Raw genomic sequence first — 56,828 nt, forward strand, 5'->3', positions numbered from 1 at the left:
ACGCAGTCGCCTTGGTCGTCGCCCACCTTCCCGCCGAGTGCGGGCCGGCAGTCGCTGGCACTGCCAATGACCTTGACAAGTCAGATTCCACATAAACGGCGGGAAATCGGCCGGCATCGCCCGCCACTTGATGCCGTTGTCCACGAGATAGCGGATCGCGTCCAGTAGCGCCCGGTGGCAGTACGCCTCCGGCTGCCCGCCCCGGCCCCGCATCCAGCCCGGCACCGGCAGCAGCGGCCGGACCACGGCCCACTCCGCGTCCGTCATGTCGGACGGATACATCGGTCCCCTGTGCGGCCGGTCGCCGGCGTTCCCGAACCGGTGAGCGAGGCAATCACACTCCCGGGCAGCCGAGTTGGGGCCGGCCGACGTAAGGACGCATAACAGCGACAACAGGGCCTCCTGGCGCGCTCAAGGTCTCGACAACCCCGAGCTGCACCAGAGGCCCTGCCTTCATGCCCGGCAACCAGCAAGATCACCCGACCGAGCCGATCCACTCGAAACCACGTCCGCCAAGACCGGTACGACAACTGCTTGTCAGATGCACAACCACCGCGTGTACGGGTGGTCCTGCGGGGGTCAGTTCTTGGTGCAGAGGGCGTGGGCGGTGTAGGTGGCGCCGACAGCCGAGACGAACCAGCCGGCGGCCTGCTGGGTGGAGCCGTTTGCGATCACCCTGGAGACGGCCCGGACCGGGTTGCCCGTGGTGGCGACCTCGTCGAAGAAGTAGCCACCGTTGGTCACGGTGCTGCCTGCCGGACACCATGCCACGGAATCGGGGTTGTTCTGGTTGGTGCCGTTCCACTTGACGGGGGCCCCGGTCGCGAGGACCTGCTCGTCGGGCTTGGACTGCGGCACGCAGGTGATGTCCACCGCCACGGTTGCCTTCGACGCCACCATCAGCCAGCCCACGCGCCCGTCCTCGATGATCGGGTAGCTCGACAGGATGGTGTACTGGGGGTCCTTAGGGGTGCCCAGGAAGGTCAGAAAGTAATAGCCGGCGTTCTCCAGCGACATGCCAGCGGGGCACAGAGCCTTGCCGACGGACGCCCGCAGGGGGGTGTTGTCCATGGCGTCGGAGTCGGTAATCACTGTGACCGCTCCCTCGGTCGCGGAAGCGGACTGGATGCCGATGGGCACCATGAGGAGGGAGGCGAGAACTCCGACCGTCATGCGCTGGAGGGAGCGGGTTGCACGCAGGGATTTGAAGATCATGAGGCCATCGTGACGGCCCTCACCCTGCCCACCCCTACAGGCTTCACCCGAACGGCTCAGACGGCTCGCTCGAAGGGCGTAGAGCCCACCGAGCGATCACTTGCATTCAGGCGCCCAGCGATGCGCAGCATGCGCGGGTCGTCGGAGCTTGCGGGACCGTCTTGGAACCCGAACCGGGCGCGAGTGTGAACGACTACGCAGGCCTCCTCGGCCGCAGCCGGTCGGCGGGCACAGGTGAGCGGCTGCCAGCGGGCCTGTACGAGTTCGGCGATCTTCTGCTCGTGGGCCGGGCTCGGGTACCGCGTACAACAGCGACAACAGGGCCTCCTGACGCGCTCAAAGTCTCGACAACCCCGAGCTGCACCAGAGGCCCTCCCTTCATGCCCGGCAACCAGCAAGATCACCCGACCGAGCCGATCCACTCGAACCCACGTCCGCCAAGACCGGTACGACAACGGCTTCTAAGTTCGGTGGGGTGTGGCGGCTGGATGGTCAGGCCGGTGTGGGCGAGGTCCCTCTTCTCGCATGGCTCCGCCGGCTCACAGAGTCGCTCGTCCGACCCATCTCGCGGCGAGGTTAAACAGCAAGCTCAGCCCGGCGCTGCGGCACCCATCAGGAGATGTGACGTGCCTCACAGGAACCCGGTGGGCGGTGCGGACAGGAAAGGGCATGGAACTGTCACAACGGGCGCGTCTGCGCGCGGGGGACCGGAGTGCCCTGGGGGAGCTGTTCGACGCGCACGCGCAGGCCGTCTACGCCTACGCGCTGCGCACCCTGGGCGACTGGGCGGCGGCCGAGGACGCGGTGTCGCTGACCTTTCTGGAGGCCTGGCGGCTGCGCGGGAAACTCCACGAGGGGGACGAGAGCCTGCGGCCCTGGCTGTTCGGGATCGCCACCAACGTGCTGCACAACACCGCACGGGCCACCCGGCGGCACCAGGCCGCGATGGCGCGGCTGGCCGAGCGTGAGCCGGTGGAGGACTTCGCCGAGGGGTTGGTGGCCCGGATCGACGCGGGCGCCGAGCTGGCGGCGGTACGGCGCGCGCTGCCCAGCCTGCGCCGCTCCGAACGGGAGGTGTTCCGGCTCTGCATCTGGGTGGGGCTCGACTACGCCTCGGCAGCCGAGGCGCTCGGCGTTCCGGTCGGCACCGTCCGATCCCGCCTCTCCCGGGCCCGCACCCGGCTGCGCGCGCTCGCTGAAAAAGAACTGACGAATCGTCGGGAACCGCCGACCGGTCCCGGACAGGTACGGGATGGCGGCCTTGTTGCCGCCCGGTCGATGCAGGGGGAGAACCGATGAACGACACACCCGAGCTGCTCACTGCCGACCGCCACCGGCTGCTGAGGGAGCATTTGATGAGCGAGATCGCCGGACAGACGACGACGGTGACGGGTTCGCGACGCAAGCTGGTGTGGTGGGTCGCGTCGCCACTGGCCGTGGTCGCGGTGGCTGCCGTCACGCTGGTCGGCCCGGGCCGAAGCGACGGCAGCGCCGCCCCGGCCGTTGCCCCCGCCGCGCCGACCGGGTCGGCCACGTCGGTGTCGGAGCCGACGGATGCCGCCGGTCTGCTGAGCCGGGCCGCCAAGGCCGCCGCGAGCCGCCCGGACCCGGGCGCGAAGAACACCCAGTTCACCTACCAGCGGATGGTCCAGGACGGGGCTCGCGAGTCGAGGCACGAACGGACGATGTGGATGGCGGTGGACGGCAGGTCCAAGGGCCTGATCGCGGATCCGACGATGTCCGGACCGGGCGACGAGAAGGGCCGGGTCACCTGGCCTGCCACGCTGGGGGCAGGCCGCAACGTCCCCACGCAGGCCGGCTTCCTCGCCCCGACCTACGAGTTCGTCGCCGCGCTGCCCACCGACCCCGACCGGCTTCTGCAGCAGCTCCTCGCCGCCGACCGGTCCAAGCAGGTGGTGGGGATGCCGATCACGGACGAGCTGCGCCATCAGCTCGCCTTCGGGGACATCCAGATGATCTTCATGAACGTGACCGCGCCGCCGGCCGTCGCGGGATCGCTCATGGAGACGGCCGCGAGGATCCCGGGCACGAGGGTGGTCGCCGATGAGGTCGACGCGGCGGGGCGGCACGGCGTCGCGGTGGTTGGCAGGAACGGCAACCTGCGGGTGTCACTGATCTTCGACAGGACGACCGGCGTGTTTCTCGGCGTGCGGCAGGTGCTGCTAGCGGAGCTCCCGCCCATCGGCGCCGACGGCCTCCCGCCCACGGGTGACCCATCCCCGGGCGCTGGGAACGGCAAGGGCTACGACTTCGCCACGGCCGTCCTGAAGGCCGGCATCGTCGACCACGCCGGCGACGAACCGGAGAACTGAACCCATAGGGGTCGGGCGGGGGCATTCTCGCTGTCCCGATCCTGTAGGTGTCCGACTCCCCGACTTTCGGATCCAGCGTCCGGAGACCGTCAGGACGTCGGCGTTCGGATGCACCCGCAGACGACCGACTCTCGTCGAAGCGGGCTCACCGACGGCCGAGCGGGAGACCGACGGCAAGGCCGAGGCATGCCTTCTGCTGTCGATCGCCATCGACGGCAGAAGGCATGCACTGACCCCGGTCCTCACAACCGTCGATACCTCTTCGGCCTTGAGGGGCAGCGGCCAACGGCATCCAAAGCCTCAGCTGTAGCTGCGTCCGACCGGGTACGTGGGGGCCTGGACCTCCGAACTCTAGCCCTGTAAGAATTTATCTCATTTGGGCTTCGCGGGTAGGCTGTCGGTTGTGGTGGGGATCGTTGAACGGCTGGTGCCGGATGAGTTGTGGGAGTTGTTCCAGCGAGTGGTGCCGGAGGCGCCGTCGCGGCCTCAGGGTGGTGGGCGGCGACGCCACGGTGACCGGGAGGTGCTTGCCGCGATCGTCTTCGTGGCCACGTCGGGTTGTACCTGGCAGCAGCTGCCCGCCGCCTCGTTCGGCCCGTCCGGGGCGACAGCTCACCGTCGTTTCTCGGAGTGGAGCAAGGCCTGGGTGTGGGCCAAGTTCCATCGCCTGGTCCTCGATGAGCTCGGCGCCCGCGGCGAGCTGGACTGGTCCCGCTGCGCGATCGACTCGGTGAACATGAGGGCCTTGAAAAGGGGGACCTGACGGGTCCGAATCCTGTCGATCGGGGCAAGTTCGGGTCGAAGATCCATTTGATCACCGAGCGGACGGGGCTGCCCCTGTCCGTCGGCATCTCGGGCGCGAATCTGCACGACAGTCGGGCCCTTGAGCCCCTCGTTCGCGGCATACCGCCTATCCGCTCACGCCGAGGACGCCGACGACGCAAGCCCGGCAAGCTCCATGCGGACAAGGGCTACGAATACGCCCACCTGCGGAAATGGTTACGCGAACGCGGCATCAAGCACCGCATCGCCCGCAGAGGCATCGAGTCCTCGCAACGGCTCGGCCGCCACAGATGGGTCGTCGAACGGACCGTGTCCTGGCTCGCCGGCTGCCGCCGCCTCCACCATCGATACGAACGCAAGGCCGAGCACTTCCTCGCCCTCACCAGCATCGCCTGCGCCCTCATCTGCTACCGCAGAATGGCCAAATGAGATGACTTCTAAGTCGTCATCTTCCCTTCCTCACGGTCTTCTGGGGACATGGCGGAGCCAGGTGGCTGAGTGGGCGGTGATCGGGCGCGCGACCCGGAGTCGCGGCGGATTCGGCCCGTGAGTTCACGATCACGGCCTGTTCAGGCTCTTACCGAGTGACAGGCCTTCCGAGGCCGCGACCGGAAGAGGAGGGGACGCCCATGGACACGGCCACGACCGTTGTCACCATCGTCTCGATCATTGCCGCGAAGACGTGCGCCTTGCTGGGATTGTGGTTGCGCTTGCGCTGGCGCGTACGCCGCGAGCAGGCGCATCGCCAGTACCTCATCAGGGTCGCCGATGCGGTAGCAGCAGGCGGCCAGGTAGAACTCGACGACCAGGACGGCGACGGATGCCACCTCCGGATGAAGATCACCTGCACTCCGGCTCATCGGTTGGACTCGGCAGCGTGAGCAACCCAGATCCGGCGGGCGGTCCGGACCGCCCAGCAAGCAGCCCCGCAGCGCATGGCGGTTCCTTCGAGGAACGCTCCGAGGCGGACGAAGAGTTCTCTGCGTTCTACCGAAGCACCATCCGCCAACTGGTCGCCTTCCTGATCAATCAGGGTGCCGCGGTGCACGTCGCCGCAGACATCGCTCAGGACACGATGGCCAAGGCATACCGACGCTGGACCGAACTCCACAAACCGCGGGCATGGGTACACACGGTTGCCTCTCGCGCACTGATCCGCACAATCGTCGCAGTCAATGAGGATCCGGTCGAACAGGTGCCTGAACCGACATCGCTGCTGTCCTGCCCGGACGCCATCGCGGAATGGGAGGGCCGGTACGACATGCTGCCGGTGCTGCAGAGCCTGCCATCCCGGCAGCGCCAAGTCCTGGCCTGGACATTTGCCGGCTACAAGCCGAGCGACATCGCCGAGGAACTCGGCCTGCCATCCGAGACAGTGCGCGCCAGCCTGGTGAAGGCCCGCCGCGCCGCAGCCGCCTACCTCAAGAAGAGGGAGGCGCAGCAGTGACCCCTCAGCCAGAGTCCGATGCCCGCGATGAGGTCGTAGAGCGGCGGCTGAACCAGCATCAGCGCGCTCTGGTCGACGGACTCGATAGTGTCCTCGACGTTGAAGCCGGCCTGTGGGACGTCATGCTCCAGTCCCGTCACGATGCCGCTGTCGAGGACCTCGGTGAACTCCTGGATGCGGAAGCCGGACTTCGCGAGGCTCTTGGGGTACGGCCCGACTCGGACACGGTCGTCCCTCTTCGAACTCCCCTTCCTGCGACTGACCGAAGGCTTTGGTCGTACAAGGAGATCGCGGCGTACATCGGTACGCGGACCGACTCGGTACGTTCCTACCGCAAGAACGGCCTGCTTCCGCCTCCCGATCTGGTGGAGGGCGGCAAACCGTACTGGCTCGCGGATACCGTCCGGGCCTGGTTGGCCCGTAGCGCCATCAACCGCCCCCGCCGTGACACCAACGACTGAAGAGGTCGTCTCGTTTGGTTTTCCGGGCCACGTGGTGGGTGTCTGTGACTGTTGTGGCAGGCCGGGTTACATTCCGCGGGCTGGGCCGTTCCAGGGCTCTGGCCGTTCGTCGGCGGTCATCGGAAGTCGGCGCAGTTGTACCGGGCCGGGGTAGAAGGCGGCGGAGTTGGGGCCGGCCATGTCTTCGCCGATGAGGTAGCGGTAGAGCCATTCGGAGAAGCTCATGTCGTACCGGGCCCAGCCGCCTTCGCCGTCTTCCACCAGCAGCCAAGCGTCCACGGTCCCCGCCGCGACGAGGAAGATCGTCTCGCCGCGGTCGGTGCCGGCGATCGGCCACAAGCCGTCGGGGGTGCCGAAGCTCAACTCCGTGAGTCCGAACAGCAGCCGAGGGTCCTCGTCCGGGTCCATGCCGCCCCAGGGCACGTCGGACCAGGCCTGGGCTGTGTCGCGTATCCAGCCGCCCAGATTCCAGCGTTCGGTGGCGGGGTGGTGCAAAGACAGGTGGCCGTTGAGCTGGATGGGAGCGTACGCGTCGACGAGGGTCTGGTAGTCGATCGGCAACCGGACGCCGAGCTCGTCGTGGAGACGGTCCCAGGAGGCAGCATCCGCATAACGATTCTGGGCCGGGCCGAGCATCGCCATGGTCGCGGGCAGGTAGTCGGTCATGTGGCTCCTCACGGGTGTGTCGTCATTGCGGCCTGATCATCCCAGTTCTGAGGTATCACCGGTCAGGCTGTCGGCCTGCGGTAGCAGGTCAAGGTGGCGGCGATGCCGGCGAATGCCAGAAAGTGTTCGGCCCTGCGCTCGTAGCGACGGTGCAGACGGCGGCAACCGGACAGCCATGCCTCCGTGCGCTCGACGGTCCAGCGGTACGGCCGAGCCGCTGGGAGGATTCGATGCCCCGGCGGGCGATACGTGGTGTGATGTTGCGGGAGCGGAGCCACGAACGCGGACGGTCGAAGTCGTAACCCTTGTCGCCGTGCAGCTCGGCCGGTCGACGGCGGCGCGGACCGCGGCGGGACCGGATGGGGGTATGCCACGGACGAGGGGTTCGAGACCTTGACTGTCGTGGGTGTTCGCAGCCGAGATCCCGATGGACAGGGGCAGACCGGTCCGCTCTGTGACTATGTGAATCTTTGATCCCTTCTTGCCGCGATCTACGGAATTCGGTCCCGTCAGGTCCCCCCTTTGAGGGCCCGCATGTTCACCGAGTCGACGCGCACCGCGACCGGTCAAGTTCGCCACGTGCGCCGAGTTCGTCCAGGACCGGTCGGGGCGACGAACACGATGGCAGCCAGCACCTCGCGGTCGCCATGCCGGCGTCGGCCACACCACCCTGAGGTCGCGACGGCGAGCACCCCGGCCCGGGTTGGCAGCGGCTGTGCTGGGCGAAGCCGGCCGCCCGAATCGGTGATCCAGTCGTGCCGAAGGGACCTGTACCCCTGCTCGGGCTGCTTCCCCTCCGCGAACGACGCGGGCATCCGGCCCGACTCCGCCGAGGGCAGTCTTGACAGGCGGACATGGGACCAGTTGATCCGGGTTTTCACCGAGCACAGCCCTCAGGGAGCGGGTATTTTTTGTCTGACGTACTACAACCCGATCATCGTGCAGAATTTCGAGATCGGGCATGTCCGCTCCGGTCGGCTGAGGGACACCCAGGTCCTCTTCGGCAACCCGGAGATCCTGTATGCCCCCTCCAACCGGTGAGCCGCGAACCGATCCTGGGTCGTCTGCACCGACTATGACCCTTGGGCACCAAGGTCGTCGGCCCCCACCCGCTCGTCGAGGCGCTGCTCGCGGACACGGAGACAGAAGCCGTCCGCCTGTTTTGGACCAGCTAATGCTGCGACCGGGCCGCCGGTTGACACCCAACGGTTGAGTGGGACGAGCAGGTGCTCCCTGTCCCGCTCAACCGTAGCCAGCCGCCTCTGCGGATGGGTAAGGGACACCGGCCCCCACGCACCTACTGCGGCACCACCAAGCGGGGGGTCAGCGCGCCGCGATGTTCGCGAGCAGTTCGGCGGCGGGCTTCGGGTGGACGAGCCAGCGTAGGTGACTCCCCTCGAGTGTCCGGACGTCGAAGGGGTTGTCGGGTGTGAGCGCGTTGGCTTCGCGAATCATGCGGTCCTGCGCGGCGAGCGGAATGCTGGCGTCGGCGGCCAGGCGCACATAGGTTTTGGGAATCCGGCCCCAGGTCGTGGCCTGTGCCCGGTCGGCGGACGTACCGGCGTCGAGGTTCTCATCGGGCTGGAAGGTGTTCAGGAAGGTCCGGAACTCGTCATCGGTGAGGTCGGCGGCGAACGCTTGCTTGAACGCGGCGAGTGCCGCCGGGTCGGCGGTGCGGAAGTTGGTCCGGAGAAGACCGGTTTCGTCAGGATTCGCGACGAACGTGGCAGCGAAGGCTCCCGCGTCGACTTCCGCCATCTCCGGCTGGGCGTAGTAGTCGCCGAGGTCCAGATCGACGGGGCACCAGGCGGAGACATAAGCGATCTGGTCGATCAGTTCGGGCCGGGCGTTGGCGACAGCGGTGGCCGTGAGGCCGCCCCTGCTGTGGGCGACGAGGATGGTGGGCCCGTTCTGCTTGGCCCGTTCGAGGACTTCGATCACGCGGGCGGCGTTGTCGGCGAGGGTGACTCCCTTGATGCTCCCCGGTTCCGCGGCGAGTGCGTCGAGACTCTGGGGGGCCTGATAGGCCGCGGGGAAGGTCGCCTCGAATCCGTGCCCGGGAAGGTCGACCGCGGCCGAGCGATGCCCGAGTAAGGCGAGTTCGGCCTGCAGTGGCGCGAACGAGAACGAATTCGCGAAGGCACCATGGACGAATACGAATGTCGGCAGATTTTGCATGCTTCAGCCTCCAACAGAACGATCTTCTGGGCAAGATCGCGCTTTCACCAGGGCTTCGATAGTGGTGCTGAGCCATGTGCGGCTGGTGCCTCGCAGGGGTGCCTGCCTCGGCCCTGACCAAGCCGCGCCCTCACCGCAGAGTCGGCCGGCTGCCTGCCGACGCGGACGCCGCCCGCGAACTGCGAGCTGCGAACCGTGAGCGTCATGTTGGTCAGATCTTCTCTTGGGTCGCTTACCGAAAGAGCAGGTCAGAGGCCTATCCATCCATCGATCAGCGACCGAAGCGACCGGAGTTCAGACATATGTAACCCTGATGGCCGCTTTTGCCATCCCGCGTGCGGGCGGGCGGCATTCCGCGCTCACGCGGACCCGTCTTCTCCCCGAGCGCTATCTTCCCGTCGAGCAGTGTCCTTGGCTGACCGGAGGCCATAGGAGCCGAGGAAACCGCGTGCGCCCCGCTTCGACGGTGCTTCCCCTTCACTTCAGTCGCTACTGAAAAGCCCAGGTCAGAGCACTCGTCACCATCCAGCAGCGACTGAAGCGACTGGAATTCAGACATGTCCGATCCAGTGGGGTCGGGGGGCGGAGCCAGGCCTCGGTCAGGCGTCGGCCGCCTGTACGGGCCTCTCCGAGCGTTCGGTCTTCCGTCCCTTGCTTCCTGCCGCCAGGGTCGTCGGATCGATGGCTTCCGCGGGTGCGCCGGAGGCGTAGAGACCGTCGGGAACGGTGTCTCGGTCGTGGGGCAGGAGCCAGAAGACGCGGCGGCGGAAGGTCCCGCTGGAGCGAGAGGGCTTCGCCTGCGGGCCGAGCTGGGCGTAGCCGACGAGGCGGCCGTCCCGGTGGTAGGCGGGTTTGCCTCGGCGGGTGGGGAGGCGGTCCAGGGACTGGCGGACGTAGTCCAGTTCGGTGACGTCCTCGAGCCAGATGAGGTCGATCTCGTGGTGGATCTCGTCGTCGGAGATGAGAGAGCTCATGCGTTCTCCTCCTCTGCGAGCAGTCCGATGCCGGGGTAGTACTTCTTCGAGTTGGACAAGATCATTTCTTTGGGTGAGGCAAGGCCTACGAGCTCGCGGGCCCGTGCCGCGAAAGCACGGGAGGAGATGGTGGGCGCGCCTTCATTCTGGCACCAGGTGCGGTAGACGCTGTACAGGCGGGCTTGTTCTGCGCGGTGGTCGGCGTGGAAGGCGCAGCATTCGTCGAAAAAGCGACCGGTGTGATCTTCGGTTTCCGCGTAGGCGGTGGTGGCGATCCGGACGGGGGCCGGGCCTGTGAGGTCCTTCTCGCCGGCGAGGTATCGGCGCGCGCCGGCGATGAGCCAGGCGAGGATGCCGGGTCCTTCCTCGGTGACGAGGATGTCGGCGAGGTTGTCGATCTTCCGGTCGTCGGAGACGACCTTCTCGAAGGGGACCAGCCTCATCCGGCGCCAGAAGGCGAAGCCTCCGGTGCCGACCTCGGGGCGGTGGTTGCCGATGAGCCAGAGCTTGTGGGTGGGTGCGAAGGAGAAGAAGTCCTGCCTCATCCGGCGGGCCTTGATCCGGTCGCCGCCGGTGAGGAGCTTGACCCGCGCTTCGTCGAACTTGTCTCCGGGCTTGACCTCGGAGCAGACGATGACGCGGCGGCCGTGGAGTTCCGCGAGTTCGGTGGGGTGGCCGTCGAAGGTACGGGCCATCAGGAAGCCGGGCGGGGCGGCGTCCGCGTAGTCGCCGAGGAGTTTCATGAGGACGTCCAGGAGGACGGACTTGCCGTTCTTGCCCGCGCCGAAGAGGAAGGGCATGACCTGGGCGCCGACGTCTCCGGTGATCGAGTAGCCGAGCATCAGGTGCAGGAAGTCGATCATTTCCCGGCCTTCGGTGTTGTCTCCGAAGGTGTCGGTGAGGAAGCGGTCCCAGCGGGGGGTGGGTTGCTGTTCGGGTCCGGTCGATGTCGAGCGCGAGTGGAAGTCCTTGTCGGGGTCGGGTGCTCGGATGAGGCCGGTGTGCAGGTCGACGATGCCGGCCGGGGTGCACAGGGCGTACGGGTCGGCGTCGAGGAGTTCGGCCCGCAGGACCATGCCGGGGGCGGCCTTGGCCTGGGTGAGCATGGCGTTCATGCCGGAGGTGCTCAGGGCGCGACGGCGGTGTTTCTGCAGCGACTGGTTGCTGTGGATGCCGCGGGGGTCGGTCGTCGCGATCTGTTCGGCGAGGTCTCCTGCGGCCCAGACGACGGTGTCGTCCTCGTCGACCTGCCAGCGGGTGGTGTCCCAGCGGTACCAGCCCAGGCCGGGGACGTGGCGGTAGTCCCCCGCGTAGAGGCGGACGAAGAGTTTGGCGTTGCCGCGGTCGCTGAGGGTGTCCGGGAGGAGTCCGGCCGGGGTCGCGTGGTCGAGGTGGGGGTGGGCTCCGCCTTGGGTCGGCAGGGCGGGGGGCGGGGCTTGGGCCAGGATCTGGGCGGCGACGGCCTCTGGGTCGAACTCGAAGAGGAAGCCGTCGGTTTCGGGTGCGGGGCTCACCGGCGGCCTCCAGGATGCAGGGGGCGCTGAGCGCCGGCGGCCATGCCGCTGCGGATGATCTGGTTCGAGCGCGTTTCTTGGGCGGGGCGGGCCACCATGGCCGCTTCCCTCAGGGCCTCCTGGGCATCGGAGTCGGTGAGGTGGCCTGCCGCGACGAGGCCGCCCAGGGTGTAGGCGGCTCTGTTGAGCTTCTCTGTGAAGCCCGCGCCCTCGGAGGTCTGGGCGCAGGCGATCACGTCGGCGAGGATGGCGGTCAGAAGGCGTGAGGTCTTGTCCCGGCTTCCGCCTGCCGCGAGGACGGCCTGACGGGCGCGCGGGGGTACCGGGCGGGGGGCCGGGATGTGAGGGGCGGGTAGATGCCCGGTCCGCTGGAGTTCCTGGGCCAGCCATGCCGGCAGTGGGGCGGGCTGACGGGCTTTGCCCAAGGGCTTGTATGTTCCTGCGCTCGTGGTGGTGCCGGGGGCGACGATGTATCCGCCGTGAGCGCGGACGTCGACCTGCCAGGCGAGTCCCCTCTTGCCGGAGCCCGTTGAGCATTGCCAGCGTCGGCCGTCCGTGGCCCTGTACCAGACGTGGAGACCGCCTGACGGGGTCCTGACCCGGAGGGTCGTCTCGTCCTCGGCGGGCGAGGTCTCGCCCCGAAGGGCGGCCAGGACGGCCAGGGAGTGGAAGCCGGTGCGCAGGCCCTGCAGATCCACGGTCTCGCCGATCGGGATACCTGGCAGGAGCCTGTCCCGGTGGGGGAGGTCGCACTCGTGCGCGTCGATGTCGATGACGACCAGGTCCGCGGGCCCGCAGGCGACGCCAACGCCCAAGGTGGGCTTGCTGGTCCACCACTGCTCGATGCGTGAGTAGTCCAGGGTCGCCGCGTGGAATCCGTGGCACCAGCGGCCGGCCGCCAGGCAAGGACAGTTGGAGTAGGTATGGCCCGACTCGCCGCAGTCGCGGCAATTGGCCGGAGGTGTCTTACGGCCAGGGGCCAGGGGGTGGACGGGCCAGCCGTTACTGGCGCACCACTTGGCCAGCCTCAGGCCGGCGACTGAACGATCAGGGTTGGGCTGCCCTGAGTCGCTGCGAGGAAACCGCAGCTCAGCGGGCATGTACTTCCCCTCACAGCGACTGAAGCGACTCAACAACGAACACAGACTAGCGAAGTCGGCCAGGAAGCGGGCGCAGCGTGTCGCGGCTGTCGATGTCGGCGTGTCGGCGGTGCAGCGCCGAGAGGCGCGGGAAGCGACTCAAGGAGGGGCCGGAGCGACCGAGTCGTTTCAGTCGCTCAAACCCGTCTCGGAAAAAGCCGAGGTCAGAGCGTTGAGGAAGGCAAAACAGCGACTGAAGCGACTGAAGCTCCCTATATATGACGCACACGCGCACACATGAATGTCCTCATATACCTGAAGTTGAGTCGCTTCAGTCGCTGATCTGACGTGCACAACGCGCTGACCTGCGAATTCTCAAGCGACTGAAGCCAAGCGACTCAACTGTTCTTTCAGTCGCTCCCCCCACGTCGGCCGACTTGGCCTCGCGTCGGTCAACTTGCCTCGCGCCGTGGGCTGCATTCACGACACCGTTCCGCCGCCATCCGAGAAGGCGCCGTCAAGCCGTCGAACCCAGGGCATGCCAGACCTGTACGTGTACGCAGTGGAAGCACCGCCCGCCGCCGGGCGGTCCGACCAGCTCCGGCGCGGCCCCGGCCGGGGTGGGTAAGCCCGCTTCGGGATGGTGGCGCGAGCCGGTGCGGGTCGGCGACGCCTCGTACCCAGGGCTCGCCGCGGTGTAGCGGTCGCCCTGCCGGCACAGGTACGTCCCGCCGGTGGTGCTGCGGGGCTCCCCCTGACGCCTGCGTACACCCGCGGCAGAAAGGTTGCATGTGCCGTTGCGGCATGTGGTCCAGTAGGCGGTGAGCACGACTTCGAGAGGTTTCCTCGTATGCCCTTTCCTGCATTTCCACGTCGGGTCAAGATCGGTGATGCCGCCGCGTTCGCCGGGACCACACCCCGCGCCGTCCGCCACTACCACGCCATCGGGCTCCTGCCCGAACCGGAACGCGGCAGCGATGACCGACGTCGCTACGGGTACGACGACATGATCCGCCTGCTGTGGATCCGCAGGATGGCCGATGCGGGTATCCCTCTGGACGACATCCATGCCGCCTTCAGGGGTGCCACCGGCATCGAGGAGTCCCTGGCCCGCCTGGAGGAGTCACTCGCTTCCAAGGCGGCCGCCATCGAGGCTCAGCGGGCCGCCGTGAAACGTCTCCGTGAGGTGGGCAGCCCCCTGGGCCTGCTCTCCCCGGTGGTCACCGGCCGCCTGCGCGATCTACCGCCCGGGTCCCTGCGCTCCGCAGACCTCGACACCCTCCTGGTCACTGAGCGCGTCTTCGGCCCTCTGGGCGCCGCTGTCCAAGCCAACAGGTTCATCGTTCTGGCCACCCACCCCGAACTGCGGGCCGAGGAGGACAGACTGGCCGAGGCCGAGGCGGCCCTGGACGACACCATGTCCCCCGACGACCCCCGCATCGAAGACCTGGTCGCCCAGCGATGTGATCACGAGACCGCCCTGGAAAACGCCGGCGAAAGATCCGGCGTCGAAGCGGCTCTCGACGTCCTCCTGGACCAGGAGGACGAGCACGCCGACGAGGAGGAAGGCGAGGCGAGGACGAGCGTGCTGGAGGCCATCGGCAAGATGCCGTACGACTTTTCCCCTGCACGCGTCCGGTACGAAGAACGTGTCATCGAACTGCTTCACCCGGCCGGACCCGACGGGTACACGGACGAACGGACCCGCTGACCGGGCCCGGAGCGAGCCCCGGCACGACCCGCGACTCGGTCCCGACGCACCCACGACACCGCAGCAGCCCGACACGACCACGCCCTGGCCCACCTGCGCGCCACCGACCGCGGCGCCCTCGCGGGACCGACGACGCCACCCGCGTCCACACCGTCGAAGCGCGCGCCGGTAGGGCCGCCGTTCGCCGTCCTGCGGCACTTCGTGGCAACTGTCGCCGCCCAGCTGTCAGGCACGAGTTGGTAGAACGTCCGCGCCGAAGGCGACGACAAGGGCCGCGCCGACAAGCCGAGTTCACGTTCGGTACGGGCTCGATCCTGCGAAGGCGCGGGGATTCAGGCGGAGTCGGCCGTTCAGAATCCGAAGATTGCCGTTTTCAAGCCGAGGGACCGTTCCGCCCCCTGAGGGTGCGATTCGCCCGAATCTCGCCCTCAAGGGCCTTGGCAACCGCCAGGATGTCCGCATGCTGAAGAGACACAGCCCACGCACACAGCCGGTGATCGTCGAGCCCGAAGCCCTGGAAGCCGGCCTGTCTGTGTACGACCTCGGCTTGTACGTGAAGTCAGCCAGTGGCCCGTGGCACCCCCACCTCGACGATGACGTCAGCGTCGACGGCTTCATCAGGCAGCTCCGTTGCGGCACCTTCGGCGAAGCAAACAGCTAGGTGGAGCTCCGCGCCGGACTCCCGCGCCTTGCAGACGCCGGGCTCCTCGACCTCGACGCCCACGAGGACAGCCTGCTCGCCCATCCTCTGGTCGGGCGGATCAAGAACCTGCCGCCGTACTCCCCGCCTTCCCCGCAGCCTTCATAAGGAGATCCATGTCTGTCGACCAGGACACGAGTCAGGGCCGTGGCGACGGTGACCTATCCATGCACAACGGCTGGTTCGCGAGCGGATGGCCGCACTACCTTCCCCAGCACCAGGCAATGATGGTCTGCATGCTCTTCGGCACAGCTACAGTCCGCGGACTGCGGGGCAGCTTGGACGACGTTACCCAGCAGCTCTTCAACGGCGAGCGCGGCGCCTTCTTCGGCCGACACGGAGGCACTCTCGACTCCCCCGTGGCGTGGATGGACGACGAAGAACTGGACTACCTGGAGTCCGACGAGGAGAAGAACCAGTTCTGCGCAGATGCCGCAGAGCACCAAGCCAGGTGCGAGGGATTGCTCCGCGCTGCTGGTGTGGAAGTTCCGACGACCATCCGTGAGCTCGCGGACACCATGCTCTCTCTGGGCATCGCCACGGCGCAGGACGGCGTGTGGTCCATGCCGGACTCCCTCCCGGGCCCCGAGGCCGTCCTCGGCCTGACGGACGCCGAGCGGGACAAGATCGTCAACACGCGTCGTACGTGGGAACGCGGTCCGGCAGAGAGTGCTGTGCTCACCTACCTGACGGACGACCTGGGCCAGCCGGACGAAGTGTTCACGTCTGTCGACCGGCTGGCCCGGGCGTCGAAGGTCTGTGAGGACGACATTCGCTACGCGCTCGGACGGATGATCGAGGAGAACGATGCCCGTCTCGAACGCGGCACCCCTCGCTCGCAGGTGAACCTTGATGACCTGGAGAACCACGAACGGTTCCACCTCGTGGCCGATTGGCAGCACTTCAACGACAACCGCATCATCATCGGGCGGGGTTGACTCCCTCGCCGGACCAGGCCCGCCACAGCCCAGCCGGTCTGCGCCCGGCTCCCCTGACGCTCAACCTTGGCGCCGCCGCTCGAAGCCACTCGATTCTCAGATCAGCCCAGAGGCCACAGAGCTCTTGGAGGTCACGCCGACTCCGTTGCCGCGCTCCGGAAACGTGCCGAGCATGCCCCGGACGCAGCTGGGCCTGTTGACCGTCACGCTGGATGCGGAGCAGTCGCAGGCCTGTATTTCTTGCTGATCGCTGCGGACTCCCCCGCCAGACGCCCACCATCGAGGGCGACCTTTACTGGGGCGCTGGGCCTGCCGCACCCTCGCTCGTGGTCGCCTCTGGACACGTCACTGCCGGCAGGTGACCGCCGACCGGTGTTCCAGAAGCCGAGGAGGGCTACGTCGACGAGGACCAGGCCGTGGCGGGCGGCGAAAGACCGGGCCTGCTCGGTGAACTTGCACGAGGCGACGAAGAGCGGGACGTCCGCTCCGTGTTCGCTGCGAGCGGTGCCGTTGAACTTCTGCAGGTCGGGGCTGCCGACGGTACGGTATTTCGCGTAGCGCTTGCATTGCACCACGAGCTTCCGGCCGTGCGGCAGATGACCCACCACGTGGGCGCCCAGGTCGTTCGCCCCGCCCACCCGGCGGACCTGTGCAGCCGTCCCGGCGGCACAGGTCCGCGACGTACTCTGCGAACTCGCGGTCGCCCATCCCCCGGACCGCCTTCATCGAACGCGGGGCCTGAACCCTCGCCTGTTCCGCTGCCCTGACCCGTTCGCCCTCGGCCTCACGACGTCCGGAACGCACCAGGACTCCGGCCAGGCCACCTGCCCCCAAGACGGCTGACACCATCAGCACCACCGTGCCCGTACCCATGCTCAGCCCCTCCCCCGCGTCGCTGTCGGATACTTACAGCTCCCCCTCCGCGCCCAGCTCCCATCCCGAGGGCGGAGCAGCGGGGGATCCGCTGATGTCCTGTCTCACCGGAGACTGACCGATCTCACCCAGGATCGGTCACTGTCCTCAGGTCAACGGCACCGTGAAAGTCGCACCATGGCCTCGTTGCGAACCTCGGGGTCCCGATCCGATGCCAGCGTTCGAAGGTGCGTGATCAGCTCGTCGCCGTCCTGGCCGGTCGCCCATCGTGGATCGCAGTCGAGTTCCGCAGCGAGCTGATCGGCGGTTCCCTCGTCGGAGGCGACCGCACGGGCTGCGAGCACGACACGTAGGCCGGCCAGATCCCTCCGAGCCAACAGAGCCGCCGCAGTCTCCGCGGTCACTCCGGTGTCTTGAGCGTCCAGGAGGAGACGGTGCAGCACACCCGCGACGCTCTGGATCCGAGACGCCGCCGCCAAACGCCGTCCTGCGGCGGCTCTTACGGACCAGTCCGGAGATTCTGCCGCAGCGATCGCGTCGCGCAGCCCTTGTTCGGTGACGTCTTCCACCGCACCAGGATCCCTCAGAGTGTCTCGATCGAGCTTCGGTGAGGCCGGACAGTTGATGCCCCCAGGCTCGGGGGCGTGGCGGGGACATGGGCCCGGCTGTGGGCCCGTACGGGAGTCGACCGCCTACCGGTGATGCGTCGGCGCCGTACGCCGCACCGACGCCATCGGCGCTGAGGAGGCGTCAAGCCGGCGGTTTACCGCGGTAAACCGCCGACGCGCCAAATCCGACACTCCTGGCCATGTCTACCGGTGCCGACGCAAACCGGATGGCCGAGATCTGGCATCATTCCGACCAGCCCGAAGTACCGGAATCATCGGGAAGCAAACGGAGCGAGTTCAATGCCAGCAAGTGTGTACGTCGTATCCATCGACCCTCAGGCCTCCACCGTGTGGTGGGCCAACCGCATCACGGACCTGCCCTTCGACTTCTCGCAGGAACACGAGTCCCCCGAGAACCTTCGGATCCTGCAGGAGACCGGGGCCAGGGTTCACGTGATCGCCAATCAGAAGGGTGGGGTGGGAAAGACCACCACCACTCTCAACCTCGGCGCAGTGGTCGCCGATGTCCTCAAGAACAGCAAGGACGGGCTGCAGCACGTCTTCATCGACACCCCGGGCAGCCTCCAGGACGAGAACCTTCTCCTGGAAGCCTTGAAGTACGCGCACGACGTGATCGTGCCGATGCCTCCCGAGGGGCTCGCCTTCGACCCCACCGCGCGCACGATCGCCAAGGTCATCGAGCCCACCGGTCTGCCGTACAAGGTAGTGATCAACAACTGGGACCCCCGCGATGGCACCGCCGACCTCGTGGACACCCAGGGGTACATCGACGCGCAGGGGTGGCCGCGGACCGAGACGGTCATAAGGCGGTACAAGGTCCACACCCGGGCCTCGGTGGAGGGCAAGGTCGTCACCCAGTACGCCAAGAACCGGGTGGCGATGGAGGCTCGCGAGGACTTCTTCCGCCTCGCTCTGGAGATGGGTTACGGAGGTCGCGCCTGATGGCCGCCGGACGCCGCACCAGCCTTGCGTCACTCGCCGGCCAGAAGGTCGACGACGTTCCCGGACGGAGCGATCCGCTCCTGCTGACGTTGCCGCTGTCGCAGATGGTGCCCACCCGCTTCAATGCCCGGCGCAACTTCGGCACCGAGGAAGAGCTCAGGGAGTTCGGCCTCAAGCTCAAGAAGCGCCAGCTGCAGCCGGCCGTCGTCGTGTCACGTGCCGCCTACCTGAAGCTTTGGCCTGAGGAGGCGGAGAACGTCGGGATACTGCCGTACGTCATCGCCAACGGCGAGCGCCGCTTCCGGGGATCCCTCGCCGCCGGACTGACCACCCTCAACGTCGTCCACAACGAGGACGTCGCGAAGTCCCGCGCCGACTTCCTCGACGCGGTCCTCGCCGAGAACAACGACCGTGAAGACCTTGACCCCATCGAGCGGGCCATCGGTATCGAGACGATGGTCGAACAGCTCGGGGGAGCAGACCGGGTTGCCGAGCACTACGGAAAGACCAAGGGCTGGGTGAGCCAGCAGCGCAAGCTCCTGAAGCTCAGCCCTGACCTCCAGGTCCTCGTCTCCCAGGGCGAGATCCCCGTCCGCGTTGCTCGCGATATCGCGGGGCTCCCCCACGCCGAGCAGGCCGAGGCATGGGAGCTCGAGGTCCAGCGCCGGGCCGCTGCCGAGCGGGCTCCCCGCGCGCCCCGGGCGCGCACCGCCCCGGGCAAGGACATCGTGTCGCCCCAGCCGTCACCGGACGCGGCCGAGCGGTTTACCGCGGTAAACCAGACCCCGGCGCCGACCCCCCAGCTCGATACGGCTGTGGTGACGGCGAGCACCGAGCCGTCTCGGTTTACCGCGGTAAACCAGACCGCCTCACAGAGCGAGCCGACGCCCGACCCCGCGCCCGCGCCCGCGCCCGCGCCCGCTGTGAACAGCCCCGAGCCCGGCAGCGTTCTGAAGAAGTTGCCGGAGGTACCCGACCCTCGCTCAGTGCCTGAGGACGTATCGAAGTTCCCCAAGCCTGTCGTGAAGATGCCGTGGGACGACGGCGCGTCCAGCATGGACATCATCTTCGAGAAGCTCGATGAGGATCAGCGCCGCCGGGCCATCACCCGCTACGTCGAGCTTCTGGGTACTCCGGAGGCATTCATAGGCGACCTCGCCGCGGCCACCGACCCGGGCTTCCGCGCCCAGGTTGCCGATCTGCTCCTCAAAGAGATGTAGCCGCAGCCGCGAGGAGCTAGGAACGCCGTCCGGGCGGCTTGCTGCAGCCCGCTTGCCGCAAGCTGCACCGTGAACATGAAAGGGCCTCTGCCCCCGACGTCTGTCGGGAGCAGAGGCCCTTTCACGGCTCCACAGGGCTCGAATCGCACGCCCTTGACCCCGCTGGCGTTCGCTGAAATCGGGCCCACCCGACTCCGTTCACTCCGGGCGTGGCGACCGGCGACACGGACACAGCTGCGACCGTCGGCAAGCAGGTCAGGGCAGCCGAACAAGATCAAGCAGTTCGAGTGGGATGCGGGACGGGGTCTCGGAGCGCTGCCGCCGGTCGTGGCGGAGGAACGCGAACAGGGGGCGCCGCACCCGGACGTAGGGGCCGACGCGGCGCGCTCTGGACCATCGCGGTCCGGTGGACCGTAGGGAGATCCGAGACCGGAGCCTTACCGCGGACCGCCTGCCCGGCGGCACAGTTGTCGCTGCTAGGCGAAGCCGTCTGTCGACGGAGGTGCGTGCAGGCCCGCTCCCTGTGTGGGTTCGGGCCCCCGCCTTCCGGGGCGGTGCGACTTCTGGTGCGGCGTTCTGCACCGGTCGGTTCGCGGATGCTGACGACTGCTGTGTGCGTCCGTACTGATCGTGTGGAACCTTCTCGTAGGCGGTGATGAGACGCTCCAGTTCGCCGGTAGGTGGAGCGGGTGGAGCGTTCCCGTCGTGGTTGAGGAGACTTTCGCGGATCCGTGCGGGAGTGCCGGTGAGGTGAACAAGGACCCCGCGTCGGATCGTGATGGTGGTTCAAGGGCCTGGGTCAGGGTGATGGGGGAGCGGCCGCGGTGCAGGGGACCGGAGACGGGGTCGCTGACGAAGCACCGGTCCAGGATGTGCAGGCCGGGCCTTGCGAGGAGGTCGGTGCAGTGGGCGGTGAAGCTGACGGCCTCCGGGGCCGTGGGGGAGTTGATGACGGTGAAGCCGTGCCCTTCGGACAAGGCGCGGGCCAGGGTGTGCTTGCCGGTGCCGTCGCAGCCTTGGAGGGCGACGGTGTCGTACCGGGAGGCGAGCTCTCGGCGTTCATGGAGCCAGTCCGCAGCGACTACGTCCAGCGTGGTCGCGTGCCGGGTGGAGCTCGCCCCCGGCTGGACCATCGACTGTCAGCAGGCTTTCTGCTTGGCCCAGCGCCACGTCAGCTCCGGCGGTCCGCTTCCGGACGTCCCGGCGTCCTCGTCAGTCCCCGCCAGGCGGACCTGTGAGGAGACGTAGGTACGCAACCGGCGGACGGTTGCCCCAGTACCGCGCCGTGTCGGAAACCTCGACGTACCGTCGGATCGGAGCGTGGATCTACCGGCAGCGAGTCAAGGCGCCGGAAAGCAATGCGCGCGCCACGCACGCTGTCTCACTGCTTCGACATGGTGACCGTCTTCCTCGCCGGCTATGCAACGCACGGCGACCGCCACGGCGGTCCAGACGCACTCGCCGGCTTTCACGAGTGGCTGGTCACCCGCCGAGGCCGAGACTGCAACCACGGCTGGCCGGGCCAGGTCCTACACCTCGTTCTCCCCCCACGGATGGGAGAACATCTGGGACCTGCCGCCCGAGGACGAACAGCGAGCCATCAAGGTCTTGTTCGAGCTACTCGACGCTTTCCTCGCCGAACGTGAGGCGGCGGTGAACACCCAGGCATCAGCGTGACCACACCGCCGAAGCCGGCGGCGGTCAAACTCCGATGCGACTAAGGCCACCTCGTCAGACTTCAGTGAGACTGGTCGAACTGGATGAGACGGGACACTCACCGAAGGGTGTAACGGGGCAATTCCTGCACAATCGCCGAAAATCGAAGCCCAGAATGGCCCCTCCAGTCGACGAACTCGGCACACCCGGTATGGATCGACCCATGACCCTCTGGCAGGCCCGCAGGTGACCGCTGGCGGCTTCTTCGACTGCTGAATCGCCCATCGGGCTACTGGAAGGCCCGGGACAGGGGCTCGGTGTGACTGATTCCCCATCATGTTTGTCAAGGGCGCCGGGAACGTGGTGGAGGCTGGGAAGTGATCCCGGCGCTCGCCGCGACGAGTGAGATCCTGAACGGATGAACAAGACATCCGCTGCTCTGGCGACGGCCCGGTGGCCGCTGACCGCGGCTGGGGAGACTGACTGGCTGCGGGAGCTCGCCGACGATGACGGGCTTACCGGCTTCATGCCGCCGGCACTGCCCGACGCCGCCTGGGTGCTTCACTCCATGTACGAACACGAACTCGGGCCCACCGACATGTCCTATGTCGCCTACCAACGAGCAGTACTGAATGGCGGCGGCCCCGAGGTTATCCCGGGTCTCGACCCCGCGGACGTGTTCGGGGGGACGCCGGGCGAGCCCCCGAGCCCCCGTTGGCACCGGCTGCGCTGGGCGGAGCTCTCGAAGCGGACCGGTGATCCAGTGGCGCCCGAGGGGTGGCTGCCCTGCTACCGCTCCTTCCCCTCGCTCCGGGAGCCGAGTGGCTGGCCGGTCGGCATCGCGGGGCCGTCCGAGGGCAGTCTGGACCGGACCGACTGGAACCGCCTGGTCGATATCCTCACCGAGCACAGCCCGCAGGGTCCGGACACCCGCTGCTTGGCCTACTACAACCCGCTGTTGCAGAGGGCTGAGGACTTCGACAACCTGCACGTCCGGGCCGGCACGCTCGCGGATGCCAAGGCACTCTACGACCACCCGGAGGAGGATGGTTGGACCCCGTCTAACCTCTGGTCCCAGGACCAGTCCTGGGTCCTCTGCACGGACTACGACCTCTGGGCCACCAAGGTCGCGGGCCCCGCCCCGCTCGTCGAGGCCCTTCTGCACGACACGGAAATCGAGGCCCTCCGACTGCCCTGGGCCCACTGATCCCGACCTCCCGGCCCGGGAACGACCAGGTGTGCCCGAGAGGCCAAATGAAGCACACGGTCACCAAGGGTGCTATGCCGAGGTGAGAGCGGGGTGGGGCGGCTCGGTAGGAAAGGTGCGGTGGTCGCGGATGAGAGCCCACAGAGCGTCGAGTCTGTGGCGGGCGAGGGCCAGGATCGCCTGCTTATGGCTCTTGCCCTCGTTTCGCTTGCGGTCGTAGAAGGCCTTCGATGTGGACAGAAGCGGGCGGCGATTTGGGCGGATAGGTAGAAGACGCGCAGGAGCCGACGGTGGTAGCGGTGTGGCCGGCTCATGTTGCCGCTGATCCGGCCTGAGTCCCGTGGCGGCGGCAGTACTCTCCCCGGCCACGGCGGTGTGCGGGGCCTGCGCCGCGGCCACGGCTGCCTCGGCCATGGCCTGGGCACCACGGACTTTGCGGTTCTTCAGCCAGGTGGCGAGCCTGCGCGAGCCGACCCGACGCAGGCCAGCTGGGGTCTGATAGCCGGTCAGCAGGACGAGGGCAGCCCGGAGGCGGCGTAGCCGAAGGCCCGTTCCAGGGAGGGGAAGTACTCCAGCAGCTGGGCCCGCATCCGGTTGATGGCGCGGGTGCGGTCGGCGGCCAAGTCGTAGCGGCGGGCGGGGAGGATCTTCAGGTCCACCGCGGCGTCCTTCGCATCCGTCTTGCCGTCCCCGCGGTATCCACGGGAGGCGTGATGTTCGAGGCCGACTCGGTGGCCGCACCGCAGGGCTGGTGCTGGGGCGACCGTCAGGTGCGGGGCACCCGCCCTGAGAGGAAGGACCCGGAACCGCTGCACCTGAGCGCGTGGTGACGGGAGTCCGCCCTGCGGCGGCTCGGCCCCGGGCCCGCCGGCTCCGGCTCGGCGTGCCCCGGGGGGCCTCGGCCCTGCCCTTACGCCGTGCGGGCCGTGGCGGAGGCGAAGCCCAGCCAGGTGTGGCGGTTGCCCCACCAACACCAGCCGATCTTCGGGGCGTTGCGCCGCTCCCGGCCGTCCCGGCCCGTGCCGTTGCTGATCCAGATCGCCTGGGTGCGGGCGTCCAGGGTGCCGTTCGCCTTGCGCAGCCGGGAACCGATGGTCATGAAGCAGTGGTTGCGTTCCAGGGCTGCCGGTTGCTGGAGCACCCAGTGGATGCCCTCGGTCAGGAGCAGCGGGGTGCGGTCCTGTTCCGTGAGGGCGGGCAGTGCCTCCTCCGGGCTCCAGTTGGCCAGGTCGTCGCCGCGATCGAGGCCGGTGAGCAGGTAGAGGGGCGTGCCGGGTGGCTCGATGCTGTCGGTCGGGACGAAGCGGTCGACATCGGGCATGTCGGTGACGACGAAGCCGGGCTTGCCGTCGCGGCGGAGCAGCGGTGCGAGGACGGAGGCGGGGGCGCGGTCCGGATGCACTGCGAGCAGGGCATCGCCGGATCGGCCTTCGGCTTCCTCCGCGTATGCGCGCAGTTCGTCGCGGGGAATCCCCGCGAGCCGGTGCACCCCCAGCTCGATCAGGCGTTCGGCCTGGGCGACGAGGGGCGGGAGGGAGGGGACGACGGGCGTGGACGAGGTCTTCGGCACGGTACCCCTGGGTTCGGTCGGGAGCGGTGGCTCCGGAGCAACGAAGTGGCTCCTCCCAGTGTTCCCCCGCCGTCGGTGCCGCGAACGGTTCGCCCGGCCCGGATGCGCTCGCGGGGCCCACGGAGCGGTCAGAGTTGCGAGCCGCCTGATGCGTCGATGCGTTGGCCGGTGATCCATCGGGCATCGGGTGAGGCGAGGAAGGCGACGATGTCGGCGACGTCGGAGGGTTCGCCGATGCGTTCGAAGACGGACATCCGGGCCAGGTTCGCGGCGTCCTCGGGAGTGGTGCGGAGTTTGGCGTTCATGTCCGTCGCGACGAAGCCCGGGGAGACCGTGTTGACGGTGATGCCGCGGGGCCCCAGCTCCTGGGCGAGGGCCAGGGTGAGGGTGTCGACCGCGCCCTTGCTCATGGAGTACACGACGGACTTCGGGTAGGCGATCCGGGTGGCGACGGAGGAGATGTTGATGATCCGGCCTCCGTCCCGCATGCGGGTGAGGCCTTCCTGGACGATGAAGAGGAGCGCCTTGACGTTGACGGAGAAGATCTTGTCGATCAGCTCCGGGGTGACCTCGTGGATCCGCGCCGAGCCGCTGACGCCGGCATTGTTGACGAGGATGTCCAACCCGGGCTCCAGGCCGCGCCGGGCCAGTTCGGAGTCGAGGGCGGCGTAGAGCTCCTGGGCGTCGCCGGTGACGCCGAGGAGGGTCCGGAGGGCGAACGTCCGACCCCCGGCGGCCCGTATGGAGGTCACGACGTCGTGGGCCGCGGCACTGTCCTGTCCGTAGTGGACCACGACTAACGCGCCGTCGGAGGCCAGACGCTCGGCGATGCCACGGCCGATGCCGCGGCTGGCACCGGTGACCAGTGCCGTCCTGCCTGCCAGCGGTCCGTCGGCGATCCGTGCCCGAGACGGCTGTTTCGGAGCGGGGGGCCTGGGTGCGGGGGAGTACGTCAAGGTTCGCGCCGTTCCGGACCGGGTCCTTGTGAGAGCGTGGCCGCTTGTCCGACCGATTGTCGACTCATCCTACGAATCTGGAGCGTAGGATCCCGGCCGTCCGGTACTTCGAGACGAACGGTGTACTGATGACCGAGCCGCGCCGCCCGCAGCGGGCCGTTCCTCGCCGAGTGGTGATCACCGGCGTCACGGGCTTCATAGGTGCGGCCGTTCTGTCCGAACTCGCCCGGATCCGGGGCCAGGAGCCGGAGTCCGCCGCGCTGCGCTTGAGGGCAGTGGGCCGACGCGACCCCCGGGAGGACGGCCTCGCCGACGAATGGGTCCGAGCCGACCTGTCCGACCCCGGTTCGCTGCGCGGCAGTTGTGAGGGGGCGGACGTCCTGGTCCACCTGGCTTCGCTGATCGGCGCCGACGAACGGCGGTGTGCCGCCGTCAACACCGAGGGAACCGCGGCGCTCATGCATGAGGCCCGCCGGGCCGGTGTCGGACGGATCGTGCACCTGTCCACCTCGGCCGTCTACGGCCCCGGACCACATCGTGGCATTCCCGTGGACGGTGTCGCTCCGATGCCCGTTTCAGCCACCAGTCGGACGCGTCTGGCGGGCGAGGGGCCGGCACTGGCCGCGGGGGCGGTCGTGCTCCGTCCCGGTCTGGTGATCGGGCCCGGAGACCGCTGGGTCGTACCGGGGCTGGGACAACTCCTCGCAGCCACCGGGGCGCTGTGGGGAGGTGGGCGGGCTCTGCTGTCCCTGGTGGCCGTCGGCGATCTGGCCGGCCTCATAGCCCGCCTCGCGCTCGGGTACGGCCCGGACGGGGGGACCGTCTGGCACGCCAGCCATCCGGAGCCGGTGCGCGTGGTCGCTCTGGTGCGCGCGCTCGCCCGGCGGGAGATAGTGCCTCCGGTGGAGCGGGACCTCTCCGAGGCGGAGTGCCTGGAGCGGCTGGTGGCGTCGGGTTCCCGGTTGAGCCCGCGTCAGTTCTGGCTGCTCGCGCAGGACCACTGGTACGACAGCGCCGGGATCTGGGAGGCGGCCGGCTGCCCGCCCGGGCCGGGGCCGCTGGCCCGCCTGGACGAGGCGGCCGACTGGTACCGGGCACACATGACTCCCGCATGAGGCACTCGGCGATCGAGGGCGGTCGTCTCCCGGCCACCTCTCCATGAAGGCCCACGCGCGTCACGACCCCATCGACCGTCCCCGTCGCACGGTGCGACGGGGACGGTGGCCGTGCGCGCCGGGGACCGAGGACCAGGGACCGGGGACCTCTGTGTGGTCGGGCCCTGGTTCGGTCCCTCGTGGCGTTCGGTGCCGGGGGACCGGCCCCCTCCCTCGGTACTCCCTCCCCCCTCCCGAGGGGCTGAGGCACCATTCGGACCCTTCGGTCCCTGTCCCTTCAGTCACTGCATGAACCTGCAGGTCAGGGGCTTGGGCTCGCGGGCACAGGGACCGAAGGGACTCAAATCTCTAGTTATGAGCCAGATATGAACATGGGTACCTCCACCTGCTCCTTTTCCTACGCCCGCGCATACATACGCACATAAAGCGTGGAAGTGGTGATTTTGAGTCCCTTCAGTCCCTGGGATCGTGGATGCACCGCCGTGACCAGCAGGTTTGTCGAGGGACTGAAGTCGGAGGGACTGAACGAGGGGAGGGACCCTTCAGTACCTGCGTACGCCGGTGCCGGGGTGGGGGCGGCCGGGACCGTTGTGAACTTCCGGTGGGGGGAGGGCGGCTTACCCCGGGACCCTCGGGCGCTGGTGGAGGAAGACTGGAGCGACGCTTGCCGACAGGGGGGTTCGCACGCGACACGCCCGGGCATGCACGGGGCCGGATCTAGGAACTTTTGCGGATGAACTGGGATAGAACCTCAGGGAGCGAGGGACTGAAGGGACTGAACTCTCAATACAGCGGTTTTATCGGGCGGAGCCTGCGTGATGTCTGGGGTACGCTCCGCGATAGTGAATCTTCAGTCCCTCTGGTCCCTGATGTGCAGGTCGGACGAGCACCTCGGAGAGCGGCCAGGGACAGGAGGAACCGTCCCTGAACACGCGTCGAGGAAGAGCCAGTGCCCGTCTACTCCCAGAAGCTGCCCCACGGCGTGAGTGGCGGGACCGCACTGGACGTGGTGACCTGGCTGGCCCTGCGCGGATATCCGGTCCATCCACTGGCCCCAGGGACCAAGACACCAGCTCCGAACTGCCCCGGCTGCCGGGGCGGTCTGCATTCTCCGCAGGACTGCGTGTGCCGTTCCCGGGGACGGTGGTGCCACGGATTCCATGCGGCCACCACCGACCTCCGTACGCTGCGGAACTGGTGGGAGGCCGAGCCCGAGTTCGGGATCGGGGTCTCCTGCGGGCCTGCCGGGCTCGTCGTCATCGACGTCGACGCACATGCCGGCTCCGTGCCCGCCAGGGAGCGGCTGCTGCCCGGCATCCCCATCGACGAGCGGGTCGACCTGACCGGACTCGGCAGCGGCTACGACACCTTGGCGCTGTTGGCCGCCTACCGGTCCCGACCGAACCCCTGCGAAGACACCTCGACCCTGCGGGTGCGTACGCCTTCCGGAGGGATGCACATCTGGTACCGGTTGCCCAAGGACGGCCCGCGCCTGCGGTGTTCCAGCGGATCGAGCTCCAAGGTCGCGCTGGCCTGGCAGGTCGACGTACGAGCCGTCGGTGGCTACATCGTGGCGCCCACGACCCGCACGGAGGCGGGCGTGTACGAGGCGCTGCCCGGTGCACGGTTGCCCGCGGCCCTGCCGCTGTGGCTGACCGCCGAACTCGTGCGGACCGGCCACCGCGTGGACACGGCCCCTGTGAACCCCGTACAGGCCCCTGTGGGGCTCGTACGGGGTTCGCGTGGACCGAGGACCCTGCGGGGCGGGCAGCGGGCTCTGACGGGGCTTCTGGAGGAGGTACGGGCCTGCGGGGCCGGCCCGTCCGGAACGGCCTTCAGCGAGAAGCTCAACCGGGCGGCGTTCACCGCCGGAGGGCTTGCCGCGGGCGGCCACCTCCCCGCCGAGGAATGCCGCCGGCTGCTCCTGGAGGCCGCGGACCACGCACGACCCCACCAGACGCGCCGCAACGTCCACATCGTCGAAGCGGGGCTCCGTGCCGGAAGCGACCGACCGATCCATCCCGAGGAACGCCCATGAGCAGCGCCGGAAGCAGGGGGTTCGACGCCCAGGCAGCGGCGGAACAGCTTGCCGCGTTCGTCACCGGGAGCAGCGACCGCACCGACCTCGCTCCCGCCGCGCGCGGCGGACGGCTGCCCGCCCAACAGAGCACGGCCCCGGCGACCGCGGGCGGCGGAGCCGACTTCGTCTCGACCGGGCTGCTGCAGAACCTCAGCGACCGCGGCAACGCGAAGCTGTTCGCGCACCTCCACCACAACCGGTTCCGGCACGTGGAAGGACTGGGCTGGTACGTGTGGGACGAGTACCGGTGGAAGCGCACCGGCGGGGAGAAGGCCGCGATCTGGGCGGCGGGGGACATGGCGGAGGAACTGCCCACCCACGACCCCCGGGGTGCCTTCACCGACCGGGAGCTGTCGCAGCACCGTAAGCGCGCCATGTCCACCTCGGGCGTGAAGGCGATGCTCACGCAGGCCAAGGCCTCACCCGAACTCGCCTTGGACCCGGACGTCCTGGACGGCGACAAATACGCGCTGTGCACCCCCGCGGGCGTCGTGGACCTGCGCACCGGTGACCTGCACAAGCCGGACCCGACCCGGGACCTGCACTCGCGCGCCACCTACCTGGCCCCCGAGGCCATGCCCACGCCCCGGTTCCACGCCTTCCTGAACCAGACCTTCGGCGACGACGACAAGGGCAAGGAGATGATCAACTTTCTTCATCTCCTGCTCGGCTACTCGATCACCGGCGACGTCGGCGGCCAGGTGCTGCCCTTCCTCTACGGTGTCGGCGCCAACGGCAAGTCCGCGCTCCTCGACGTGGTCATCAAGATCCTCGGCGACTACGCGGACGTGGCCCCGCCCGGGTTCCTGATGGAGCGCGGCAAGTTCAACGAGCACTCGACCGAGCTGACGGAACTGCACGGCCGGCGCCTGTTCGTCTGCAGCGAGCTCAAGCCCCACGACAAGTTCGACGAGGCGCGGGTCAAGCTGCTGACGGGCGGCGACCGGCTCAAGGCCCGGCGGATGCGGCAGGACTTCTTCAGCTTCGAGCCGACGCACAAGCTGTGGCTCCTGGGTAACCACCGTCCGGAGGTCGGCACGGGCGGCCACGCGTTCTGGCGCCGGATCCGGCTGATCCCGTTCGAGAAGGTCGTCCCCGACCACCGCAAGATCGACAACCTGGCGGAGGCGCTCGTGCAGGAGGAGGGTCCGGGCATCCTCCACTGGATGATCCAGGGTGCCAAGGCCTATCTCGCCACCAAGCCGGCGCTGACCGGGCCCAGCATGGTCCGTACCGCCACGCAGGCGTACGCCACCACCGAGGACCACATCGGGCGGTTCCTGGCCGAGTGCTGCACCACCGGGGTGGAACTGCCCGATCCGCGTGATCTGAAGGTGGAGCAGGGAGCGCTGTACCGCGCGTACAGTGCGTGGTGTCTCGACGGCGAGGGCCTTCGTCCCGCCACGACCCGTGCGTTCGCCACACGTATTCGAGCCGAGGTCGGCGTCGCCTCGCCCAGTGAGATGCTCCGCTCGAACGGGCAGAAGTTCTACCCCGGCCTGGCGCTTGTGGCCGACGAAGTACAGAACCCGCGCGAGGCGAACAGGGCAAGCGCGCCGTGAAAGGCCCACGTGTGCAGCCGTGCGGGGGCGGGCACACCTACGATGGACAAGGACGATGAACAGATCCACCAGCCGACGGCGGCCCGCAGGGGCCTGCCGGATACCGGCTTCGGCGCCCCTCGCGGCGTGGCGGAACCAGGGGCCTGCAAGGGCCTACGTGAACAAGGAAGGATCCAGGCCATGAGCTCGCTACTGACTTCAAGCGATCTCGCCCACGAGGACAAAGTGGTGTGGCTGGAGGACCCTGAAGAGCTCGATTACGTGCGCCAGGCCCTGGACAAGACCCCCCGCCGCCGGGGGAAGCCGCGCTACCACCGCGACGGCCGCATGATCGGCTTCACCGAGCTCGGTGACACGGCGGAAGCGGACCCCGACAGCGGCCTGCAGAAGCGGCGCGTCTTCTACCTGCTGCCGCACGACCGGGATGCCGAGCCCGAGGGTCTGTACCGGGAGGGCGCGCCGGGTGAGGCCGTGGATCCGCGGACGATCGAACCACGGCAGGTCGGCCGGAAGACCGTGCGGTCGCAGCGAGGGCTGTCCACGCCGACGGTTGCCTGATGTCGGCATTCGTCCGATGCGGGTAGTCGGCCGCGTCGGTCCTCCGGTCCCTGCGCCTTCCGGACAGAGTGGCTGGAAAACGCTTCAGGTAATGGCGAAATTCAGTCCCTCTGGTCCCTCTGGTCCCTTCGGTCCAGCTGAGTCTCCCCGCGGGGCTGTCCCCCTACCCGCCCTTTCCCGAACCTGGGGCTCCGCCCCGGAACCCGGGGGAGGGGGCCCGGGCCTGGAGCGAGGCAGACCCGCGCCCGGACCCGGATCGTCCCGACGGTCGGCGCGCCCCGACCCTGCGCGGGGTCGGGGTGGCCGCCGAAGAGAAAAAAACAGGGTGGCGGTATTTTTACGAGGCGTAGGGGGCGAGGCCGACCCGCCTCGCCTGCCTATCCGGCGGCGGCAGGCTGCTCGGAGAACTTCAAGGCCTCGTCGTAGACGCGCGCGCCCCGGGTCTCGGTGAGGTCCAAGGACGGGAGGACCGAGGGCTGGGCGATGCTGGGCAGCAGGTGGCGCAGCAGTGCCGAGACCCTGACCACGAGGTCCTCGTAGTCGCTGATCGCCTGCGACATCGACTGGATGCCGGCATAGGCGCCGACGATGACGTCGGCGGTCTCGGCAGCCTGGACCTGGGGGAGCAGTTCGCCCTGGGCCTGCGCGAGCTCCAGCTTCATCCGGACGCCGTCGACCCAGTCCTGCCAAGGGCCGCTGCGGTCGAGGTCAGCCGCCCGCTGGTCCATCGCCAGCCGCACGCTTGCCCTGACCATGGGGTTGGTCTGCAGCCGGTAGGTGTGGAGCGCGACCATGTCCACGATCTCCTGGAGCTTGGTCGTACGGTTCGGGATGACGAGGTTCTGGTGCTGCGAGTCCAGCACGCCTTGCGCCAGTTCCTCCTTCGACTCGAAGTGGAAGTACAGGGCTCCCTTGGTCACCCCGGCGGTGGAGAGGATCTCCGAGATCGTCGCCGTCTGGTAGCCGCGCTCCTGGAAGACCTTTGCCGCCGCCAGCAAGATGGCTCGACGCGTGCGGATGGCCCGTTCCTGCTCGGCCATGGTGCCCTCCACTTGGCTTACGAACCCTTGGAAAGGCTCTGTATACAAACCGTCTAGTTCGTATCTTACAGTGGACGCCCGCCGGGCCAACCAACACGTGACAGACTTGGTCATGCCTTACCTGTACATGGCTCTCCTGTGACCTTGTGGCGCACGTCGAGGACGTCGAGGACGGATCAGGCGGCGTCCGGGGCCGCCGTCACGACGGAGCTGAAGGTGAGCGCTCCGCCCTGGTGGCCGGTCACCCGCACTCTTTCGTCCCCTCCGGGCGTCGCCGGCCCGAGCCGGTGGGCCTCGATGAAGCAGGGCTCGTCCAGCTCGGTGTACTGCATGTACTCGGTCGTGACGCCGAGCGGGACGAAGGAGGAACGGTTCAGCACGGCGGCCGCGCCCTGCCGGGCGGCCTCGAGCAGCAACATGCCCGGGACATGGTCGACCGGGTGGTCGAACAGCACGGGATGGCGGGAGTTCAGCCGCAGCTGCCAGCGATCGCTGTGACCGATGGCGGAGAGCACCACGTCGGCCGGCGAGGTGCGCCCCACGCTCTGCGGCGCCATGGGAGCGGTCAGCGCCACCGTGCGGTGATCCCGGCGGAAGACGCGCCGGGGACGGACCCGCTCGTAGACGGCCGGGCTGACGCAGGTGAAGGAGAGCCGCCCCGTGGCCACGACCATTCCCTCGCGACGGACGACGGAGTCGTACGTCATCCCCGACAGGCCGCCACCCCGTCTCTTCACGTCGAAGCACGTGATCTCGATGTCGAGGGAGGCGGGGGTCTGGCGGACCTTGAGGTACTCGGGACGGACGGTGAGCCCGATCTCCCGGATCAGGAACTGATGGCCGAAAGGCACGCCGAACTCGGCGTGCGAGAGAAGGGCTCCGGCCTGGCGGATCGTCTCGGCGGCGATGAGAGGGTCGTGGTACTCCCCGTCGATGGGGATGAAGAAGCTGTGGCTGCGCGGCCACTGGGCCTCCACCCGGAAACGGGTGTCGTCCTCTCGCTGCCAGCCGGTGAGCATGACCTCGGCCACCGCTGCCCGGTGCACCAGTTCCTTGGGCACCGTGGTCGTCAGGGTGGGGTAGCGGAGGGCGGCCAGATCGGACCGTGGCTCCCGCATGAATGCCGCCTGGTAAGCGGCTATCGCCGGACGTTCGACGTGGAATGTGCTCGCAGACATTGCTCCCCCTGGGCTCCGCTGGCGAGTGATGGCTGTATGCCCTCGGCTCGAAAGATACATACCAACCGGTTTAGTTTCTAGCGGTAGTTGGGCCTCCGCCCGGTGGGGGGCGGGGGATCTCGCTGCCCGTCGGCAGTTCTCCCTGCTCAGGGCCCTGTGGTCACTTTCCGTCCTCTCTGGCGGCAATTTCCTTTGCTTCCAGGGGGGCGCGAGTGATTCTCGAGGGCCTGCGTCAAGGGTGGCCGCGGGCCGACCCGCCCCTTGTCGATCCGGAAGGGGGGCGGGATCCTGAGTGAAAACCGCACGAGCGGTTTGTTAATGTGGGTGTACGGGGCAACGGCCGCCTCGCGGGAGATGCTCCGGTGTGCCTGTGGGGGAAGCCGTGCCGGGGTGCCGTCGTGATCCGCACCCTCGGCCGCTCCGGGACAGCGTCCCCGACCCGCCTGCTCTTCCGTAGGTGTGGCAACCCCTCGCAGTGACGGAGCAGTCGATGGTCAAACAGGAGCGCGCGGCGCGCACGCGTGAAACCCTGATCCGGTGCGCGGCGCAGATCTTCGACCGTGAGGGTTTCGCGGTGGCATCGCTCAACGGGATCAGTTCGCTGGCCGGGGTGAGCAGCGGCGCGTTGCACTTCCACTTCGCGAGCAAGGCCGCGCTGGCGGACGCCGTCGAGGCGGCGGCGCTCACCCGGCTGCTGGCCGTCACCGATCCCGGGCCGGCGCCCAGGGCGGGCAGTGTGCAGCTCCTCGTCGACGTCACCCACGGCCTCGCCGCGGCGTTGCGCACCGATGTGGTGCTGCGGGCCGGATTCGAGCTGGGCGGGGAGCCGTCCCGTGATGCGCAGTCCGATCTGCGCGCGTGCTGGCGGAGGTGGGTCGAGGACACCCTGGAGAAGGCCGATGCCGCAGGCGAGTTGAGCCCCCAGGTGGCCGCCCGGGACGTGGCGACCGCCCTGGTGGCGGCGACCGTGGGCTTCGAGGTGCTCGGCGCCCGGGACGCGGCGTGGCTCTCGGCGTCCACGGTCACCCGGTTCTGGCGGCTCCTGCTGCCGACGCTCGTGCCGGGCCCCCTCCTCGAGGGCCTCGATGCCGAGGGCACCCACACGTCGTAGGGGATGCCCTCGGCGGCGCCCTGGCCTCCCACCCCTGTGGCGGGCCAGGGCTTTCGTGTGCCGTCCTGACGCGCCAGATGGAGACCTGATGGTCTGTTCTCGCCCGCCTGGATCCACTTTCGAGGGGTTCAGGGTGGGGGAGGAGACGGTTTCGCTGCACCTTGCTGAGGATGAATGTGCAGGTCAGGAGGCTATGCAGGGATCGTTAGGTGGGTCATGAAATGAAAACGGCGCGGTCGGTTTTATATTGACAAACCGTCGGTCCTGTTTTTTACTGAGGTCGGCTCATCCACGGACAGGGGAGTACGCGTGGACATCGAAGTACTGGGCACACTGGCGGTTCGGGAGCAAGGAGTCTCCGTAACGCCGACAGCCCCCAAGCCACGGCAGGTGCTGGCGCTGCTCGCGCTCCATGCCGATCACGTCGTCCCGGTGTCGGCTCTGATCGAGGAGCTGTGGGCGGGTGCACCGCCGCGCAGCGCACGGACCACTCTGCAGACGTACGTACTACAGCTGCGGGCCCTCATCGCGAGCGCACTGGAGCAGGGCGCGGCCGCCGCGGAAGGCGCCGAGGGCGCCGCCGGCCGGCGCACCGCCAAGGACGTGCTCGTCACGCTGCCCGGCGGCTACCTGCTCAACAGCGGGGACGGCACCAGCGACGTCCGCGAGTTCGACCGGCTCGCCGGCATCGGCTACCGGGCGATGGACGCGGGCGACTTCCCGGGCGCGGCCCGGCAGTTGCGCGAGGCGCTCGCCCTGTGGTCGGGGCCCGCCTTCGCCGACGTGCACGGCGGGATCCAGTTGGACATGGAGGCCCGGCGGCTCGAGGAGACCCGGCTCTGCGCGCTCGACCAGCGCATCGAGGCCGATCTGCGGCTCGGGCGGCACCGCGAGCTGCTCGCCGAACTGACCGTGCTGGCCAGCCGGTACCGCACCCACGAGAACCTGCACGGCCAGTTCATGCTGGCCCTGCACCGCTCCGGCCGCCGAGGCGAGGCCCTCGACGTCTACCAGCGGCTGCGCGCCACCCTGGTGCGCGAACTCGGGCTGGAGCCGTCGGCCGCACTGCGCCGGTTGCAGCGCTCGATCCTGATGGCCGCCCCCGAGAGTCCGGTGGCCACGGACACGAACAACGAGCGACTCGTACGCGTGGGCTGAGATGCCCGTACGCAGTAGGAGGAATGGGCCGCGATCGGCTCGCCGGGCCGGACGCGCGCCCGGACCACGGGCCGAGGAGGCAGCGCGATGCAGGACAGGTCGGAGCGGACCCGCAGGAAGCTGGTGCACGCGGGGGCCGAGATGTTCCACCGCAACGGCTATGCGAACGCGACACTCGGCGAGATCGCCGCGTTCGCCGGAGTGACCAAGGGGGCGTTGTACTTCCACTTCGCCTCCAAAGACGAACTGGCGGAGGCGGTCCAGCTGCGAGGTTGCGAGCTGCTGTACGAGTCGGTGCGCGAGCTGCGCGCGTCCGGCCTCTCTCCGCTCCAGACACTGATCAACACGACACACTGGCTCGCGATCAACCTGTGCGAGGAGCCGGCGATCCCGGCCAGCTTCCGCATCACCAAGGAGTGCGCGGGGCTTCCCACGCTCGCCACCGACTTCTACCGGATCTGGCTCGCAGAGATCTACGAGCTGCTGCGCCAGGCCCGGGACACGGGTGAACTCCGCGCCGACGTCCACTGGGAGAGCATCGAATCGCTGGTCGCCGCGGTGGCCTGCGGGATCGAGGCGCTGGCCGGCACCGGGATGCCGTACGCCGAGTTCCAGCTCCGGGTGTCCTGGCTGTGGTCGCTGCTGATGCCCTGCCTGGTGCCCGAGGGCGCGCAGGAGGGCTTGCGCGCCGGCACCCCGGGCCTCGATCCCCTGCCCCGCGCCGTGGAAGCCCCCTTGGACCACCGGCACCGGCCGGAGTTCTCGAGCAGCACCGTGTGACGGTGTACCACCGACGGCTGTGAGGAGCCACCGATGACGAATGAACACCCTGCCGACGTACTGACGGACCTCATCGGGGTGCTCGGCGACATCCTGCGGATCAAGCCGGAGAAGATCGACCCCGAGCAGACCTTCCCGTCGCTGGGCCTCGACTCGATGCTGGTCGTGGAGTTCGTGGCCGTCGTCAACACCCGGTACGGACTGCGGGTGCGAGCGACGGACCTGTACGACTACCCGACCCCGGCGTCCTTCGCACGGGAGGTCAAGCGGGCGGCAAGCGGCACGACCACCGCCGAGCCCGCCTCCACCGCCGAGCCCGCCCTCGCCCTCGCCCCCGAACCCGCCCCCGGTCCGGCGCGGCCGCCCTCGGCGGCACCACAGATCGCGGAGGTACTGCGGGAGCAGCTCGCGGCGATCCTGTGCTGCGACGCCTGGGACATCGACACCACCACCGCGTTCAACGCGCTGGGTGTGGACTCCGTCGTGGGCGCCGAGCTGATCGCGGTCGTCAATCGCACCTTCGGTCTCCAGGAGAGGTCCGTCCTCCTCTACGAACACCCCGATCTCGCAGCCATGGCGAGCTACATCGCGGCGCGCACGGGGACATCGGTGCGGGACTTCGCCCCCGCCCTGATGCCCGAGCCGCCGCCGCCCCGCCCGGCCTACGCCTCCGCCCCGCGGTCGGGGCCGGCCGGCGGCCTCGACGTCCTGCTGGACGCGATCCGCGACGACCGGCTGACCGTGGACGAGGCACTCGTGCTGCTCTCCCGCCACAACTGAACCCGCAGTCCCGAGAAGGAGCGCGTCCCGATGGACGAGAAGGAAGTCCTGACCCGGTTCAAGAACGGCCACCTGGACCGGGCCCAGGTGGCCGCGCTGCTGACCGGAACCATCGGCTCGGGGACCGGCGCCACGGGTGGCCTCGGGTCGGTGGTCCTCCCGTGGCCGGGCGGCGGCGCCGAGCAGCCCGCGAGCGGGCCGTCCCTCGCCGCGGCGCAGCCGGACGACCGCGGCCGGGTTGGCGCGGCGCCCGCGGAGCCGATCGCCGTGGTCGGCATGGCCGGCCGCTACCCGGGCGCCCCCGACCTGGCCGCTTTCTGGCGCCGGGCCCGCACGGGACACGGCAGCGCCTCGGCACCGCCGGCCGGACGGCCCGGCCACGAGCGGGGACACTACCTGGAACGCGTACAGGACTTCGACGCGGAGTTCTTCGGGATCGACCCTCGGGAGGCCGCCCTCATCGACCCCCAGGAACGACTGTTCCTGGAGACCGCGTGGGAGGCCCTCGAGGACGCCGGCTGCACCGGCGGCCGGCTCGACGCCCTGACCGCCGCGGACGGGACGCCGCGCAGCGTCGGGGTGTTCACCGGCGCCGGCACCGGTGACTACGTGCTGCTCGCGGCCCGCACCTGGACGCCCGAGCGGCCCCGGCGGATGCCGCGGGGCGGACAGTGGAGCCTGCCCAACCGGCTCTCCGACCTGCTCGGTCTCACCGGCCCCAGCCAGTCGGTCGACACCGCCGAGTCCTCCGTGCTCGTCGCCGTCCACCTCGCCGTCGACGCCCTGCGCCGTGGTGAGTGCGCGGCCGCGCTCGTCGGTGGTGTCCAGCTGCTGCTGCACCCGTCCAGCCGGCGCCCCGGCGCGGGCGAAGGCGTCGGCGCGCTGCTGCTCAAGCCCCTGGCACGGGCCCTGGCCGACGGGGACACCGTGCACTGTGTGGTCCGCGGCAGCGCCGTCGGCCACACCGCACAGGCCCCGCCGCACGGTGCCGCCGGCCCCGGCCGCAGGCCCCGGACCGCCGGCGGGCTCGGGGGTCCCGGTCCCGCCGGCCGGAGGCGGCAGGACGTCGCGGCGGGCGGGACCGGGCAACGGGTGCTGTGTGCGGCCCTGCGTGCGGCCGGGCTGGACGCCGACGCGCTCACCGTCCGCGAGGACGCCGGGTCCGTCCGCGCGCTGGTCGGTGAGGCCGGCGCCGCGATCGGCGTCGCCGCGCTCACCCGGGTGGTGCTCCAGCTGAGCCACCGGGTCCTGGCGCCCGTTCCCGGCCGTGCCGCGGCCGAGGCCTGGGAGGCCGAGGAGGCGGCACCCCGGCGGGCATCCGTCGGGCTGCGCGGCGCCGGCGGCGTCGACGCGCAGGTGATCCTGGAGGAGTACCCCGCCGCCGGCACGGCCGACACCCTCGGCGCGGAGGTTCGGGACCGGGCCCCCGCGGCCGCGGAGCTGTTCGTGCTGTCCGCGCCCACCCCCGGCCATCTGGCGGCCACCGCCGAGCGGTTCGCCCAGCTGCTCGCCGGGCCCGGGCCGGTGCCGCCGCTGGGCGGGCTCGCCCGCGCCCTGCGCACCGGGCGGGCCGCCATGGACTGTCGGTTCGCGACCGTCGTGGGCGACACCGGCGAACTGGTCCGGGCCCTGCGGTGGTTCGTACGGGACGGAGCGCCCTGCGCCGATCTGCGGGACGGCGGCGCCGACCCGCTGGGGCTGGGCGGCGTACCCGAGACGGACGACTACCTCGCCGCGCTCTGGCAGGCAGGACACCTGCACCAGCTGCGCGGCCTGTGGCTGTCCGGGCTGGACGTCGACTGGGCGGCGCTGGAGCGGGCCCACGGGGCGGGCGCCGTCTGCGTGCCGCTGCCCGCGTCCGCGTTCCTGCGCACCCCGCTGTGGCTGGGCGGCGAGAAGGAGCAGGCATGAGCACGAGCGTGCCGCATTCCGGTCCCCCGGGGACGGGCGGGAACCGGCCGGCCCCCGTCAACCTGTGGTTCTGCCCCAACGAGGACCTGGCCCCCGGGATCGCCGCCGTCCTCGCCTCGTACTGGCTGGACGAGCACGAGCGGGAGGTGGCCGGCCGCTTCCTCTTCGAGCGTGACCGCCGGCAGTACCTCGTCGCCCACGCCCTGGTGCGCCGGGTGCTGGCGCTGGAGACCGGCATCCCCGAGTCCGAGGCGACCATCTGGCGCTCCTCGCGCGGGCGGCCGTTCCTCCAGCCGCCCGCCGGAGGCCTGCCGCGCGGCAGCGACCTGCTGGACTTCAACCTCTCGCACGCCCACCCGTACAACCTGCTGGGCGTCTCCCGGGGCTTGCGCGTCGGAGTCGACGTCGAGCGGCTCGACCGGGGCGAGCGGGGTCTGGCGACCATCGTCGAAACGTTCTGTCCCGAGGAGCAGGAGTGGATCGCCCGCGCCGCTCCCGGGCGGCCGCGGGACCGGCGAACCCTGCGGCTGTGGACGCTGAAAGAGGCGTACTCCAAGGCCCGCGGCCTCGGACTGGGCCTGCCCTTCGACTCCTTCGCGTTCGTCCTGGCCGAAGACGGGGGCGTGCGCTCCTTCCGCCCGCCCGCCGACGACGAGGCGGCGCGCTGGAGGTTCCTGGAGATCGACCCGGTGCCCGAGGCGCTGGCCGCCGTGGCGGTGGAGGTCGATCCCGCGCACCCACCGGCGGTCCACCTGCACCACGGATTCCCCTGGGGACGCGCGGCTCCGCGCCATTTGGTCCTGCCCGAACTCGCGGGAGTTTGATCCGGACGGGCAGAAAAGGCGGGACAAATGGGCTGGACAATCGGCTGGACGATTTCCGGGTGAAACGCCGTGCCGTCGGAATCCTGGTGGAGCGTTGCTCGAGGGAAGTTCTGCTCGATCCGGCCGCCACGTGAATTCGGTCAGAGTCGGGACGGATCCTCGAAGAGGGCCGGAGATCCGGTGGAGGCCTCGGACAGCAGTTTGAATCGGCGTACGAGTTCGTCCTGTTCATGTCGGAGGACATCGATACGGTTCCGCAGCCGGGCGATTTCTCCGCCCAGGGACGTCAGGGCCGACTCGGCCGAGGCGGGCGCCGGCTCGAATGCGCCGAGCCCCGGGTCCCGGAGCATGATCGCCTCCATCCGGGCCCGCAGCGCGGGCCCGGGGCCGACGCCGATCTCACCCATCAGCCGCTGGCGGGCCCGCTCGTACACGCCGAGGGCCTCGGACTGCCGACCGCACCGGTACAGGGCGAGCATCAGGAGGTCGTAGAAGCGCTCCCGCGTGGGATGGGCCGCCGTCAGCCGCTCCAACTGCCCGATGACCTCCTCGTGCCGGGAACTGCGCAGCTTCGCCTCGTAGAGCGTCTCCAGGGTGGTCAGCCGGCTCTGCTCCAGCCGCTCCGCCTCACGGGCGCAGATCTGGCCCCTCCCGCTGCCCTCCAGGGCGGGACCGCGCCACAGGTCCAGGGCCCGGTGCAGCAGTTCGGCGGCGTGCGCGGGATCGGCGACGACCGCCGCCCGGCCCTGTGCGGAGAGCCGGCTGAAGTACTGGGCGTCCGTGCGCGCGGAGCCGAGCCGCAACAGGTAGCCGAGCGGGTGCGTGGCGATCCGGGCCTGCTCGGGGCTGCCGTCGCCGGTGCTCGGCAGCAGCCGGCGCAGCCGAGCCACATGAGCGTGGAGCGCGTTGGCCGCGCGGGCGGGCGGCCGGTCTCCCCACAGTTCGTCGATGAGCCGCTCGGCGGACAGCACCTCCCCGGCCCGGACGACCAGGGCGGCGAGCAGCGCGCGCTGCTTGCCGCCGGACGGCGCGAAGCGCGCGCCCGACCGGTGGTCGAGCAGTTCGACGGGGCCCAGGACGCGGAAGTCCAGTGCGTCGCTCTCCGGTGCTTCCCACTCCATGGTGACTCCCCCCAGCGATCCGGTGGGAATCGCGGAAAGCCCTGCAGAACCGGGCGTCGAATTACAGGTCGGACATCATTGCCGCGAGAAAAGTAGCAGTTCGGATGATTCGGGAGAACGCCTCCCGTGGAGAGGTGCTCGACAGACGCTCGAGAGATCGGGGTCATTGTCCTGGATCCCGCTACCGTTCCTCAGTCGAAGGCTTGAAATCGATGGGAACTCGACGACGTGCGGAGGAAACCGTGAAGATTCAGGTTCTGGGTCCGTTGAGTGCCGAAGTCAACGGGGGCTCGATTGTTCCGACGGCCGGCAAGCCACGCCAGATCTTGGCGTTGCTCGCGCTCTACCCGGGGCGGGTGATGCCCGTGCCTACCCTGATGGAGGAAGTCTGGGGCACGGACCTGCCACAGAGCGCGCTCACCACCTTGCAGACCTACATATTGCAGCTGCGTAGAAGGCTCGGCACCGCCATGGGGCCGGGCGATCCGGGAGGGGCCAAGGAGGTCCTGGCCACGCGACACGGAGGCTATCTGCTCCAGATCCCTCCGGAGAGCGTGGACGTCCACGAGTACGACGGGCTCGTCGCCGACGGGCAGAGCGCGTTCGAGGAGGGTGACGACGAACGGGCGGCCGCCAAGCTGCGCCGGGCGCTCGCGCTCTGGCAGGGCCCGGCGCTGGTCGACGTACGTGTGGGACCGATCCTCGAGATCGAGGTCATGCGGCTCGAGGAGAGCCGACTGGTGACCGTCGAGCGGCGCATCGACGTCGACCTGCGCCTGGGGCGGCACACCGAACTCATCGCGGAACTCACCGAGCTGATCGCTCGGCACCCGCAGCACGAGGGGCTCCACTCGCAGGCGATGGTGGCGCTGTACCGCAGCGGCCGCCAGGCCACGGCGCTCGACGTCTACCGACGGCTGCGGCTGCGGCTCATCGAGGATCTCGGTGTGGAGCCCTCGCCACAGCTCCAGCGTCTCCACCAGGCGATGCTGACGGTCGATCCGGCACTGGACGTGGTGGCGAGCCCGCGACGGGGCTCCACGTTCGATCTCTACGCGGCCTGACATGTCGCTCGACCCCGCGGACCGTGGCCGTCGGCCACGGTCCGCGGTGGCACGACCCGCCCTCCGGGTGCGCTCGAGCGGACTTCGAGCCGGGACGGTGAGGGTGGAGTGGTTGCGGCGGGCGAGGAAGGACAGGGCATGGCACGGGAACAGGGCGTGCGGCTGGTGTGCTTCGCGCATGCCGGAGCCGGTACCTCGGCCTTCCACCGCTGGAACGAACTGATCGGCCCCGGCGCCACACCCGAACCTCGGCTGCTGCCCGGGCGTGACGGGCGGCGCCGCGAGACCGCCGTGACCACCCGCGAAGCGCTTCTCGACGACCTGGCCGGGCTGCTCGAGGAGCAGCCGGACACCCCGGACACCCCGGACACCCCGGACACCCCGTACGTCCTGTACGGGCACAGCCTCGGCGCACTGGTCGCCTACACGCTCACCCGCGCGCTGCACGCGAAGGGACTGCCGCTGCCCGCGCTGCTGGCCGTCGGCGGTTGCCCGCCGCCCGACGCACCCGGGGGACTCGCCTCGGCGGCCGACGCCCCCGACGACGAACTCCTCGGCATCCTCGAGAGCTTCGACGCGGTACCGCCCGACACCGATCCCGGCGTGTTCCACCGCTTCGTCTTCCCCGTGCTGCGCGAGGACCTGCGCCTGGCCGCCCACCTGCGGGCCGCCGCGCTGGACCCGTCCACCGGCGGGCCGGTACCCGTACCCCTGCTGGCCGTCTCCGGCAGCGAGGACCCGGTCGGACCCGCCGCCCTGCTGGAGGGCTGGCGCGGCTGGACCACCGAGCGGTTCGTCTCGCGCACCGTGCCCGGCGGACACTTCTTCGTACGCGACGGCGAACTGCCGCGGTTGCTCGGGCGGGCCTGCCGGATCGTGGGGCGGGCCGGTCGGTGAGACGGGTGGTCATCACCGGTATCGGCGTGGTCGCCCCGGGCGGCGGCGGTACCCGGGGCTTCTGGTCGCTGCTGACCTCCGGATACTCCGCCACCCGCGCCGTCACCTCCTTCGACGCCCGGCCGATGCGTTCGCGCGTCGCAGCCGAGATCGACTTCGACCCCGGCGAGCACGGGCTGAGTGCCCGGCAGGGCGCGGAGCTCGCCCGTGTCGCCCAGTTCGCGCTGGTCGGAGCCCGAGAGGCGCTCGCCGACAGCGGGGCGGCGCCGTCCCTCGATCCGCTGCGCACGGGGGTCGCGCTCGGCAGCGCGCTCGGCTGCGCCGCCGAACTCAGCCTCGAGTACGCCGTGGCCAGCCACGTCGGCGCCCGCTGGCTCGTCGACCACACCCGTGCCGTGCCCCAGCTGTACGACTACTTCGTGCCCGGTTCGCTGGCCGCCGAGGTCGCCCGGGACGCCGGCGCGCAGGGTCCGGTCTCGCTCGTCGCCGGCGGCTGTACGGCCGGCCTCGACGCCGTCGGCCACGGCGCCGACCTGATCCGGGAAGGCAGTGCCGACGTCGTGCTCGCCGGGGCCGCCGAGGCCCCGATCTCGCCGGTCACCATGGCCTGCTGCGACACCATCCGGGTCACCTCGCGGCGCAACGCCGAGCCGCGGAGCGCTGCGAGGCCCTTCGACCGGACCCGCGACGGGTTCGTCCTCGGAGAGGGCGCGGCCGTACTGGTCCTGGAGGAGGCGGAGCGCGCCCGCCGCCGCGGCGCCCGCGTCTACGCGGAGGTCGCCGGGTACGCGAGCCGGTCCGGCGCCGCGCACATGACCGGGTTGAGCCAGGACGGGGCGGATCTGGCCGAGGCCATCGGCGCCGCGCTCGACGAGGCCCGGCTGGACCCGTCGGCCGTGGAGAGCGTCAGCGCGCACGGCTCCGGCACCTGGCAGAGCGACCTGCACGAGACCGCCGCCATCAAGCGGGCGCTGGGCCGGCACGCCTACCGCGTACCCGTCAGCGCGATCACCTCGATGACCGGGTACCCGCTGGGTGCGGTCGGCGCGTTCCAGGCCGCCGCCGGGGCCCTGACGATCGAGCACGCGACCGTGCCGCCCACGGCGCACCTGCGGGTGCCGGACCCGGAGTGCGACCTCGACTACGTCCCCGGCACCGCCAGGGAGCAGCACACGAGTTCGGTGCTTGCGCTGGGCAGCGGATTCGGCGGGTTGCAGAGCGCTCTGGTCCTGACCCGGCCGGAGCCCGACCGACCGGCGTGACCGACCGACCTGACCGACCGACCGGCGTGACCGGCCTTTCCGCCGCCGATCCCGGGGCGCTTCTCGAGCACCCTTCGAACTCGCTTCAAGTGTCCGTGCGCACGGTGAGAGGCGACCACAGCCGCCGAGGCCCCGTGGAGAGCCGCCCCCGTCCGCCCCGCCCGACCAGTGAGGACAGAGCCGTGCCGCGTTTCACGTATCCCGAACTCCCGCTGGACGCCCTGCTGCGCCGCGCCGCCGTCCGCGACCCGGGCGGCTGCGCCATCCGCACCGCCTCCGGCTCGGTCACGTTCGCCGCGCTGGACGACCGGGCCGACCGGTACGCGGCCTACCTGGAGGACCGGCTCGGCCGCCGAGGCGCCCGTGTCGGCGTCGCGAACGTGCTGGACGCGGACTTCGCCGCCGCCTACTACGGCACCGTCCGCAGCGGCAACACGGTCGTCCTCGTCAACCCGCTGATCAAGGAGACGGGCCTGGTCCACGTGTGCGCCACGGCCGAGGTCGAGGTGGCCCTGGTGCCGAGGGGAACGGCCGAACTGCTCGTCAAGGCGCGCGAGCAGCTGCCCGCCCTCGCCGAGATCGTCGTGACGGACGCGCCCGACGGGGTCGTTCCCGCGGACACCGTGCCGCTGGCCGCCGCCCTGGCCCGGGTACCGGTCGCCGAGGACGGTCCCGCCGGCCTGGGCACCGCCGACCTGGACGCCGACGCCTGCATCCAGTTCACGACGGGTACGACGGGGCTGCCTCGCGGGGTCCGGCTCAGCCACCGCAACCTGGTGGCCAACGCCGCTCAGATCGCTCGCGCGCACGGCCTCGGCAGCGACAGCGTGACCCTGAACCACCTGCCGCTCTACCACGTCATGCACCTCAACTCGGCCGTGTACGCGGGCGCCCGCCAGGTGCTGTGCACCGACCCGGCCCCGCCGGCCGCGCTCGGGCTGGCCGCGAGCAACCGGGCCACGCACTTCTACGGGCTTCCGGCCCGACTGCACCAGCTCGCGGCCGCCGTCCGCGCCGGTGAGGAGCAGGGCACCGGCCGGCTCGTACCGCCCGCCGGGCTGAACCTGACGGCCGTCCTGTCCGGCGGCACCGCGCTGGCTCCCGCCGCCACCCGGCAGCTGCAGGACTGGCTCGGCGTCCCCGTCGTCCAGGGCTACGGGATGGCCGAACTCTCCCCGCTGGCCCACAGCCAGGATCCTGAGCACCCACTGACCGGCTCGGTCGGCACCCCCGTGGCGGGCACCGAGTGCCGGATCGTCGACATCGCCTCCCGGGCACCGGTCGACGCGTTCAGCACCGGCGAGGTCCAGATCCGCGGGCCGCAGGTGATGACGGGATACCTCGGCGACGACGGCCCGGGAGCGGTGGACGCCGAGGGGTGGTTCTCCACCGGGGACGTCGGCTACGTCACCTCGGACGGCGTCCTGTTCCTGGTGGACCGGCTCGGCGACCTCTTCAAGTACGACAACGAACTCGTCTCCCCGACCGCCGTCGAGCGGATCGTCGCCGACGACCCCCGCGTCGCCGACTGCGTCGTCGTGGGATGGCCCGACCCCGTCCACGGGGCGGTGGTGTGGGCCGGGATCGTGCTGCGCGAAGCGACCGCCCCCGGGCTGCTCGACGTACTCGACTCGATCGTGGCGCGGGCCAACGCACGGCTCGCGCCGTTCGAGCAGATCCGCCGGGTCGAGGTCATCGACTCCGTGCCCCGCACCCCTGTCGGCAAGCCGGAGCGCCGCGGCCTGCGCCGCGACGTCCGCGCCCGTGCGGCCGCCGAGGGCGCCCGCCCGACCAGCCCCCTCCCTCCCACCCCACCCGACCCGCGATCCGAGGAGCGAGCACCGTGGTGACCTCTGCCGACCCGCCGACCGTGCACGGCGACATCATCGGCGACATCGACGAGGCCCGTGTCCTGGTCGTCGGCGCCGGGCCGGTGGGTCTGACGGCCGCCTACGAGCTGGCCCGCCGGGGCATGCGGGTGCGGCTGATCGACGGAGCCGAGGGACCCGCGCGCACCAGCCGTGCGGTGGCCGTCCACCCGCGCACCCTGGAGACCTTCGACCAGATGGGCGTCGCGGCCCCGGTGATCGAGGCCGGACGCCACAACCGCGCGTTCACGATGTTCGCGCGGGGGCGCAGGTTGGTGCGGCTGGAGGCCGACTACGCCTCCATGCCCACCCGTTACCCGTACACGGTGATCATCGAGCAGACCCGCACCGAGGCGATCCTGCGCGAGGCCGTGGCCCGCCTCGGCGTCCGCGTCGAATGGGGGGTCCGGCTCACGGGCCTCGAACAGGACCGCACCGGCGTCCGGGCCCGGCTGGAGCGGGCCGACGGCACTCGCGAGGAGTACGAAGTCCCCTGGCTGGTCGGCTGCGACGGCGGCCACAGCACGGTCCGCAAGCAGCTGGGGCTGCCGCTGATCGGCGAGTCGAGCGAGACCTGGGAGCTGGCCGACGCCCACCTGACCACCGGCGTCCCCCAGGACAGCATCTACTGGGTGCACACGGGCCGGCAGGCGCTGATGATGGTGCCGTACAGCCGCGAGGGGTACTGGCGGCTGTTGGACACCGCGCCCGGCGGCGACGCCGAGGGCAGCGCCGCGAGCCGCTTCGGCGCCAAACTGGGCGCCGGGCTCGGGCAGCCCGTGCGGGTGGGTGAGCCGCAGTGGTCCTCCGTCTTCACCTTCCAGCAGCGCATGGTGCCGCGGATGCACGAGGGCCGCTGCTTCGTGGCCGGCGACGCGGCACACGTGCACAGCCCCGCCTCCGGGCAGGGCATGAACACCGGTGTGCAGGAGGCCTACAACCTGGCGTGGAAGCTCGCCCAGGTCGCGCAGGGCCGGGCCGGGCGCGCACTGCTCTCCACGTACGGCGAGGAGCGCGTGCCGGTCGGCGAGGCGTTGCTCGACAGTACGCGGACGGCCACGTTCCTGGTCCAGTTCAAGAACGTCATGGCCGGGCTGATGCTGCCGGTCGTCTTCGGTGTCGTACGCCGGGTTCCGCCGCTGCGCCGGGCGATCCAGCGCAAGGTGCTCGGCGGCATCTCCGGGCTGCGCCTGGCCTATCCGGAGAGCTCCTTGACCACCTCGGACCCCGGCACCGTGGCCCCCGCGGGCGGCCGGGCCGCCGCCGCGGCCGCCCACCGCCCCGGCGACCCGGGCACCGACGGGCTCCGGGCGGAGCTGCGCGACACCCGCTGGTCGCTGCTGTACGCGCAGGGCGGTCCCGCCACAGCCCGTACGACGGCGGCCGACGCCGCCACCGCGTACGCCTCGTGGCTCTCGGTCCGGACGGTCGGCGCCGAGCCCGGTGAGTGCCCCGGACCGCTGGCCGACCCGGACGGACAGCTGCGCCGGGCCCTGGGTCTGGCGCCCGGCGGCTGGGTGCTGATCCGGCCCGACGGCTACTACGCCGCCGGCGGCGCCTCGCTGACCGGTGAGACGCTGCGGCGGGCGTTGTCCCCGTTGGGACCGGAAGCCGCGTCGGGCGGGTGCGAAGCTCCGCGCGCGGCGCAGCCGGTGGTCGCCGGTTCCCGCCGACTGCGCTGACGGGCGTCGGGCGGAACACCGGAGGACGCCGGACGGAACACCGGAGGACGCCGCACGACGCCGCAGGACGCCGGAGGAACCAGGGCGAAGGCCCGGGGTCCTCCGCCGCGGTCGGACCGCGGGGTCAGGCAGCGGTGCCGGCGGAGACGACCATCCGCGCGGACACCGTGCGCAGGACCGCTTCCTGATGGTGGCTCAGGTAGAAGTGGCCACCGCTGAAGACCTCCGAGTGGAAGGCGCCCGTGGTGTGGGCTTCCCAGGCCAGCGCCTCGTCGATGGTGACCTTGGGGTCGCTGTCGCCGGTCAGCGCCGTGACCGGGCAGCCGACGCTCGCGCCGGGCCGGTGGACGTACGTCTCCACTGCCCGGTAGTCCCCGCGGATCGTCGGTAGCAGGCTCGCCCGCATCTCCGGATCGTCCAGCAACTCGGAGCCCACCGCGTTGTGGGACTTGATCTCGGCGAGCAGCTCGGCGTCACCGGCCAGGTGCCAGCGCTCGTCGCGGCTGACCGACGGAGCCCGGCGCCCCGAGACGAACAGCTCCACGGGCCCGTGGCCCTGTGCCTCCAGACGCTGCGCGACCTCGAAGCCGGTCAGGGCGCCCATGCTGTGGCCGAAGATGGCGAGCGGCTTGTCGCGGTACGCCCCCAGCGCCTCGGTGATCCGGTCGGCGAGCGTGGCGATGTCCTGGATCAGCGGCTCCTTGCGCCGGTCCTGGCGGCCGGGGTACTGCACGGCCAGCACCTCCACCGAGGGCGACAGGGCCTTGGCGACGGAGAAGTAGAAGCTGGCCGAGCCGCCGGCGTGCGGCAGGCAGAGCAGGCGTACCGCCGCGTCGGGGGCCCCACCGAAATTCCTGAACCAGTCAGCAGCACCGCTGTTCCCGATCATGACTTCTCCGCTCGCCGCTCGTGTTGACCGGTCCCAGGGTGCCGGGCGGGGCGGCTCGGCGAAACCCCGGAGCGGGGGCGGCGGACGCCGTCTCGAAAGGACGTCGACCGGGCCTCCGCCGCGTCTCCAGCGGCACCCCACGATCCGCGCGAACCGGTCGACCCCCGTCCGGGCCGCGCGACTGCGCGCGCCGCTCGGCACACCGCATCGGGCCCGGGCCCGGCCCCGACACCGAGCCCTCGAGAAGGCCTCGAGAGATCGAGAGGTCTTCAAGCGGTCCTCCGGCGGATCCCGGCAATGTCGAGAGCAAGGGCGAGAGAGGTAGAGCCGATGACGGGTGAGCGACTGCATCGCACGACGTACGCGGTGGACGTGGCGGCGCCGGCCGGGGTGGTCTACGGACTGATCGCGGACACCACGCAGTGGCCGCTGTTCGTACCGCCGAGCATTCACGTCGAACGGCTGGACTTCGACGGGACCCGGGACCGGTTCCAGATGTGGGTCACCGCCAACGGGACGGTCAAGTCCTGGCTGTCGCACCGCATCCTGGACGCCCGGGCCCGCCGCATCGACTTCCACCACGAAGTGCCGGCCGGTCCGTCCACCTCACTGGGCGGCCGCTGGACGGTCGAGCCGATGGGCGCCGAGAGCTCCCGGTTGACCTTGGACCACGAGTTCACCGTGGCCGAGGACCGGCCCGAGGACGCCACCTGGGTCGAGCGGGCCACGGACAGCAACAGCCGGACCGAACTGGAGCGGCTGAAGGAGTGCGCCGAGCGCTGGACCAGGCTGGACGCCCTGACGCTGTCCTTCGAGGAGTCCGTACGGCTCAAGGGCCCGGCCGAGCTCGTCTACGACTTCCTGTACGGCATCGCCGACTGGCCCGGAAGGGTCCCGCACGTCCTGCGCGCCGACGTCGCCGAGGAGCGGTCCGGCATCCAGGTCGTCCGCATGGACACGGTGTCCGACAACGGTCCGGCGCAGAGCACGGAAGCGGTCCGGGTGTGCTTCCCGCACGCCCTGCGGATCGTCCACAAGCAGACCGCGACGCCGCTCCTGCTGGAGGCGCACACCGGGGAATGGTCGGTGATCCCCGACACGACGGGCGTCACGGCCGTCGCCCAGCACAGCGTCCTGCTGCGGGAGGAAGCCATCGAGCCGGTCCTCGGCAGGGGCACGAGCATCGCCGAGGCCCGTACGCACGTACGGGAACTGCTCGGCGCGCAGAGCCGCACCGTTCTGAACCTTGCCAAGCGGCACGCCGAATCCGCCATTCGAACCCTGTGAACCGGGAGTTGATCGAAACCGTCATGACCACCTCCCCGCACGCCCTCGACGCCGCCCTCGCCACGCCCGCCACGCCCGCCACGCCCGCCACCGCCTCCGCGGCCCACGAGGCGGCGGTGCTGCGCCGCGCGGCGCGGCTGGAGGCGCTCCTGGGCGACCCACAGAACCCCGCCAACCCGCACGGGATCGCAGCCCTGTGCGCCGCCGACTCCCGCGGTGAACCGCCCGCCGAGACCGAACGGCTGCTGACCGCGACCGGACTCGCCGCCGAGTTCGTCCCCGCCGAGTTCGGCGGCCGCCTCACCCGCGCCGACCTGCTGGCCAAGGTGCTGCGCCCGGTGTTCCGCCGCGACCTGGCCTTGGGATTCGGCTTCGGCATCACCTCGCTCTTCGCGAGCGCCGCCGTCTGGGCCGCGGGCAGTCCGCGCCAGCGGGAGCGGACCGCCCGGCTGATGCTCGACGGCGGCCGGGCCTCGATCGTCCACCACGAGGTCGCCCACGCGAATGCCATCCTGCGGGACGAGCTCGTCGCCACCCCGCGGCCGGCCGGCGGCTACACGCTCGACGGCCGCAAGCACGTGATCATGAACGCGGAGCGGGCGGACGCGTACGTCGTCTACGCGCGTACCTCGCCCGAACGCGGTCCGCGCAGCCACTCCGTCCTGCTCCTGGACCCCGAGGCGCTGCCCGCCGAAGGCGTCCGCAAGCTGCCCAGGATCCCCACCCCCGGCATGCGGGGCGGGCTCTTCTCCGGCCTCGAGTTCACACACTGCCCGGTCCCGGAGGACGCCCTCGTCGGCCGCCCCGGCGAGGGCGTGACCCTGGCCCTGCGCACCTTCCAGGTCAACCGCTGCCTCATTCCGGGCGTGGCCGTCGCGGCGGCCGACACCGTGCTGCGCTCGGCCGTGCACGCCGTGTCCACCCGGCGCGACGGGCCCGTGGCCCGGCGCTGGCACAAACCGCTCGCCGGGGTCTTCGCCGACATCCTGGCCTGCGACAGCATGGCCACCGTCGCGCTGCGCTCGCTCAGCCTGCTGCCCGAGCGCGCCCACATCCTGGCCGCGGCGGTCAAGTACGTGGTGCCGGACCTGCTGCGCGAGGGCCTGGAGGAACTGTCCACCGTCCTCGGCGCCCAAGGCTACGAACACGGCAGCCCCCAGTACGGATCCCTCGACAAGCTCGTGCGCGACCTGCCGGTCGCGGGCCTCGGCCATGCCGGCAACGCCGCCTGCCATGCCGTCCTCGTCCCTCAGCTACGCACCCTCGCCGAACGCTCCTGGTTCCGTGCCGAGGAGCCGCCGCCCGAGCTCTTCCGCAGCGGGGCGACCCTGCCCGCGCTCGACTACCGGTTGCTGGGCATCGCCCGCGGCGACGACTTCCTGTCCGCCTCGCTCATCGGCTCGGCGGCGCGCCTGGCCGCCGCCCGTGGCGTCGGCGGCCAGATGGCCCTGCTCGGCGAACTGGCCGAGGCCTTCGTCGACGAACTGCGGGCGCTGCGCGCCCGGTGCGCGATCCTGCCCACCGACCGGGCCGCGCTCACGGATCCCGCCGTCGTGATCCTCAGCGACCGGTACGCCCTGACCCAGGCGGCGGCCGCCGTGCTCGGCGTCTGGGAGGGGCAGGACGGCGCCGACGCCTTCCTCGCCGACCCGGCCTGGGCGGTCCTCGCACTGTCCCGGCTCGCCGGACGGCTGGGCATCGCCGTACCCGAACTTCCCGACGGCGTGCGCCTGCAGGTGCTGGACGAACTCGTCCGCCGGTACCGCGCGGGCCTCAGCTGCGATCTCGACGGCAGCGAACTCACCCGATGACCGACGAAACCGCCGCCACGGCGCTGTCCGCGCGCGCCCGGAGAGGGGCCCCGCCCATGCCGTACGCGTCCACTCCGAGCGCGCGGACCATTGCGCCGCCGCTCCACGTCTCCGGCCCCGGCGGGCCGTGGGAGAAGGTGCGCGCCGACCTCCGACGTGAGGGTGCCGCCGTCGTGTTCGCCACCTGGGGCGAATGGCTGACCGCGGCTCTCGCGGACGCGGAGCTGCGCCCGCTGCTCGGCCGTGACTGGCAGCGTTACCGGCGTACGGAGGACGCGGCGACGCGCTACCGCTTCGTCACCTCCCGCATGATCGTGAAGTACACGGCCGCCGCAGCCTTGAGGACGGAACCGGCCGCACTCGACCTCGCGTACAAAATCGGTGGAAGGCCGTACATCCGCGGATTCGACCAGATCGACGTCAGCCTGAGCCACACCGAGGACCTGATCGTGGTCGGCGTCAGCCGCACCGGACGGATCGGCGTCGACACGGAAGCCGCCGGCCGCAGGATGTCCTTCGAGCTGCTCCACCAGCAGGTGTGCACCCCCACCGAACACGCCGAGCTCACGCGGATGGCAGGCGAGCGCCAGGCTTCCGAACTGCTGCGGCTGTGGACCCTGAAAGAGGCCTACACCAAGGCGCTGGGGCAGGGACTGCGGCTCGGCTTCACCGAATTCGGCTTCGGTCTGGAGAGCGGCGGACTGCTCGCCCCCGACGGCTCCCCGGCCTCCCGGGGCGAATGGGCCTTCGCGACGTACCCGGTCCTCGGCGGTGCCTACCTCGTGAGCACGGCCTGCCACGACACCGGCCTGGACGCGTCCCGCGACACCGCCGTCCACACCATGCTCGACGAGGGCTTCATGAGCGCGGTCGAGGAAGACCTGGCCACGCCATGACGTCGACGAGCCGCTCGTGTCAGCGCCGTGTCAGCGCCATGTGGCCGCCGCTCGCATGCTCGTTCACCTTTCGATGCCCACACGCAGCCGCCCTAGGAGGGAGCAGATGGCCGTGCCCGTGACGGTGATCGTCACTCCCGGCCCGCCGCCCTCGCTCGACCTCCACGGCCCGCTCACCCCCCGGGCCCTGGAGGAGGCGCTCGCGGCGCTGCCGCCGTGCACCCCGACGCTGCGGCGGCACACCGATACCCATCACACGCTCCAGCTGCCCCCGCCGCCGTACCCCGCCGGCACCCTCGCGGACCTGCTGGCCGGATCGCCGTCCGAGAACGCCGCGTACCCGGCGTCCTCCCGCCCGTCGGTCGGAGCCGGCGGCGCCGCCGTGCCCGAGGCCGTGGATGCCGCGGCCGGCGGGCCCGGTGCCGCGCCGGCGCAGGGCCCGGTCCTCGACCCTCGCCGTGCCGCTGCCGCCGAACAGCGGCCGGCGGGGCAGACCTCCGGAGCGGTTCGGTCCGTGCCCATCGCCTCCGCGGTCCCCGTGCCCGCCGCGCCGCTCCAGCGGGATGTCCTGCTCGACGCGTTGGCTCGCCCGGGCACCGGGCTGCACATCGGCCAGCTGCACTGGCGGTGGCACGGGCCCCTGGACACGGAGCGGTTCACCGAGGCCTGGCAGTCCCTCGCGGACCGTGAGGCGGTGCTGCGCGCCGCCCTCGCCCCGCCCGTCCGCGACACCGGCCCACGGATCGTCGTCCATGCGCACGCCGCCCCGGAGATCCGCCGCCACGGGCACAGCGCCGTCGACTGGTACGCACTGCTGACCGCCGAACGCGCCCGCCCGTTCGACCTGCTCCACCCCGGACCGCTGCGCATCGCCCTGCTGGACGAGCCCCCGGTCGGCGACGGCGCCCCCGCCTCCACCCGGGTCCTGATCACCTACCACCAGGCCCTGCTCGACCGCCGCAGCATCCGCATCCTGCTGGCCGCCTTCTACCGGGCCTACCTCGCCGACGGCCGGATGCCCGGCGGGCAGCGCCGGCCCGACGTACGCGACCACCTGCACTGGCTGTCCGCCCAGGACCTGGGGCCCGCCCGCGCGTTCTGGTCCGGGGCCGCGCCCCCGCCCGGCGCGGCGACGCTACCGGCCCGGCCGGTGGCCCGTACCACCGGCGGGCTCGGCCACGGCCGGACCCGGCGGGTCCTCACCCCCCTCGAGGCGGCCCGGCTGCGCGGCTGGGCCGCTCTGTGGGGCGCCACCGAGAGCACCGCGCTGCACGCCGCCTGGGCGCTCCAGCTCTACCGGGCGGCCGCCGACCTCGAGGCGACCCCGCACTCCGTCGCCTTCGCCGTCACCCTCTCGGGCCGCGGCATCCTCCTCGAGGGCGTGGAGGGCCTCCCGGCCCCGCTGCGCAACCCGCTGCCCGTGCACCTCGTCGTCGACCCGGCCGCTACCGTGCCCCGGCTGCTGGCCGAGCTGACCGGGCAGGCACTGGACGCCGCGGCCTACGAGTGGGTCTCCGCCGGGCAGATCCTCGCCTGGTCGGACAGTTCCCCGACCGTGCGCCGGGTCACCGAATCCCTCATCGTGTTCGAGCCCCCGGCCGACGCGGGCGGCAACCGGCCCGCTTCCCCCGCGCACCGCGAGAACGCGCACCGCGATGATCTCGCCGTCGAGGGCGTACGGGTGGACCCGCCCGAGGCCGTCAGCCCGCTCACCGACCTGCCCTTCACCCTCACCGCCCACCACGAGCCGGACGGCTCCCTGGTGCTGACCGCCGTACACGACCGCACCCGGCTCCCCGACGAGGCGGCTGAGCAGATCCTGTCGCAGACCGCCGGGCTGCTGCGCGAACTCCCTTGTGTCGCCGACGTGTCCACGACCGTGGCGGAGGCGCTCGACCTGCTGTCCGGAGCCCGGGTGCCCCCGGTCGCCATCCGCCCGTCCGGCACGCTGCGCCTGCTGCGCGAGGGCGGCCACCCGGGCGCCGGAACGATCTGCCTGGTCCCGCCGGCCGGTGCGCCCAAGGACTGCTACGACGAGGTCGCCGAGCTGCACCCCGGCCCGGAGGCGCTGGCCACGCTGACCGCGCCGGCCGACGCGGCCGACTTCCTGACCGCCCTCTGCCCGGTGCTCGCGACGGGGGAGGCCCTCGTACTGGGCGGCTTCTCCGGAGCGGGCGCCCTCGCCTGCGAGATCGCCGAACGGATCGCCGCACACGGCTGGTACCCGCCGTTCGTCGCGGTCGCCGGCTCCGCCGACGGCCGCACGGATTCCGCCCGCGCCCTCAGCCGGGCGCTCACCTCCGCGACCGCCAGGCCCGGATGAGCCGCTGACCCGCTCCTTCGACCTGTTCGTCCTGTCGCCCGCCGGCTCCCACAAGCGGCCTTCCGCTGCCGCTCTGCCATGCGCCGAGCGGCTTCTACCAACCTGGAGCACCATGTCACGCCGCCTCTTCACCTCCGAGTCCGTCACCGAAGGCCACCCCGACAAGATCGCCGATCAGATCAGCGACACGATCCTCGACGCACTGCTCACCGAGGACCCGACCTCGCGCGTCGCCGTCGAAACCCTCATCACCACCGGCCTCGTCCACATCGCCGGTGAGGTGACGACGAAGGCCTACGCGCCCATCGCGCAGCTCGTCCGCGACAAGATCCTCGAAATCGGCTACGACTCCTCCACCAAGGGCTTCGACGGGGCCTCCTGCGGCGTCTCCATCTCCATCGGCGCGCAGTCCCCGGACATCGCGCAGGGCGTCGACACCGCCTACGAGAAGCGGGTCGAGGGCGACGAGGACGAGCTCGACAAGCAGGGCGCCGGCGACCAGGGCCTGATGTTCGGCTACGCCTGCGACGAGACCCCCGAGCTCATGCCGCTGCCGATCCACATCGCGCACCGGCTCTCGCGCCGCCTGTCCGAGGTCCGCAAGAACGGGACCATCCCGTACCTGCGCCCCGACGGCAAGACCCAGGTCACCATCGAGTACGACGGCGACAAGGCCGTGCGCCTCGACACCGTCGTGGTCTCCTCGCAGCACGCCTCCGACATCGACCTCGAAGGCCTGCTCGCGCCCGACATCCGTGAGCACGTCGTCGAATACGTCCTGGCCCGGCTGGCCGAGGACGGCATCAAGCTGGACGTCGAGGGTTACCGCCTGCTGGTGAACCCGACCGGCCGTTTCGAGATCGGCGGCCCGATGGGCGACGCCGGCCTCACCGGCCGCAAGATCATCATCGACACGTACGGCGGCATGGCCCGCCACGGTGGCGGCGCCTTCTCCGGCAAGGACCCGTCGAAGGTCGACCGCTCCGCCGCCTACGCGATGCGCTGGGTCGCCAAGAACGTGGTCGCCGCCGGTCTCGCCTCGCGTTGCGAGGTCCAGGTCGCGTACGCCATCGGCAAGGCCGAGCCCGTCGGCCTCTTCGTCGAGACCTTCGGCACCCACACCGTGGCCATCGAGCTCATCGAGAGCGCCATCGGCGAGGTCTTCGACCTCCGCCCGGCCGCGATCATCCGCGACCTCGACCTGCTGCGCCCGATCTACGCCCGGACCGCCGCCTACGGCCACTTCGGCCGCGAGCTGCCGGACTTCACCTGGGAGCGCACCGACCGCGCCGAGCAGCTGAAGGCCGCCGTCGCCCGCTGACCTCCGTACCCCCGTACGACCGCCCCCACGCCGCCCCCGCCGACCACGGGACCCCGGCCCACACCGTCCCGATCAGGAGACCACGTGCGTATCGCGGTGACCGGATCCATTGCCACGGATCACCTCATGGCCTTCCCGGGCCGGTTTGTCGACCAGCTGCTCCCGGACCAGCTGGAACACCTCTCGCTGTCCTTCCTCGTGGACTCGCTCGAAGTGCGGCGGGGCGGGGTGGCGGCCAACATCGCCTACGGGCTCGGCGGACTGGGCCTGGCCCCCGTCCTCGTCGGGGCGGTGGGCGCGGACTTCCACGAGTACGAGGTCTGGCTCAAGGATCACGGGGTCGACACCAGCGCGGTGCACGTCTCCGACACCCGCCAGACCGCGCGCTTCATGTGCATGACCGACGAGGACGCCAACCAGATCGCCTCCTTCTACGCGGGCGCCATGGCGGAGGCGGTCGAGATCGACCTGAGCAGGCTCACCGGCCCGGGCGACTCTCCCGTCGACCTGGTGCTGGTGTCGCCCAACGACCCGGCCGCGATGGTCCGCCACACCCGCCAGTGCCGGACGCTGGGCATCGAGTTCGCCGCCGATCCTTCCCAGCAGCTCGCCCGCCTCGACGGCGACGAAGTGCGGGAGCTGGTGACGGGCGCGCGCTGGCTGTTCACCAACGCCTACGAGTCCGCGCTGCTGCGCGAGCGCACGGGCTGGGATGAGCCGGACATCCTCGACCGGGTCGGCACCTGGGTGACCACTCTGGGCGCCGACGGCGTCCGGATCGAGCGCAAGGGCGAGCCCGCACTCACCGTGCCGGCCGTCCCCGGAGTCCGCACAGAGGACCCGACGGGCGTCGGCGACGCCTTCCGGTCCGGCTTCCTCGCCGCCGTCAGCCGGCAGCTCCCGCTGGAGACCGCCGCTCAGCTGGGCTGCGCGGTGGCGGCCCTCGCCCTTCGGACGGTGGGCCCGCAGGACTACGAGGTCGACGGCGCCGGGCTGCTGGAGACGATCGCCGCGGTGTACGGGCCCGAACCGGCCCGCCTGCTGGGCCCGGCGCTGGAGAAGCTGACATGAGCCGAACCCGGGCCGATGCCCTTCGGGAGGCGCTCGCGACCCGTGTGGTCGTCGCGGACGGTGCCATGGGGACGATGCTCCAGGCGCAGGATCCCAGCTTGGAGGACTTCCAGCAGCTGGAGGGCTGCAACGAGGTTCTGAACGTCACCCGGCCGGACATCGTGCGTTCCGTCCACGAGGCGTACTT

51 protein-coding genes and 2 pseudogenes are annotated in these 56,828 nt (G+C 70.4%); 37 read left to right on the top strand and 16 right to left on the bottom strand.

Going from position 1 to position 56,828, the window contains the following annotated elements; genetic code table 11:
- Both ACGFYY_RS35990 and ACGFYY_RS35995 read right to left on the bottom strand, forming a co-directional pair.
- The coding region (locus ACGFYY_RS35990; protein WP_393716037.1) for a transposase at positions 1 to 267 on the bottom strand (267 nt) is incomplete at its 3' end.
- Positions 268 to 579: 312 nt separating this feature from the next.
- Positions 580 to 1,215 (bottom strand): hypothetical protein, encoded by a 636-nt coding sequence (locus ACGFYY_RS35995; protein ID WP_393716039.1) that lies wholly within the window; start codon positions 1,213 to 1,215, stop codon positions 580 to 582.
- A 669-nt stretch (positions 1,216 to 1,884) separates the two neighbouring features.
- Between ACGFYY_RS35995 and ACGFYY_RS36000 the strand changes: the two genes are divergently transcribed.
- The 6 genes from ACGFYY_RS36000 to ACGFYY_RS36025 all read left to right on the top strand — a co-directional run bounded on the left by ACGFYY_RS36000 (position 1,885) and on the right by ACGFYY_RS36025 (position 6,239).
- Complete coding sequence (locus ACGFYY_RS36000; protein ID WP_393716041.1) at positions 1,885 to 2,514, top strand: RNA polymerase sigma factor; 630 nt, start codon at positions 1,885 to 1,887, stop codon at positions 2,512 to 2,514.
- Positions 2,511 to 3,548: a CU044_5270 family protein gene (locus tag ACGFYY_RS36005; RefSeq protein ID WP_393716043.1), complete on the top strand. Its 1,038-nt coding sequence runs from the start codon at positions 2,511 to 2,513 to the stop codon at positions 3,546 to 3,548. Before ACGFYY_RS36000 ends, ACGFYY_RS36005 begins: the two co-directional genes overlap by 4 nt.
- A 412-nt stretch (positions 3,549 to 3,960) precedes the next feature.
- A protein-coding gene (locus tag ACGFYY_RS36010) for an IS5 family transposase (RefSeq protein ID WP_393716124.1) occupies positions 3,961 to 4,760 on the top strand; the annotation gives its coding sequence in 2 pieces (ribosomal slippage) (positions 3,961 to 4,300 and positions 4,300 to 4,760; 801 coding nt in all).
- 200 nt (positions 4,761 to 4,960) lie between these two features.
- The gene (locus ACGFYY_RS36015) at positions 4,961 to 5,212 is read left to right on the top strand and encodes a hypothetical protein (protein ID WP_393716045.1); all 252 of its coding nucleotides are present in this window, start codon (positions 4,961 to 4,963) and stop codon (positions 5,210 to 5,212) included.
- The gene (locus ACGFYY_RS36020) at positions 5,209 to 5,778 is read left to right on the top strand and encodes an RNA polymerase sigma factor (RefSeq protein ID WP_393716047.1); all 570 of its coding nucleotides are present in this window, start codon (positions 5,209 to 5,211) and stop codon (positions 5,776 to 5,778) included. The genes ACGFYY_RS36015 and ACGFYY_RS36020 overlap by 4 nt, the downstream gene beginning before the upstream one ends.
- 287 nt (positions 5,779 to 6,065) lie before the next feature.
- A complete protein-coding gene (locus tag ACGFYY_RS36025) occupies positions 6,066 to 6,239 on the top strand; it encodes a MarR family transcriptional regulator (RefSeq protein WP_393716126.1) in 174 nt (57 codons plus the stop codon).
- Between the two features lie 66 nt (positions 6,240 to 6,305).
- On the opposite strand, the gene ACGFYY_RS36030 is transcribed toward ACGFYY_RS36025, so the two are convergent.
- From ACGFYY_RS36030 to ACGFYY_RS36055, 6 genes and pseudogenes are all read right to left on the bottom strand, one after another.
- Positions 6,306 to 6,905, bottom strand: coding sequence for an SMI1/KNR4 family protein (locus ACGFYY_RS36030; RefSeq protein WP_393716049.1), 600 nt, complete (start codon positions 6,903 to 6,905; stop codon positions 6,306 to 6,308).
- A 62-nt stretch (positions 6,906 to 6,967) separates the two neighbouring features.
- Positions 6,968 to 7,593, bottom strand: a pseudogene (locus ACGFYY_RS36035) (IS5 family transposase); the annotation flags it as partial.
- 635 nt (positions 7,594 to 8,228) lie between these two features.
- Entirely contained in the window at positions 8,229 to 9,083 is an 855-nt protein-coding gene (locus ACGFYY_RS36040) for an alpha/beta fold hydrolase (RefSeq protein WP_393716051.1), read from the bottom strand.
- A gap of 599 nt (positions 9,084 to 9,682) precedes the next feature.
- Positions 9,683 to 10,057: a DUF6009 family protein gene (locus ACGFYY_RS36045; RefSeq protein WP_365268390.1), complete on the bottom strand. Its 375-nt coding sequence runs from the start codon at positions 10,055 to 10,057 to the stop codon at positions 9,683 to 9,685.
- On the bottom strand, positions 10,054 to 11,571 hold the full coding sequence (locus tag ACGFYY_RS36050) for a phage/plasmid primase, P4 family (RefSeq protein WP_393716054.1): 1,518 nt from the start codon (positions 11,569 to 11,571) through the stop codon (positions 10,054 to 10,056). Before ACGFYY_RS36050 ends, ACGFYY_RS36045 begins: the two co-directional genes overlap by 4 nt.
- Positions 11,568 to 12,596, bottom strand: coding sequence for a bifunctional DNA primase/polymerase (locus ACGFYY_RS36055; RefSeq protein ID WP_393716128.1), 1,029 nt, complete (start codon positions 12,594 to 12,596; stop codon positions 11,568 to 11,570). The genes ACGFYY_RS36050 and ACGFYY_RS36055 overlap by 4 nt, the downstream gene beginning before the upstream one ends.
- Before the next feature lie 904 nt (positions 12,597 to 13,500).
- Here ACGFYY_RS36055 and ACGFYY_RS36060 point away from each other — a divergent pair.
- The 4 genes from ACGFYY_RS36060 to ACGFYY_RS36075 all read left to right on the top strand — a co-directional run bounded on the left by ACGFYY_RS36060 (position 13,501) and on the right by ACGFYY_RS36075 (position 15,999).
- Positions 13,501 to 14,361, top strand: a complete 861-nt coding sequence (locus ACGFYY_RS36060; RefSeq protein ID WP_393716056.1) for a MerR family transcriptional regulator — start codon at positions 13,501 to 13,503, stop codon at positions 14,359 to 14,361.
- Positions 14,362 to 14,821: 460 nt separating this feature from the next.
- Positions 14,822 to 15,022 (top strand): hypothetical protein, encoded by a 201-nt coding sequence (locus ACGFYY_RS36065; RefSeq protein WP_393716058.1) that lies wholly within the window; start codon positions 14,822 to 14,824, stop codon positions 15,020 to 15,022.
- On the top strand, positions 15,023 to 15,169 hold the full coding sequence (locus ACGFYY_RS36070; RefSeq protein WP_393716060.1) for a hypothetical protein: 147 nt from the start codon (positions 15,023 to 15,025) through the stop codon (positions 15,167 to 15,169).
- Positions 15,170 to 15,177: 8 nt separating this feature from the next.
- Entirely contained in the window at positions 15,178 to 15,999 is an 822-nt protein-coding gene (locus tag ACGFYY_RS36075) for a DUF6042 family protein (protein WP_393716062.1), read from the top strand.
- Positions 16,000 to 16,202: 203 nt separating this feature from the next.
- Here ACGFYY_RS36075 and ACGFYY_RS36080 read toward each other — a convergent pair whose 3' ends face one another.
- On the bottom strand, positions 16,203 to 16,637 hold the full coding sequence (locus ACGFYY_RS36080; RefSeq protein ID WP_393716064.1) for a restriction endonuclease: 435 nt from the start codon (positions 16,635 to 16,637) through the stop codon (positions 16,203 to 16,205).
- 462 nt (positions 16,638 to 17,099) lie between these two features.
- On the opposite strand from ACGFYY_RS36080, the gene ACGFYY_RS36085 reads away from it, so the two are divergent.
- From ACGFYY_RS36085 to ACGFYY_RS36105, 5 genes are all read left to right on the top strand, one after another.
- Positions 17,100 to 17,225 (top strand): hypothetical protein, encoded by a 126-nt coding sequence (locus tag ACGFYY_RS36085; protein ID WP_393716066.1) that lies wholly within the window; start codon positions 17,100 to 17,102, stop codon positions 17,223 to 17,225.
- A 555-nt stretch (positions 17,226 to 17,780) separates the two neighbouring features.
- The gene (locus ACGFYY_RS36090; RefSeq protein WP_393716068.1) at positions 17,781 to 18,443 is read left to right on the top strand and encodes a ParA family protein; all 663 of its coding nucleotides are present in this window, start codon (positions 17,781 to 17,783) and stop codon (positions 18,441 to 18,443) included.
- The gene (locus ACGFYY_RS36095; protein WP_393716070.1) at positions 18,443 to 19,663 is read left to right on the top strand and encodes a ParB/RepB/Spo0J family partition protein; all 1,221 of its coding nucleotides are present in this window, start codon (positions 18,443 to 18,445) and stop codon (positions 19,661 to 19,663) included. The genes ACGFYY_RS36090 and ACGFYY_RS36095 overlap by 1 nt, the downstream gene beginning before the upstream one ends.
- Before the next feature lie 1,419 nt (positions 19,664 to 21,082).
- On the top strand, positions 21,083 to 21,340 hold the full coding sequence (locus ACGFYY_RS36100) for a hypothetical protein (RefSeq protein ID WP_393716072.1): 258 nt from the start codon (positions 21,083 to 21,085) through the stop codon (positions 21,338 to 21,340).
- A gap of 397 nt (positions 21,341 to 21,737) precedes the next feature.
- Positions 21,738 to 22,526 carry a hypothetical protein gene (locus ACGFYY_RS36105; RefSeq protein WP_393716074.1) on the top strand — a complete coding sequence of 263 codons (789 nt, stop codon included), beginning with the start codon at positions 21,738 to 21,740 and terminating at the stop codon, positions 22,524 to 22,526.
- Positions 22,527 to 22,598: 72 nt separating this feature from the next.
- Here the strand turns inward: ACGFYY_RS36105 and ACGFYY_RS36110 are convergent.
- From ACGFYY_RS36110 to ACGFYY_RS36120, 3 genes and pseudogenes are all read right to left on the bottom strand, one after another.
- Positions 22,599 to 23,242: pseudogene (locus ACGFYY_RS36110) on the bottom strand (IS110 family transposase); the annotation flags it as partial.
- 194 nt (positions 23,243 to 23,436) lie between these two features.
- Positions 23,437 to 24,096: a DUF5701 family protein gene (locus ACGFYY_RS36115; RefSeq protein WP_393716076.1), complete on the bottom strand. Its 660-nt coding sequence runs from the start codon at positions 24,094 to 24,096 to the stop codon at positions 23,437 to 23,439.
- 128 nt (positions 24,097 to 24,224) lie between these two features.
- A complete protein-coding gene (locus ACGFYY_RS36120; RefSeq protein WP_365268424.1) occupies positions 24,225 to 24,995 on the bottom strand; it encodes an SDR family oxidoreductase in 771 nt (256 codons plus the stop codon).
- A 185-nt stretch (positions 24,996 to 25,180) separates the two neighbouring features.
- Between ACGFYY_RS36120 and ACGFYY_RS36125 the strand changes: the two genes are divergently transcribed.
- The 4 genes from ACGFYY_RS36125 (at position 25,181) to ACGFYY_RS36140 (ending at position 30,367) form a co-directional block, all read left to right on the top strand.
- Positions 25,181 to 26,167, top strand: a complete 987-nt coding sequence (locus ACGFYY_RS36125) for an NAD-dependent epimerase/dehydratase family protein (RefSeq protein ID WP_393716078.1) — start codon at positions 25,181 to 25,183, stop codon at positions 26,165 to 26,167.
- Positions 26,168 to 27,116: 949 nt separating this feature from the next.
- Positions 27,117 to 28,205, top strand: a complete 1,089-nt coding sequence (locus tag ACGFYY_RS36130; RefSeq protein WP_393716080.1) for a bifunctional DNA primase/polymerase — start codon at positions 27,117 to 27,119, stop codon at positions 28,203 to 28,205.
- A complete protein-coding gene (locus tag ACGFYY_RS36135) occupies positions 28,202 to 29,809 on the top strand; it encodes a phage/plasmid primase, P4 family (protein WP_393716082.1) in 1,608 nt (535 codons plus the stop codon). The genes ACGFYY_RS36130 and ACGFYY_RS36135 overlap by 4 nt, the downstream gene beginning before the upstream one ends.
- Before the next feature lie 180 nt (positions 29,810 to 29,989).
- Positions 29,990 to 30,367 (top strand): DUF6009 family protein, encoded by a 378-nt coding sequence (locus ACGFYY_RS36140; RefSeq protein ID WP_030303970.1) that lies wholly within the window; start codon positions 29,990 to 29,992, stop codon positions 30,365 to 30,367.
- A gap of 377 nt (positions 30,368 to 30,744) precedes the next feature.
- On the opposite strand, the gene ACGFYY_RS36145 is transcribed toward ACGFYY_RS36140, so the two are convergent.
- Positions 30,745 to 31,407, bottom strand: coding sequence for a ScbR family autoregulator-binding transcription factor (locus ACGFYY_RS36145; protein ID WP_365268366.1), 663 nt, complete (start codon positions 31,405 to 31,407; stop codon positions 30,745 to 30,747).
- Between the two features lie 176 nt (positions 31,408 to 31,583).
- Positions 31,584 to 32,585: a ScbA/BarX family gamma-butyrolactone biosynthesis protein gene (locus ACGFYY_RS36150; RefSeq protein WP_393716085.1), complete on the bottom strand. Its 1,002-nt coding sequence runs from the start codon at positions 32,583 to 32,585 to the stop codon at positions 31,584 to 31,586.
- Between the two features lie 490 nt (positions 32,586 to 33,075).
- On the opposite strand from ACGFYY_RS36150, the gene ACGFYY_RS36155 reads away from it, so the two are divergent.
- The 6 genes from ACGFYY_RS36155 to ACGFYY_RS36180 all read left to right on the top strand — a co-directional run bounded on the left by ACGFYY_RS36155 (position 33,076) and on the right by ACGFYY_RS36180 (position 39,149).
- Positions 33,076 to 33,696 carry a ScbR family autoregulator-binding transcription factor gene (locus ACGFYY_RS36155; RefSeq protein WP_393716087.1) on the top strand — a complete coding sequence of 207 codons (621 nt, stop codon included), beginning with the start codon at positions 33,076 to 33,078 and terminating at the stop codon, positions 33,694 to 33,696.
- Positions 33,697 to 34,005: 309 nt separating this feature from the next.
- A complete protein-coding gene (locus ACGFYY_RS36160; RefSeq protein WP_393716089.1) occupies positions 34,006 to 34,854 on the top strand; it encodes a BTAD domain-containing putative transcriptional regulator in 849 nt (282 codons plus the stop codon).
- Positions 34,855 to 34,941: 87 nt separating this feature from the next.
- Entirely contained in the window at positions 34,942 to 35,634 is a 693-nt protein-coding gene (locus ACGFYY_RS36165; protein ID WP_393716091.1) for a ScbR family autoregulator-binding transcription factor, read from the top strand.
- A 33-nt stretch (positions 35,635 to 35,667) separates the two neighbouring features.
- Positions 35,668 to 36,414, top strand: a complete 747-nt coding sequence (locus ACGFYY_RS36170; protein WP_393716093.1) for a phosphopantetheine-binding protein — start codon at positions 35,668 to 35,670, stop codon at positions 36,412 to 36,414.
- A gap of 30 nt (positions 36,415 to 36,444) precedes the next feature.
- Complete coding sequence (locus tag ACGFYY_RS36175) at positions 36,445 to 38,325, top strand: polyketide synthase (RefSeq protein WP_393716095.1); 1,881 nt, start codon at positions 36,445 to 36,447, stop codon at positions 38,323 to 38,325.
- Entirely contained in the window at positions 38,322 to 39,149 is an 828-nt protein-coding gene (locus ACGFYY_RS36180) for a 4'-phosphopantetheinyl transferase superfamily protein (RefSeq protein ID WP_365268353.1), read from the top strand. The genes ACGFYY_RS36175 and ACGFYY_RS36180 overlap by 4 nt, the downstream gene beginning before the upstream one ends.
- Positions 39,150 to 39,289: 140 nt before the next feature.
- Here the strand turns inward: ACGFYY_RS36180 and ACGFYY_RS36185 are convergent, their stop codons facing one another.
- Positions 39,290 to 40,270 (bottom strand): BTAD domain-containing putative transcriptional regulator, encoded by a 981-nt coding sequence (locus ACGFYY_RS36185; RefSeq protein WP_393716098.1) that lies wholly within the window; start codon positions 40,268 to 40,270, stop codon positions 39,290 to 39,292.
- A gap of 242 nt (positions 40,271 to 40,512) precedes the next feature.
- Here ACGFYY_RS36185 and ACGFYY_RS36190 point away from each other — a divergent pair, with 242 nt between their 5' ends.
- From ACGFYY_RS36190 to ACGFYY_RS36210, 5 genes are all read left to right on the top strand, one after another.
- Positions 40,513 to 41,334 carry an AfsR/SARP family transcriptional regulator gene (locus tag ACGFYY_RS36190; protein WP_365268350.1) on the top strand — a complete coding sequence of 274 codons (822 nt, stop codon included), beginning with the start codon at positions 40,513 to 40,515 and terminating at the stop codon, positions 41,332 to 41,334.
- Positions 41,335 to 41,472: 138 nt separating this feature from the next.
- Positions 41,473 to 42,231 carry a thioesterase II family protein gene (locus ACGFYY_RS36195; RefSeq protein ID WP_393716100.1) on the top strand — a complete coding sequence of 253 codons (759 nt, stop codon included), beginning with the start codon at positions 41,473 to 41,475 and terminating at the stop codon, positions 42,229 to 42,231.
- A complete protein-coding gene (locus ACGFYY_RS36200) occupies positions 42,228 to 43,493 on the top strand; it encodes a beta-ketoacyl-[acyl-carrier-protein] synthase family protein (protein WP_393716102.1) in 1,266 nt (421 codons plus the stop codon). The genes ACGFYY_RS36195 and ACGFYY_RS36200 overlap by 4 nt, the downstream gene beginning before the upstream one ends.
- A gap of 182 nt (positions 43,494 to 43,675) precedes the next feature.
- The gene (locus tag ACGFYY_RS36205; protein ID WP_393716104.1) at positions 43,676 to 45,343 is read left to right on the top strand and encodes a class I adenylate-forming enzyme family protein; all 1,668 of its coding nucleotides are present in this window, start codon (positions 43,676 to 43,678) and stop codon (positions 45,341 to 45,343) included.
- Positions 45,337 to 47,043, top strand: a complete 1,707-nt coding sequence (locus ACGFYY_RS36210) for an FAD-dependent oxidoreductase (protein ID WP_393716106.1) — start codon at positions 45,337 to 45,339, stop codon at positions 47,041 to 47,043. Before ACGFYY_RS36205 ends, ACGFYY_RS36210 begins: the two co-directional genes overlap by 7 nt.
- Before the next feature lie 124 nt (positions 47,044 to 47,167).
- Here ACGFYY_RS36210 and ACGFYY_RS36215 read toward each other — a convergent pair whose 3' ends face one another.
- On the bottom strand, positions 47,168 to 47,932 hold the full coding sequence (locus ACGFYY_RS36215; RefSeq protein WP_393716108.1) for a thioesterase II family protein: 765 nt from the start codon (positions 47,930 to 47,932) through the stop codon (positions 47,168 to 47,170).
- A 330-nt stretch (positions 47,933 to 48,262) separates the two neighbouring features.
- On the opposite strand from ACGFYY_RS36215, the gene ACGFYY_RS36220 reads away from it, so the two are divergent.
- The 7 genes from ACGFYY_RS36220 to ACGFYY_RS36250 all read left to right on the top strand — a co-directional run.
- Positions 48,263 to 49,219, top strand: coding sequence for an aromatase/cyclase (locus ACGFYY_RS36220; RefSeq protein WP_393716110.1), 957 nt, complete (start codon positions 48,263 to 48,265; stop codon positions 49,217 to 49,219).
- Between the two features lie 23 nt (positions 49,220 to 49,242).
- Positions 49,243 to 51,030, top strand: coding sequence for an acyl-CoA dehydrogenase family protein (locus ACGFYY_RS36225; RefSeq protein WP_393716112.1), 1,788 nt, complete (start codon positions 49,243 to 49,245; stop codon positions 51,028 to 51,030).
- Entirely contained in the window at positions 51,027 to 51,926 is a 900-nt protein-coding gene (locus ACGFYY_RS36230; RefSeq protein WP_393716114.1) for a 4'-phosphopantetheinyl transferase family protein, read from the top strand. Before ACGFYY_RS36225 ends, ACGFYY_RS36230 begins: the two co-directional genes overlap by 4 nt.
- A gap of 106 nt (positions 51,927 to 52,032) precedes the next feature.
- Complete coding sequence (locus ACGFYY_RS36235; RefSeq protein WP_393716116.1) at positions 52,033 to 54,249, top strand: condensation domain-containing protein; 2,217 nt, start codon at positions 52,033 to 52,035, stop codon at positions 54,247 to 54,249.
- Positions 54,250 to 54,361: 112 nt separating this feature from the next.
- Positions 54,362 to 55,570, top strand: a complete 1,209-nt coding sequence (gene metK / locus ACGFYY_RS36240; RefSeq protein WP_393716118.1) for a methionine adenosyltransferase — start codon at positions 54,362 to 54,364, stop codon at positions 55,568 to 55,570.
- 84 nt (positions 55,571 to 55,654) lie between these two features.
- Positions 55,655 to 56,641, top strand: a complete 987-nt coding sequence (locus tag ACGFYY_RS36245; RefSeq protein WP_393716120.1) for a carbohydrate kinase family protein — start codon at positions 55,655 to 55,657, stop codon at positions 56,639 to 56,641.
- Positions 56,638 to 56,828, top strand: a 191-nt coding sequence (locus tag ACGFYY_RS36250) for a homocysteine S-methyltransferase family protein (protein ID WP_393716122.1), incomplete at its 3' end; no start/stop codon positions are given. The genes ACGFYY_RS36245 and ACGFYY_RS36250, both read left to right, overlap by 4 nt.

It is taken from the genome of Streptomyces sp. NPDC048331, assembly GCF_043201215.1.
Classification (GTDB): domain Bacteria; phylum Actinomycetota; class Actinomycetes; order Streptomycetales; family Streptomycetaceae; genus Streptomyces.

Coding starts and splice junctions, on each gene's coding strand:
- ACGFYY_RS35995 (WP_393716039.1), bottom strand. CDS start 1,215: ATGATCTTCAAATCCCTGCGTGCAACCCGCTCCCTCCAGCGCATGACG.
- ACGFYY_RS36000 (WP_393716041.1), top strand. CDS start 1,885: ATGGAACTGTCACAACGGGCGCGTCTGCGCGCGGGGGACCGGAGTGCC.
- ACGFYY_RS36005 (WP_393716043.1), top strand. CDS start 2,511: ATGAACGACACACCCGAGCTGCTCACTGCCGACCGCCACCGGCTGCTG.
- ACGFYY_RS36015 (WP_393716045.1), top strand. CDS start 4,961: ATGGACACGGCCACGACCGTTGTCACCATCGTCTCGATCATTGCCGCG.
- ACGFYY_RS36030 (WP_393716049.1), bottom strand. CDS start 6,905: ATGACCGACTACCTGCCCGCGACCATGGCGATGCTCGGCCCGGCCCAG.
- ACGFYY_RS36040 (WP_393716051.1), bottom strand. CDS start 9,083: ATGCAAAATCTGCCGACATTCGTATTCGTCCATGGTGCCTTCGCGAAT.
- ACGFYY_RS36045 (WP_365268390.1), bottom strand. CDS start 10,057: ATGAGCTCTCTCATCTCCGACGACGAGATCCACCACGAGATCGACCTC.
- ACGFYY_RS36060 (WP_393716056.1), top strand. CDS start 13,501: ATGCCCTTTCCTGCATTTCCACGTCGGGTCAAGATCGGTGATGCCGCC.
- ACGFYY_RS36065 (WP_393716058.1), top strand. CDS start 14,822: ATGCTGAAGAGACACAGCCCACGCACACAGCCGGTGATCGTCGAGCCC.
- ACGFYY_RS36075 (WP_393716062.1), top strand. CDS start 15,178: ATGTCTGTCGACCAGGACACGAGTCAGGGCCGTGGCGACGGTGACCTA.
- ACGFYY_RS36090 (WP_393716068.1), top strand. CDS start 17,781: ATGCCAGCAAGTGTGTACGTCGTATCCATCGACCCTCAGGCCTCCACC.
- ACGFYY_RS36095 (WP_393716070.1), top strand. CDS start 18,443: ATGGCCGCCGGACGCCGCACCAGCCTTGCGTCACTCGCCGGCCAGAAG.
- ACGFYY_RS36100 (WP_393716072.1), top strand. CDS start 21,083: ATGCAACGCACGGCGACCGCCACGGCGGTCCAGACGCACTCGCCGGCT.
- ACGFYY_RS36105 (WP_393716074.1), top strand. CDS start 21,738: ATGAACAAGACATCCGCTGCTCTGGCGACGGCCCGGTGGCCGCTGACC.
- ACGFYY_RS36125 (WP_393716078.1), top strand. CDS start 25,181: ATGACCGAGCCGCGCCGCCCGCAGCGGGCCGTTCCTCGCCGAGTGGTG.
- ACGFYY_RS36135 (WP_393716082.1), top strand. CDS start 28,202: ATGAGCAGCGCCGGAAGCAGGGGGTTCGACGCCCAGGCAGCGGCGGAA.
- ACGFYY_RS36140 (WP_030303970.1), top strand. CDS start 29,990: ATGAGCTCGCTACTGACTTCAAGCGATCTCGCCCACGAGGACAAAGTG.
- ACGFYY_RS36145 (WP_365268366.1), bottom strand. CDS start 31,407: ATGGCCGAGCAGGAACGGGCCATCCGCACGCGTCGAGCCATCTTGCTG.
- ACGFYY_RS36150 (WP_393716085.1), bottom strand. CDS start 32,585: ATGTCTGCGAGCACATTCCACGTCGAACGTCCGGCGATAGCCGCTTAC.
- ACGFYY_RS36155 (WP_393716087.1), top strand. CDS start 33,076: ATGGTCAAACAGGAGCGCGCGGCGCGCACGCGTGAAACCCTGATCCGG.
- ACGFYY_RS36165 (WP_393716091.1), top strand. CDS start 34,942: ATGCAGGACAGGTCGGAGCGGACCCGCAGGAAGCTGGTGCACGCGGGG.
- ACGFYY_RS36170 (WP_393716093.1), top strand. CDS start 35,668: ATGACGAATGAACACCCTGCCGACGTACTGACGGACCTCATCGGGGTG.
- ACGFYY_RS36175 (WP_393716095.1), top strand. CDS start 36,445: ATGGACGAGAAGGAAGTCCTGACCCGGTTCAAGAACGGCCACCTGGAC.
- ACGFYY_RS36180 (WP_365268353.1), top strand. CDS start 38,322: ATGAGCACGAGCGTGCCGCATTCCGGTCCCCCGGGGACGGGCGGGAAC.
- ACGFYY_RS36185 (WP_393716098.1), bottom strand. CDS start 40,270: ATGGAGTGGGAAGCACCGGAGAGCGACGCACTGGACTTCCGCGTCCTG.
- ACGFYY_RS36195 (WP_393716100.1), top strand. CDS start 41,473: ATGGCACGGGAACAGGGCGTGCGGCTGGTGTGCTTCGCGCATGCCGGA.
- ACGFYY_RS36215 (WP_393716108.1), bottom strand. CDS start 47,932: ATGATCGGGAACAGCGGTGCTGCTGACTGGTTCAGGAATTTCGGTGGG.
- ACGFYY_RS36220 (WP_393716110.1), top strand. CDS start 48,263: ATGACGGGTGAGCGACTGCATCGCACGACGTACGCGGTGGACGTGGCG.
- ACGFYY_RS36225 (WP_393716112.1), top strand. CDS start 49,243: ATGACCACCTCCCCGCACGCCCTCGACGCCGCCCTCGCCACGCCCGCC.
- ACGFYY_RS36230 (WP_393716114.1), top strand. CDS start 51,027: ATGACCGACGAAACCGCCGCCACGGCGCTGTCCGCGCGCGCCCGGAGA.
- ACGFYY_RS36235 (WP_393716116.1), top strand. CDS start 52,033: ATGGCCGTGCCCGTGACGGTGATCGTCACTCCCGGCCCGCCGCCCTCG.
- metK (WP_393716118.1), top strand. CDS start 54,362: ATGTCACGCCGCCTCTTCACCTCCGAGTCCGTCACCGAAGGCCACCCC.